This is a genomic window from Bacillus sp. LK2 (assembly GCF_001043575.1).
Lineage (GTDB): Bacteria > Bacillota > Bacilli > Bacillales > Bacillaceae_G > Bacillus_A > Bacillus_A paramycoides.
This window is the reverse complement of record NZ_LDUK01000021.1, coordinates 344,724-399,319: the sequence shown is the minus strand read 5'-3', so window position 1 is coordinate 399,319 and position 54,596 is coordinate 344,724. Positions and strand designations below refer to the sequence as shown.

At 35.8% G+C, this 54,596-nt stretch carries 73 protein-coding genes and 1 pseudogene (2 of these 74 cut by a window edge); 51 read left to right on the top strand and 23 right to left on the bottom strand.

The genetic code is table 11. From position 1 onward, the window contains the following. From metH to VK90_RS17035, 5 genes are all read left to right on the top strand, one after another. Nucleotides 1-3,124, top strand: partial view of a methionine synthase gene (gene metH / locus VK90_RS17055; protein ID WP_048374190.1) — the 3' portion only. It extends 275 nt beyond the left edge of the window; the window shows 3,124 of its 3,399 coding nt (coding positions 276-3,399); its start codon lies beyond the left edge, outside the window; the stop codon is at nt 3,122-3,124. 18 nt (nt 3,125-3,142) lie between these two features. Then, a complete protein-coding gene (locus VK90_RS17050; protein WP_048374189.1) occupies nt 3,143-4,201 on the top strand; it encodes an undecaprenyldiphospho-muramoylpentapeptide beta-N-acetylglucosaminyltransferase in 1,059 nt (352 codons plus the stop codon). A gap of 95 nt (nt 4,202-4,296) precedes the next feature. Continuing rightward, nucleotides 4,297-4,557, top strand: coding sequence for a DUF3966 domain-containing protein (locus VK90_RS17045; RefSeq protein ID WP_025147442.1), 261 nt, complete (start codon nt 4,297-4,299; stop codon nt 4,555-4,557). An 80-nt stretch (nt 4,558-4,637) separates the two neighbouring features. Next, nucleotides 4,638-5,012 carry a nucleoside 2-deoxyribosyltransferase gene (locus VK90_RS17040; RefSeq protein WP_048374188.1) on the top strand — a complete coding sequence of 125 codons (375 nt, stop codon included), beginning with the start codon at nt 4,638-4,640 and terminating at the stop codon, nt 5,010-5,012. Between the two features lie 79 nt (nt 5,013-5,091). After that, entirely contained in the window at nt 5,092-5,580 is a 489-nt protein-coding gene (locus VK90_RS17035; RefSeq protein WP_048374187.1) for a hypothetical protein, read from the top strand. 33 nt (nt 5,581-5,613) lie between these two features. Here the strand turns inward: VK90_RS17035 and VK90_RS17030 are convergent, their stop codons facing one another. Next, nucleotides 5,614-5,925 carry a hypothetical protein gene (locus VK90_RS17030; RefSeq protein WP_048374186.1) on the bottom strand — a complete coding sequence of 104 codons (312 nt, stop codon included), beginning with the start codon at nt 5,923-5,925 and terminating at the stop codon, nt 5,614-5,616. A gap of 252 nt (nt 5,926-6,177) precedes the next feature. Between VK90_RS17030 and VK90_RS17025 the strand changes: the two genes are divergently transcribed. Beyond that, nucleotides 6,178-6,393: a DUF3912 family protein gene (locus tag VK90_RS17025; protein WP_002173455.1), complete on the top strand. Its 216-nt coding sequence runs from the start codon at nt 6,178-6,180 to the stop codon at nt 6,391-6,393. Between the two features lie 306 nt (nt 6,394-6,699). Here the strand turns inward: VK90_RS17025 and VK90_RS17020 are convergent, their stop codons facing one another. From VK90_RS17020 to VK90_RS17010, 3 genes are all read right to left on the bottom strand, one after another. Next, complete coding sequence (locus tag VK90_RS17020) at nt 6,700-8,094, bottom strand: L-cystine transporter (protein WP_048374185.1); 1,395 nt, start codon at nt 8,092-8,094, stop codon at nt 6,700-6,702. 108 nt (nt 8,095-8,202) lie between these two features. Next, a complete protein-coding gene (locus VK90_RS17015) occupies nt 8,203-8,445 on the bottom strand; it encodes a DUF2626 domain-containing protein (protein WP_002173453.1) in 243 nt (80 codons plus the stop codon). Nucleotides 8,446-8,575: 130 nt separating this feature from the next. Beyond that, nucleotides 8,576-9,271, bottom strand: a complete 696-nt coding sequence (locus VK90_RS17010) for a helix-turn-helix transcriptional regulator (protein WP_048374184.1) — start codon at nt 9,269-9,271, stop codon at nt 8,576-8,578. A 205-nt stretch (nt 9,272-9,476) separates the two neighbouring features. Here VK90_RS17010 and comGA point away from each other — a divergent pair, with 205 nt between their 5' ends. The 10 genes from comGA (at nt 9,477) to VK90_RS16960 (ending at nt 15,162) form a co-directional block, all read left to right on the top strand. Then, a complete protein-coding gene (gene comGA, locus VK90_RS17005; protein ID WP_048374183.1) occupies nt 9,477-10,520 on the top strand; it encodes a competence type IV pilus ATPase ComGA in 1,044 nt (347 codons plus the stop codon). Next, a complete protein-coding gene (gene comGB / locus VK90_RS17000) occupies nt 10,507-11,544 on the top strand; it encodes a competence type IV pilus assembly protein ComGB (RefSeq protein WP_048374182.1) in 1,038 nt (345 codons plus the stop codon). The genes comGA and comGB overlap by 14 nt, the downstream gene beginning before the upstream one ends. Nucleotides 11,545-11,554: 10 nt before the next feature. Beyond that, the gene (comGC, locus tag VK90_RS16995) at nt 11,555-11,854 is read left to right on the top strand and encodes a competence type IV pilus major pilin ComGC (protein ID WP_048374181.1); all 300 of its coding nucleotides are present in this window, start codon (nt 11,555-11,557) and stop codon (nt 11,852-11,854) included. Continuing rightward, nucleotides 11,851-12,306: a competence type IV pilus minor pilin ComGD gene (comGD, locus tag VK90_RS16990; protein ID WP_048374180.1), complete on the top strand. Its 456-nt coding sequence runs from the start codon at nt 11,851-11,853 to the stop codon at nt 12,304-12,306. The genes comGC and comGD overlap by 4 nt, the downstream gene beginning before the upstream one ends. Beyond that, a complete protein-coding gene (locus tag VK90_RS16985; protein ID WP_048374179.1) occupies nt 12,299-12,595 on the top strand; it encodes a hypothetical protein in 297 nt (98 codons plus the stop codon). Before comGD ends, VK90_RS16985 begins: the two co-directional genes overlap by 8 nt. Beyond that, the gene (gene comGF, locus VK90_RS16980) at nt 12,579-13,040 is read left to right on the top strand and encodes a competence type IV pilus minor pilin ComGF (RefSeq protein WP_048374178.1); all 462 of its coding nucleotides are present in this window, start codon (nt 12,579-12,581) and stop codon (nt 13,038-13,040) included. The genes VK90_RS16985 and comGF overlap by 17 nt, the downstream gene beginning before the upstream one ends. After that, nucleotides 13,037-13,408, top strand: a complete 372-nt coding sequence (gene comGG / locus VK90_RS16975; protein WP_002173445.1) for a competence type IV pilus minor pilin ComGG — start codon at nt 13,037-13,039, stop codon at nt 13,406-13,408. The genes comGF and comGG overlap by 4 nt, the downstream gene beginning before the upstream one ends. Before the next feature lie 211 nt (nt 13,409-13,619). Beyond that, nucleotides 13,620-14,270: a 2OG-Fe(II) oxygenase gene (locus VK90_RS16970; RefSeq protein ID WP_048374177.1), complete on the top strand. Its 651-nt coding sequence runs from the start codon at nt 13,620-13,622 to the stop codon at nt 14,268-14,270. Between the two features lie 155 nt (nt 14,271-14,425). Beyond that, on the top strand, nt 14,426-14,923 hold the full coding sequence (locus VK90_RS16965; RefSeq protein WP_002173443.1) for a shikimate kinase: 498 nt from the start codon (nt 14,426-14,428) through the stop codon (nt 14,921-14,923). A gap of 38 nt (nt 14,924-14,961) precedes the next feature. Beyond that, nucleotides 14,962-15,162, top strand: coding sequence for a YqzE family protein (locus VK90_RS16960; RefSeq protein WP_002173442.1), 201 nt, complete (start codon nt 14,962-14,964; stop codon nt 15,160-15,162). A gap of 101 nt (nt 15,163-15,263) precedes the next feature. Here the strand turns inward: VK90_RS16960 and VK90_RS16955 are convergent, their stop codons facing one another. Together VK90_RS16955 and VK90_RS28825 are read right to left on the bottom strand one after the other, a co-directional pair. Next, nucleotides 15,264-15,896, bottom strand: coding sequence for a VC0807 family protein (locus VK90_RS16955; protein WP_025147457.1), 633 nt, complete (start codon nt 15,894-15,896; stop codon nt 15,264-15,266). A gap of 141 nt (nt 15,897-16,037) precedes the next feature. Further along, the gene (locus VK90_RS28825; protein ID WP_071718678.1) at nt 16,038-16,154 is read right to left on the bottom strand and encodes a GTP pyrophosphokinase; all 117 of its coding nucleotides are present in this window, start codon (nt 16,152-16,154) and stop codon (nt 16,038-16,040) included. Nucleotides 16,155-16,226: 72 nt separating this feature from the next. Between VK90_RS28825 and VK90_RS16950 the strand changes: the two genes are divergently transcribed. Further along, the gene (locus tag VK90_RS16950; RefSeq protein WP_000032698.1) at nt 16,227-16,454 is read left to right on the top strand and encodes a hypothetical protein; all 228 of its coding nucleotides are present in this window, start codon (nt 16,227-16,229) and stop codon (nt 16,452-16,454) included. Between the two features lie 96 nt (nt 16,455-16,550). Further along, nucleotides 16,551-16,682, top strand: coding sequence for a hypothetical protein (locus tag VK90_RS31105; protein WP_053081430.1), 132 nt, complete (start codon nt 16,551-16,553; stop codon nt 16,680-16,682). 50 nt (nt 16,683-16,732) lie between these two features. Here VK90_RS31105 and VK90_RS16945 read toward each other — a convergent pair whose 3' ends face one another. Both VK90_RS16945 and VK90_RS16940 read right to left on the bottom strand, forming a co-directional pair. Continuing rightward, the gene (locus VK90_RS16945; RefSeq protein WP_048374176.1) at nt 16,733-17,527 is read right to left on the bottom strand and encodes a YqhG family protein; all 795 of its coding nucleotides are present in this window, start codon (nt 17,525-17,527) and stop codon (nt 16,733-16,735) included. Further along, nucleotides 17,514-19,196 carry a DEAD/DEAH box helicase gene (locus VK90_RS16940; RefSeq protein WP_048374175.1) on the bottom strand — a complete coding sequence of 561 codons (1,683 nt, stop codon included), beginning with the start codon at nt 19,194-19,196 and terminating at the stop codon, nt 17,514-17,516. Before VK90_RS16940 ends, VK90_RS16945 begins: the two co-directional genes overlap by 14 nt. A gap of 391 nt (nt 19,197-19,587) precedes the next feature. Here VK90_RS16940 and gcvT point away from each other — a divergent pair, with 391 nt between their 5' ends. The 6 genes from gcvT to VK90_RS16910 all read left to right on the top strand — a co-directional run bounded on the left by gcvT (nt 19,588) and on the right by VK90_RS16910 (nt 24,755). After that, nucleotides 19,588-20,688, top strand: coding sequence for a glycine cleavage system aminomethyltransferase GcvT (gene gcvT, locus VK90_RS16935; protein ID WP_048374174.1), 1,101 nt, complete (start codon nt 19,588-19,590; stop codon nt 20,686-20,688). A 20-nt stretch (nt 20,689-20,708) separates the two neighbouring features. Then, nucleotides 20,709-22,052, top strand: coding sequence for an aminomethyl-transferring glycine dehydrogenase subunit 1 (gcvPA, locus tag VK90_RS16930; RefSeq protein WP_048374173.1), 1,344 nt, complete (start codon nt 20,709-20,711; stop codon nt 22,050-22,052). Further along, on the top strand, nt 22,049-23,524 hold the full coding sequence (gene gcvPB / locus VK90_RS16925) for an aminomethyl-transferring glycine dehydrogenase subunit 2 (RefSeq protein WP_048374172.1): 1,476 nt from the start codon (nt 22,049-22,051) through the stop codon (nt 23,522-23,524). Before gcvPA ends, gcvPB begins: the two co-directional genes overlap by 4 nt. A gap of 284 nt (nt 23,525-23,808) precedes the next feature. Next, nucleotides 23,809-24,012, top strand: coding sequence for a DUF3929 family protein (locus VK90_RS16920; RefSeq protein ID WP_000262495.1), 204 nt, complete (start codon nt 23,809-23,811; stop codon nt 24,010-24,012). Nucleotides 24,013-24,082: 70 nt separating this feature from the next. Further along, a complete protein-coding gene (locus VK90_RS16915; protein WP_000535934.1) occupies nt 24,083-24,274 on the top strand; it encodes a hypothetical protein in 192 nt (63 codons plus the stop codon). Nucleotides 24,275-24,569: 295 nt separating this feature from the next. Then, nucleotides 24,570-24,755 (top strand): hypothetical protein, encoded by a 186-nt coding sequence (locus tag VK90_RS16910; protein ID WP_048374171.1) that lies wholly within the window; start codon nt 24,570-24,572, stop codon nt 24,753-24,755. Between the two features lie 16 nt (nt 24,756-24,771). On the opposite strand, the gene VK90_RS16905 is transcribed toward VK90_RS16910, so the two are convergent. The 5 genes from VK90_RS16905 to VK90_RS16885 form a co-directional block, all read right to left on the bottom strand. After that, nucleotides 24,772-25,029 carry a DUF3975 family protein gene (locus VK90_RS16905; protein WP_048374170.1) on the bottom strand — a complete coding sequence of 86 codons (258 nt, stop codon included), beginning with the start codon at nt 25,027-25,029 and terminating at the stop codon, nt 24,772-24,774. Between the two features lie 15 nt (nt 25,030-25,044). Then, entirely contained in the window at nt 25,045-25,359 is a 315-nt protein-coding gene (locus tag VK90_RS16900; protein ID WP_048374169.1) for a DMT family transporter, read from the bottom strand. A 1-nt stretch (nt 25,360) separates the two neighbouring features. After that, nucleotides 25,361-25,693 (bottom strand): DMT family transporter, encoded by a 333-nt coding sequence (locus VK90_RS16895; protein ID WP_025150049.1) that lies wholly within the window; start codon nt 25,691-25,693, stop codon nt 25,361-25,363. Between the two features lie 71 nt (nt 25,694-25,764). Beyond that, nucleotides 25,765-26,346 carry a TetR/AcrR family transcriptional regulator gene (locus tag VK90_RS16890; protein ID WP_048374168.1) on the bottom strand — a complete coding sequence of 194 codons (582 nt, stop codon included), beginning with the start codon at nt 26,344-26,346 and terminating at the stop codon, nt 25,765-25,767. 99 nt (nt 26,347-26,445) lie between these two features. Continuing rightward, a complete protein-coding gene (locus tag VK90_RS16885; RefSeq protein WP_048374167.1) occupies nt 26,446-27,423 on the bottom strand; it encodes a LacI family DNA-binding transcriptional regulator in 978 nt (325 codons plus the stop codon). 315 nt (nt 27,424-27,738) lie between these two features. Between VK90_RS16885 and VK90_RS16880 the strand changes: the two genes are divergently transcribed. Beyond that, nucleotides 27,739-28,275, top strand: a complete 537-nt coding sequence (locus VK90_RS16880; RefSeq protein WP_048374216.1) for a hypothetical protein — start codon at nt 27,739-27,741, stop codon at nt 28,273-28,275. Between the two features lie 37 nt (nt 28,276-28,312). Here VK90_RS16880 and VK90_RS16875 read toward each other — a convergent pair whose 3' ends face one another. Next, nucleotides 28,313-28,696, bottom strand: a complete 384-nt coding sequence (locus VK90_RS16875; RefSeq protein ID WP_025150053.1) for a rhodanese-like domain-containing protein — start codon at nt 28,694-28,696, stop codon at nt 28,313-28,315. Between the two features lie 170 nt (nt 28,697-28,866). Here VK90_RS16875 and VK90_RS16870 point away from each other — a divergent pair, with 170 nt between their 5' ends. Next, entirely contained in the window at nt 28,867-29,703 is an 837-nt protein-coding gene (locus VK90_RS16870; RefSeq protein ID WP_025150054.1) for a lipoate--protein ligase family protein, read from the top strand. A gap of 28 nt (nt 29,704-29,731) precedes the next feature. Here VK90_RS16870 and VK90_RS16865 read toward each other — a convergent pair whose 3' ends face one another. The 4 genes from VK90_RS16865 to VK90_RS16850 all read right to left on the bottom strand — a co-directional run bounded on the left by VK90_RS16865 (nt 29,732) and on the right by VK90_RS16850 (nt 32,469). Continuing rightward, nucleotides 29,732-30,574: a hypothetical protein gene (locus VK90_RS16865; RefSeq protein WP_048374166.1), complete on the bottom strand. Its 843-nt coding sequence runs from the start codon at nt 30,572-30,574 to the stop codon at nt 29,732-29,734. A 200-nt stretch (nt 30,575-30,774) separates the two neighbouring features. Beyond that, complete coding sequence (locus VK90_RS16860; RefSeq protein WP_048374165.1) at nt 30,775-31,446, bottom strand: DUF1048 domain-containing protein; 672 nt, start codon at nt 31,444-31,446, stop codon at nt 30,775-30,777. Nucleotides 31,447-31,453: 7 nt separating this feature from the next. Beyond that, complete coding sequence (locus VK90_RS16855) at nt 31,454-32,140, bottom strand: hypothetical protein (RefSeq protein WP_048374215.1); 687 nt, start codon at nt 32,138-32,140, stop codon at nt 31,454-31,456. A 5-nt stretch (nt 32,141-32,145) separates the two neighbouring features. After that, nucleotides 32,146-32,469: a PadR family transcriptional regulator gene (locus VK90_RS16850; RefSeq protein ID WP_048374164.1), complete on the bottom strand. Its 324-nt coding sequence runs from the start codon at nt 32,467-32,469 to the stop codon at nt 32,146-32,148. Between the two features lie 188 nt (nt 32,470-32,657). On the opposite strand from VK90_RS16850, the pseudogene VK90_RS16845 reads away from it, so the two are divergent. The 3 genes and pseudogenes from VK90_RS16845 to VK90_RS16835 all read left to right on the top strand — a co-directional run. Further along, nucleotides 32,658-33,105 (top strand): annotated as a pseudogene (locus VK90_RS16845) (spore photoproduct lyase family protein); the annotation flags it as partial. Nucleotides 33,106-33,201: 96 nt separating this feature from the next. Continuing rightward, nucleotides 33,202-33,630 (top strand): transcriptional regulator MntR, encoded by a 429-nt coding sequence (gene mntR / locus VK90_RS16840; RefSeq protein ID WP_002173426.1) that lies wholly within the window; start codon nt 33,202-33,204, stop codon nt 33,628-33,630. 53 nt (nt 33,631-33,683) lie between these two features. Continuing rightward, nucleotides 33,684-34,331, top strand: a complete 648-nt coding sequence (locus tag VK90_RS16835) for an HAD family hydrolase (protein WP_048374163.1) — start codon at nt 33,684-33,686, stop codon at nt 34,329-34,331. 74 nt (nt 34,332-34,405) lie between these two features. Here VK90_RS16835 and VK90_RS16830 read toward each other — a convergent pair whose 3' ends face one another. After that, a complete protein-coding gene (locus VK90_RS16830) occupies nt 34,406-34,807 on the bottom strand; it encodes an SA1362 family protein (RefSeq protein WP_002173424.1) in 402 nt (133 codons plus the stop codon). Between the two features lie 79 nt (nt 34,808-34,886). Further along, nucleotides 34,887-35,807: a DUF1385 domain-containing protein gene (locus tag VK90_RS16825; protein WP_002173423.1), complete on the bottom strand. Its 921-nt coding sequence runs from the start codon at nt 35,805-35,807 to the stop codon at nt 34,887-34,889. A gap of 244 nt (nt 35,808-36,051) precedes the next feature. On the opposite strand from VK90_RS16825, the gene VK90_RS16820 reads away from it, so the two are divergent. From VK90_RS16820 to efp, 4 genes are read left to right on the top strand one after another with little or no spacing between them, the layout of a single operon-like run. Beyond that, nucleotides 36,052-36,537, top strand: a complete 486-nt coding sequence (locus VK90_RS16820; protein ID WP_048374162.1) for a YqhR family membrane protein — start codon at nt 36,052-36,054, stop codon at nt 36,535-36,537. A gap of 55 nt (nt 36,538-36,592) precedes the next feature. Continuing rightward, nucleotides 36,593-37,033, top strand: a complete 441-nt coding sequence (gene aroQ, locus VK90_RS16815) for a type II 3-dehydroquinate dehydratase (RefSeq protein ID WP_002111769.1) — start codon at nt 36,593-36,595, stop codon at nt 37,031-37,033. 4 nt (nt 37,034-37,037) lie between these two features. Next, nucleotides 37,038-38,099, top strand: coding sequence for a Xaa-Pro dipeptidase (gene pepQ / locus VK90_RS16810; RefSeq protein WP_002173421.1), 1,062 nt, complete (start codon nt 37,038-37,040; stop codon nt 38,097-38,099). A 21-nt stretch (nt 38,100-38,120) separates the two neighbouring features. Further along, a complete protein-coding gene (gene efp, locus VK90_RS16805) occupies nt 38,121-38,678 on the top strand; it encodes an elongation factor P (RefSeq protein ID WP_000626518.1) in 558 nt (185 codons plus the stop codon). A 35-nt stretch (nt 38,679-38,713) separates the two neighbouring features. Here the strand turns inward: efp and VK90_RS16800 are convergent, their stop codons facing one another. Together VK90_RS16800 and VK90_RS16795 are read right to left on the bottom strand one after the other, a co-directional pair. Next, the gene (locus VK90_RS16800) at nt 38,714-39,034 is read right to left on the bottom strand and encodes a hypothetical protein (RefSeq protein WP_048374161.1); all 321 of its coding nucleotides are present in this window, start codon (nt 39,032-39,034) and stop codon (nt 38,714-38,716) included. Next, on the bottom strand, nt 39,015-39,593 hold the full coding sequence (locus tag VK90_RS16795) for a GNAT family N-acetyltransferase (RefSeq protein ID WP_048374160.1): 579 nt from the start codon (nt 39,591-39,593) through the stop codon (nt 39,015-39,017). The genes VK90_RS16800 and VK90_RS16795 overlap by 20 nt, the downstream gene beginning before the upstream one ends. A 181-nt stretch (nt 39,594-39,774) precedes the next feature. Here VK90_RS16795 and VK90_RS16790 point away from each other — a divergent pair, with 181 nt between their 5' ends. From VK90_RS16790 to VK90_RS16750, 9 genes are read left to right on the top strand one after another with little or no spacing between them, the layout of a single operon-like run. Beyond that, complete coding sequence (locus tag VK90_RS16790; RefSeq protein ID WP_048374159.1) at nt 39,775-40,056, top strand: YqhV family protein; 282 nt, start codon at nt 39,775-39,777, stop codon at nt 40,054-40,056. A 27-nt stretch (nt 40,057-40,083) separates the two neighbouring features. Further along, a complete protein-coding gene (gene spoIIIAA / locus VK90_RS16785; RefSeq protein ID WP_048374158.1) occupies nt 40,084-41,010 on the top strand; it encodes a stage III sporulation protein AA in 927 nt (308 codons plus the stop codon). Further along, entirely contained in the window at nt 41,004-41,519 is a 516-nt protein-coding gene (spoIIIAB, locus tag VK90_RS16780) for a stage III sporulation protein SpoIIIAB (protein ID WP_048374157.1), read from the top strand. Before spoIIIAA ends, spoIIIAB begins: the two co-directional genes overlap by 7 nt. Before the next feature lie 14 nt (nt 41,520-41,533). Next, nucleotides 41,534-41,737, top strand: coding sequence for a stage III sporulation protein AC (gene spoIIIAC, locus VK90_RS16775; protein ID WP_000020914.1), 204 nt, complete (start codon nt 41,534-41,536; stop codon nt 41,735-41,737). A gap of 23 nt (nt 41,738-41,760) precedes the next feature. Continuing rightward, a complete protein-coding gene (gene spoIIIAD, locus VK90_RS16770; RefSeq protein WP_082147950.1) occupies nt 41,761-42,144 on the top strand; it encodes a stage III sporulation protein AD in 384 nt (127 codons plus the stop codon). Between the two features lie 10 nt (nt 42,145-42,154). Next, on the top strand, nt 42,155-43,327 hold the full coding sequence (spoIIIAE, locus tag VK90_RS16765) for a stage III sporulation protein AE (RefSeq protein WP_025150065.1): 1,173 nt from the start codon (nt 42,155-42,157) through the stop codon (nt 43,325-43,327). A gap of 12 nt (nt 43,328-43,339) precedes the next feature. Further along, the gene (gene spoIIIAF, locus VK90_RS16760) at nt 43,340-43,972 is read left to right on the top strand and encodes a stage III sporulation protein AF (RefSeq protein WP_048374156.1); all 633 of its coding nucleotides are present in this window, start codon (nt 43,340-43,342) and stop codon (nt 43,970-43,972) included. Beyond that, nucleotides 43,962-44,624 carry a stage III sporulation protein AG gene (gene spoIIIAG / locus VK90_RS16755; RefSeq protein WP_048374155.1) on the top strand — a complete coding sequence of 221 codons (663 nt, stop codon included), beginning with the start codon at nt 43,962-43,964 and terminating at the stop codon, nt 44,622-44,624. Before spoIIIAF ends, spoIIIAG begins: the two co-directional genes overlap by 11 nt. A 15-nt stretch (nt 44,625-44,639) precedes the next feature. Then, nucleotides 44,640-45,296, top strand: coding sequence for a SpoIIIAH-like family protein (locus tag VK90_RS16750; RefSeq protein WP_048374154.1), 657 nt, complete (start codon nt 44,640-44,642; stop codon nt 45,294-45,296). A gap of 86 nt (nt 45,297-45,382) precedes the next feature. Here VK90_RS16750 and VK90_RS28815 read toward each other — a convergent pair whose 3' ends face one another. Further along, nucleotides 45,383-45,580, bottom strand: coding sequence for a DNA recombination protein RecO (locus VK90_RS28815; RefSeq protein ID WP_082147949.1), 198 nt, complete (start codon nt 45,578-45,580; stop codon nt 45,383-45,385). A 475-nt stretch (nt 45,581-46,055) separates the two neighbouring features. Between VK90_RS28815 and accB the strand changes: the two genes are divergently transcribed. The 9 genes from accB to dxs form a co-directional block, all read left to right on the top strand. Continuing rightward, nucleotides 46,056-46,544, top strand: a complete 489-nt coding sequence (gene accB, locus VK90_RS16745; RefSeq protein ID WP_048374153.1) for an acetyl-CoA carboxylase biotin carboxyl carrier protein — start codon at nt 46,056-46,058, stop codon at nt 46,542-46,544. 16 nt (nt 46,545-46,560) lie between these two features. Beyond that, nucleotides 46,561-47,913, top strand: coding sequence for an acetyl-CoA carboxylase biotin carboxylase subunit (accC, locus tag VK90_RS16740; protein ID WP_048374152.1), 1,353 nt, complete (start codon nt 46,561-46,563; stop codon nt 47,911-47,913). 22 nt (nt 47,914-47,935) lie between these two features. Next, nucleotides 47,936-48,328: an Asp23/Gls24 family envelope stress response protein gene (locus tag VK90_RS16735; RefSeq protein WP_000807630.1), complete on the top strand. Its 393-nt coding sequence runs from the start codon at nt 47,936-47,938 to the stop codon at nt 48,326-48,328. A 348-nt stretch (nt 48,329-48,676) separates the two neighbouring features. Further along, entirely contained in the window at nt 48,677-49,069 is a 393-nt protein-coding gene (gene nusB, locus VK90_RS16730; RefSeq protein WP_048374151.1) for a N utilization substance protein NusB, read from the top strand. A 23-nt stretch (nt 49,070-49,092) separates the two neighbouring features. Continuing rightward, a complete protein-coding gene (gene folD, locus VK90_RS16725) occupies nt 49,093-49,953 on the top strand; it encodes a bifunctional methylenetetrahydrofolate dehydrogenase/methenyltetrahydrofolate cyclohydrolase FolD (RefSeq protein ID WP_048374150.1) in 861 nt (286 codons plus the stop codon). 26 nt (nt 49,954-49,979) lie between these two features. Beyond that, complete coding sequence (xseA, locus tag VK90_RS16720) at nt 49,980-51,338, top strand: exodeoxyribonuclease VII large subunit (protein ID WP_048374149.1); 1,359 nt, start codon at nt 49,980-49,982, stop codon at nt 51,336-51,338. Further along, nucleotides 51,328-51,558, top strand: a complete 231-nt coding sequence (xseB, locus tag VK90_RS16715) for an exodeoxyribonuclease VII small subunit (protein ID WP_002173406.1) — start codon at nt 51,328-51,330, stop codon at nt 51,556-51,558. The genes xseA and xseB overlap by 11 nt, the downstream gene beginning before the upstream one ends. Continuing rightward, nucleotides 51,558-52,451, top strand: a complete 894-nt coding sequence (ispA, locus tag VK90_RS16710) for a (2E,6E)-farnesyl diphosphate synthase (protein ID WP_025150071.1) — start codon at nt 51,558-51,560, stop codon at nt 52,449-52,451. The genes xseB and ispA overlap by 1 nt, the downstream gene beginning before the upstream one ends. 306 nt (nt 52,452-52,757) lie before the next feature. Beyond that, nucleotides 52,758-54,596 carry the 5' portion of a 1-deoxy-D-xylulose-5-phosphate synthase gene (dxs, locus tag VK90_RS16705; protein WP_002173404.1) on the top strand. It continues 54 nt past the right edge of the window, so 1,839 of the gene's 1,893 nt are visible here — the first part of the coding sequence; it begins with the start codon at nt 52,758-52,760; its stop codon lies beyond the right edge, outside the window.

Below are 54,596 nucleotides of genomic sequence, written 5' to 3'. Positions count from 1 at the left end.
AAACGAAAGGGCAGCGCTTTTGGCGAAGCAAGCGGTTAAAGAAAGCGGAAAAGAAGTATATGTTGCGGGAGCGATGGGACCAACGACGAAAGCGATTAGTGTTACAGGCGGTGTGACTTTTGAAGAGTTAATCGAAGCATATACAAGGCAAGCGAGAGGATTATTAAGAGGAGAAGTTGATGTATTGCTCGTTGAGACGAGTCAAGATATGCGTAATGTAAAGGCTGCATATATTGGAATTCAATCGGCGTTTGAAGAACTAAACAAAATAGTACCTATTATGATTTCGGGAACAATTGAGCCGATGGGAACGACTTTAGCAGGGCAAACAATCGAAGCTTTTTATTTATCAATAGAGCATATGAAGCCGTTATCTGTTGGATTAAACTGTGCGACTGGTCCGGAATTTATGAGGGAACATATTCGTTCGCTATCTGATTTATCGGAGTGTTATATTTCTTGTTATCCAAATGCCGGTCTTCCAGATGAAGATGGGCATTATCATGAATCGCCAGCTTCACTTGCTGAAAAAGTAAAACGTTTTGCTGAGGAAGGCTGGATTAATATTATTGGTGGTTGTTGTGGCACAACACCCGCACATATAAGTGCAATGAAATCGACGCTTGCCTCGATTAATCCTCGTGAGCATCATGAACGAGTTGGACATGGAGTTAGTGGGCTAGAAGCACTGCAATACGATGATTCTATGAGGCCCCTATTTGTTGGAGAAAGGACGAACGTAATTGGATCGCGTAAGTTTAAAAGATTAGTAGCAGAAGGGAAATTTGAAGAGGCTGCTGAAGTGGCAAGAGCGCAAGTGAAGAAAAATGCTCATATTATTGATATTTGTATGGCGGACCCTGATCGTGACGAAATAGAAGATATGGAAAGATTTTTGGCAGAAGTTACGAAAGTGCTAAAAGTCCCGATTATGATTGATTCGACAGATGAAAATGTTATGGCGAAAGCTCTTACTTATATTCAAGGAAAAGGCGTTATTAACTCTATTAATTTAGAAGATGGAGAAGAACGTTTTGAAAAAGTGACACCTCTTCTTCGGAAATACGGTGCTGCTATAGTTGTAGGGACAATTGATGAAGATGGTATGGCGGTTAGTGCAGAAAGAAAGATAGAAATTGCTAAAAGAAGCTATGAGTTACTAACGAAGAAGTACGGTATACGCCCATCTGATATTATTTTTGATGCGCTTGTGTTTCCTGTAGGAACAGGTGATGAAGAATATATAGGTTCAGCGGCAGCGACTATAGAAGGGATTCGTCTTATTAAAGAAGCGTTACCAGAATGTTTGACTATTTTAGGGGTGAGTAACATATCATTTGGTCTACCGCCGGCCGGCCGAGAAGTGTTAAATTCGGTCTTTCTATATCATGCAACGAAAGCAGGATTAGATTATGCGATTGTCAATACGGAAAAATTAGAGCGCTATGCGTCAATTCCGGAGGAAGAAAAACGTCTTGCAGATGCATTATTATTTGAAACGACGAAAGAGACGTTAGAAGAGTTTACAAACTTTTATCGTGTTGCCAAAACGAAAGATGTCGTTGTACAAGAAACGCTAACGCTTGATGAACGATTAGCAAACTATATTGTAGAAGGTACGAAGCAAGGACTACAAGAAGATTTAAGTCTCGCGCTTACAGAAGGACGAAAACCGCTGGATATTATTAATGGTCCACTTATGACAGGAATGGATGAGGTGGGGCGATTATTTAATAATAATGAGCTTATAGTTGCTGAAGTATTGCAAAGTGCTGAAAGTATGAAAGCTGCCGTAAGCTATTTAGAGCCACATATGGAATCTAGCGATAGTGCGAAAAAAGGGAAAGTATTATTAGCGACCGTTAAAGGGGACGTACATGATATTGGGAAAAACCTTGTTGAAATTATTTTATCAAATAATGGATATGAAATTATTAATTTAGGAATTAATGTTCGTTCGGATAGAATTGTTCAAGAAGTACAAGAAAAGAAACCTGATATCATTGGTCTTTCCGGTTTATTAGTAAAATCAGCTCAACAAATGGTAACGACTGCCGAAGATTTAACAGCAGCGAATATTGATATTCCAATTGTTGTCGGCGGTGCAGCGCTAACGAGAAAGTTTACAGATAATCGTATTTCTCCATCATATAAAGGGCTCGTATGTTATGCGAGTGATGCGATGACTGGCCTTGATATTATTAATCGGTTACAAAAAGAAGAAGAGCGTGAGAAGATGAAGCAAGATAAAAAGGAACGCCATCTTCATATTGTGAAACAAGAGGAGAAGAAAGTAGAAATTCCGGCAGTTATTGAACCTTTACCAAAAGCGACGGTTATAGTGCCCGATTCAACAAAACGAATTGTATTACGCGATATTCCGGTTTCACATCTTTCCCCATTTTTAAATAGACAAATGTTACTCGGGCACCACCTTGGATTAAAAGGAAACGTAAAAAAACTCCTGCAAGAAGGAGATAAAAGAGCGCATGAGCTAAATGACTTAATTGATGAATTATTACAAGAAGGACAATCTTGGTTACGTCCGAAAGCGGTATATCAATTTTTCCCGGCGCAAAGTGATGGACAAAATATCGTTATATACGATCCAGAAGATCATACACGTATTATTGAGCGATTCGAATTTCCGAGACAAGGAAAAGCTCCATACCGTACTTTAGGTGATTACTTACGCCCGATTGGAGATGAGATGGATTATGTTGCTTTCTTATCTGTCACTGTTGGAGAAGGTGTCCGCGATGTTGCAGAGGAATGGAAGGCGAAGGGAGATTATCTACGCAGTCATGCGATTCAATCGTTAGCACTCGAATTAGCAGAGGGGCTCGCAGAGAAAACACATATGTTAATTCGAGATCGCTGGGGAATTCCAGATTCACCAGAACTGACGATGGAGGAACGATTCCGTACAAAATATAGAGGTATTCGTGTTTCATTTGGTTATCCAGCATGCCCAGAACTTGCTGACCAAGAAAAATTATTTCGCTTAATTCACCCAGAGGAAATAGGTATTTCATTAACAGAAGGATTTATGATGGAGCCGGAAGCGTCTGTAACGGCCATGGTATTTTCTCACCCTGAGGCAAGGTATTTTAGTGTACTATAGTGTAGAAGGGGGAGACGTATGAAAAAAATAGTCTTTACAGGTGGCGGTTCGGCAGGACATGTAACACCTAATTTAGCAATTATTCCACATTTACAGGAAAAAAACTGGGGCATTTCTTACATCGGTTCTCATCAAGGAATTGAAAAAACGATTATAGAAAAGGAAGGAATTCCGTACTATAGTATTGCAAGTGGGAAGCTACGTCGTTATTTTGATTTGAAAAACATAAAAGATCCTTTCCTTGTGATGAAGGGTGTTATGGATGCGTATATAAGGATTCGCAAACTAAAACCGGATGTTATTTTTTCAAAAGGTGGTTTCGTATCTGTACCAGTCGTAATTGGCGGATGGTTAAATAGGGTGCCGGTTTTGTTACATGAGTCTGATATGACACCTGGACTAGCAAATAAAATTGCGCTCCGTTTTGCCTCAAAAATATTTGTTACATTTGAAGAAGCTGCGAAGCACTTACCGAAAGAGAAAGTAATATATACAGGATCGCCCGTGCGTGAAGAAGTACTAAGAGGAAATCGTGAAAAAGGTTTAGAGTCTCTAGGGTTTTCCCGTAAGAAATCAGTTATTACTGTTATGGGAGGAAGTTTAGGAGCAAAGAAGATTAATGAAACTGTTCGATTGGCACTTCCAGATCTTCTGAAAAATTATCAAATTGTTCATCTTTGCGGAAAAGGAAATCTTGATGAATCATTACAAAATAAAGAAGGATATAGACAATTTGAATATGTACATGGAGAGTTACCAGACATATTAGCAGCAACAGATTTTGTTATTTCACGTGCAGGATCCAATGCGATTTTTGAATTTTTAACATTGCAAAAGCCGATGCTTTTAATTCCGTTATCGAAATCTTCAAGTCGCGGAGATCAAATTTTAAATGCAGAATCCTTTGAAAGACAAGGGTATGCATCGGTATTATATGAAGAGGATGTAACGGTGGACTCGCTTATAAAGCATGTAGAAGAGTTATATCATAATAATGAAACGTATAAAGAAGCGTTAAAAAAATATAATGGAAAAGAAGCGATAAAGACCATTATTAAGCATATCTCGGAGGCATGATTTTTAAATCATGCCTTTTTCAATAGAATGAAAGGTTCGAAGAATTGATATATTTATGTTACAATAACAGATGGTTAATAGGGAAATTCCAATTGATTAAGCGTGAAAATACGAATGGATTAGGAGTGACTGTGTTGGAGCTAAGTCTCTATGAAAATACTGCACTTATTATATGCTTTGTGTTGTACGTTGGTAGTGTTATTGTTTATATTTCACGGAAATTTTCACAAGAACGAGAGCTTGAGAAATCAGAAATAACAGCTGAACTAGAAATGTTAGCTGATGAAAGTTATAAAAAACAAAAAATAAAAGAAGACCATGAGGCACCCCATCATTTAAACACAAATAAGTTCTAAAGATGGGGATTTATTTTGAAAAAAATCCCATTAACGCTAAAGAAGGAGTTTCCCCATACATAATTAAGGAGTGTATATAAATGAATTTTTATATCGCCTCAGGATTTCAAAATAAACATCTTGTACGCTCTATAGCGAATGAACTGAAAAATTCAGGATGGCACCATACATATGATTGGACCCAAAATGAAAGAGCAGTTAATCAAGAACAATTAAGAGAAATTGGTCAGGCAGAGAAGAATGCTATAAAAGAAGCCGATGTCTTTTTACTTATATTAGATGGCGGAAATGGAAGTCATACAGAGTTTGGAATGGCGATTGCGCTAGAGAAAAAGGTATATATTTATCATGAAGGAAACCCGTTGCAAACAACGTTTTACCATTTGCCAGAGGTAAGTGTTTTTGAAGGAGATGCAGAATTGTTTGCATCTCATGTTATAAATAAAGTGAAATAATAGTAACTACCTAAAAGATTATAAAGGTAATCTTTTGGGTACAGTGATGATAAGTAAAGTATATAAAGGAGTTATAAATATGAAATTAGAAAATGGATGGGAAACGAGTTTTTTAGAAGTTGTACAAAAAAGTGAATTCAAGAAAGATGCACTTCTTAGTCAATTGCTTAGTGAGGATAGCGAAGAAGTAGAAGAGCTTGTTGACGATTACGGCTACGAAGAGATTATTGAACGCGAACATGATGATGAGTTAGCGGAAATTTTAGGAGAAGAACTTTTCAGTGAGATGGAACGACACGTATTCTTATCTTCAAAACCAGAAGAAAAACTTATTTCATTCGTCAATGGATTAGGTTTTCATGTGTTAGATTGGATCGTTCTTCTTGAAACTGAATTTGGCATTGATAGTGCAAACTTTACGTCGGATGCTGTGAAAATGTTAGAAAAGCGTTTCAGACAATTTCCATACATAGAGGATAAGACAATTTTTGATATGACGTTTGGAGAAGCAATGGATGTATTACAATCCATTACTGGATTACAGCTAAAGGGAAAAATGAACGTATAATGAAAAAGAACGTGAGGATATCACGTTCTTTTTTTACATAATAATAATTTTATCATCTAGTTTTGTCTGCCCAGTAAGAAGTGCGTTTAAATATTCCACTTTTCTTATACAAGCTTGTATATGTCTTTCAACCTCTTGTAACTCTGCTTGATGATGCGTTTCAATTGGATGAATTTGTACGTTGAATTTTTCAAATTGACTACTATATGTTATTTCTGCATAGCCGCTCATAATATCAGTTTCGTTATGAAATAAAAATTGCTTCGTTTTGTCACAGAATGATACATCCTGAAAGCCATATACTTTTAATGCTTCAATTACTTTTTTTATCATGTTTGTATTCATTTTTTAACCCTCTTTACGAAGTTCTACTTATATATTATAACATAAAAAAATACATAGAAAGCGCTTCCAAGTGTATTTTATTATAAATTTTACGTTTCAATCATAAAAATGAAACAAAGAAAAAATAATTGTAAAGAAGGAAGGACTCTTTTATTGTTTCGTCATATATATAGAGAAATAGTGCAATGAAAGGAAATTTTCCGAAGTTGTGTTCGTATTTCCAATTTGAGCGCAGTAAAAGAGGTGAGAATCTTGAACTTTGATATTGTAGGGCAAAAAGCATATATAAAAGATGGGCCGCATCGGAACCGAATTGGAATTGTAAAGAAAAAGGAAAAACAATTAGAGACATATTTTGTAATTGTAATTGATGATCAAAGTATTGATGTAGAGCTAAAGGATATTGTTTTAGTTGGAGTAGATGTGCGGCAATTTCATGAATGGTGCGAGCAAAATGGTTATTTGTAAAAGGGACGGGCTGTGAGAAAATAAAAGATATTGGTAGAGCTTTATTTATAGTATTTGAGACGATATGTTATGCCTTATGTTTGAAAGATAAAGTGAAACTTTAATCAGTGGGGGTTTTGTTCATCCCCCACTGATTATTAGTTGAACCAATCGGGCGTTTACGGGCAGTAAGGCTCCCACCTAACTTCCTCGCATTCTCCGAATTTTGAGGTGGGAGCCTTACTGCCCGTTAATGCGGGATAAAGAGGAAGATGGGAAGAAATAAAAAAGGAAGCTAACAATTTACCATGTTAGCTTCCTTTTTTATTATGAAGCAATTTCCCCAGTTTTTACATCGTCTTGATTGTACGTATCTTGATCTAATTCACCAAGCCATTTACTAGAAATAAGACCTGCTGTCATAGAGCCACTCACGTTAAGAGCTGTACGCCCCATATCGATTAATGGCTCAACTGAGATAACAAGAGCGACAATACCGATTGGTAAGTTCATTGTAGATAGTACGATTAATGCTGCGAATGTTGCACCGCCACCAACACCGGCAACACCGAATGAGCTAATTGCAACGACAGCGATTAAAGTTAAAATGAATTGTGGTTGTAACGGATCAATTCCGACAGTTGGAGCGACCATCATTGCAAGCATCGCTGGATAAATACCTGCGCAACCATTTTGACCGATAGATACCCCGAAGGATGCAGCGAAGTTTGCGATTCCTTCTGAAATACCAAGTTTTTCTTTTTGTGCTTCAATATTTAATGGCATTGCACCTGCGCTAGAGCGAGAAGTGAATGCGAAAGTTAATACAGGGAATACCTTTTTTACATATTGAATTGGATTTAAACCAGATAGAGCAATTAATAATAAGTGAATGATAAACATTACGATAAGTGCTACATAAGACGCCAAAACGAAATTACCAAGTTTTAAAATAGCATTTATATCGCTACCAGCAACTGTTTTCGCCATAAGTGCTAATACGCCGTATGGAGTAAGTCGTAAAATTAACGTTACCATTCGCATTACGATCGCATATGCAGCATCAAGCATCTTTTTAAATAACTCAGCTTGTTCTGGATACTTTCTCTTTACACCGATAAAGGCAATTCCGATAAAGGCTGCAAAAATTACGACAGAAATTGTTGATGTAGGACGAGCACCTGTTAAATCAAGAAATGGATTTGTAGGTAACAGTTCTAATAATTTGTCTGGAATTGTTGTTTTTTCAATTGAAGTAAATCTTTCTTCAACTAGCTTCAGGCGAGCAGATTCTGCAGCACCTTGTTGTAAACCTGTTGCTGATACATCAAATCCTGCACTTGCAGCTATACCGACAGCTGCAGCAATTCCTGTAGTAAGAATTAAAATTCCGATAATAAGACCACTGATTTTACCAAGGTTTTTAGTTAATTGTAATTTTGTAAATGCTGAAATAATAGATACTAAAATAAGTGGCATAACGATCATTTGTAGTAATTTCACATAGCCGTTACCGATTAAACCGAACCAGTTATTAGATTCAATAATTACTTTAGAAGTAGGCTCATAAATGAATTGTAATATAAGACCAAAGATAATTCCGACTCCTAAAGCAGTAAATACACGTTTATTAAAAGATACATGCTTACGTTGCATATAATACAATACACCAACTAAAATGAGCATGACTGCGATGTTAATACCGACAAGCAGTGTATTCATGTTAATTCCCCCTAATTCCAATGTGTTATATAGAATATAAGTCAATAAAACCTATAAGTCAACTAGGGAATTACGGGAATTAAAAAAAGATGGCAAATTTGCCATCTTTTAATGTCCAACTCCAGGGACAAGTAAAAACGTTGTGTACCATGTAAATCCAATGAAGAACACTGTTAAATACGCCCCGAATACGTATATATACATACGCTCTGTTAATTTTAAATAGCTTAAAAGTACGAAGAAACCTGTTTGTCCTAAAAATAGTAGTGCGGTCGAATGCATATCCCCTAAGTAAAACATAACCGAGAAAATTCCAGTCCAAAAGCCGAGAACGCGAAACATGCGCTCCATGCCATCTCCCTCCTTTTCTAGAAAAAGTAAAACCTCTCTTCATTATAGTTTATTTTTCATACTATTGTAAATATTCGTTCATATAAAAGAAAAGAAGCCAACTATAATTGACTTCTTCTCAGATAGGAAATTAAATTTGAATTTTATAGTTACAAGATTTACATCCTTCAAGTAGACTATCATTTCTTGTTAATTCCGCATTCGGGAATAGGATTTCAAAAATTCCTCTCATCATATCTCCGTGCATATTACAAATTTCAGTCGGATGATGAACAGCGACTTCTTTAAATGGGCAATTGTGTACATCATAGAAAATTTTAGTTCCATCTGTACTTAATTCAAAAGCAGGAGATAAGCCAGCTGTTGAGAATGCTTCTTTTGCGATTTGAATTTTTTGTTCTATTGTTAATGCTTCTTCACTTACATTTAACTGATGCATATGTTGTTCCATTAATTCTTTACCAAATTGTTTTCCTGTTTCATAAAGTGCTTTTTCACCAGCTGCCCCAAGGCTAAGTAGTGAATTAAAAGCTACTTTCGCTAATAATTGATAATCGCGAAATGGGAATTGTAACTGGATGACATCTTGAGACAAGACGTATAGTCTGCTCGGTCGCCCGCCCTTTCCAGTTTTCTTTGTTTCTGACTTTAGCATATTAACATCTTCTAATTTAGATAAATGCAAGCGTGCTACGTTTGGATGAATGTTAAACTCATCTGCAATTTCTTGTACAGTTACGTAATTATGTTTTTGCGAAATGTATTTATAAATGTAATAACGAGTTGGGTCAGATAATACACCTGTAATTTTTAAAGTTTGTTCCATGAGGATCTCCACCTTTATCACTTTATCCAAGATATTAACATTATAATACAGATAAACTTACATATAGGTAATTTCAGACAATAATTCGGAAATTGTTCATAATTTCACAAACATATTTTTCCTTTTTATTCTAGTGAAAAGACAAAAGTACTAATTTTTCTTTTCCAGTTTTTCATGATATATACATGGTGAGGAGGGAAGTTTGATGAATGGTGTCGAGCTTTTTGCGAATATGATTATGAAAGAAGCTTGCGGGGTACAAGCATCGGACCTACATATTGTACCAAGGCAAAAGGATGTGGCGATTCAATTACGTATAGGAAAAGATTTAATTACGAAACAGTATATTGAAAAGGACTTTGGAGAAAAGCTTGTTTCGCATTTTAAATTTTTAGCATCGATGGATATAGGAGAGAGGAGAAAGCCACAAAGTGGTTCATTGTATTTACAAATCGATGGACAGGAAGTATATTTACGCCTTTCAACACTTCCAACAGTATACCAAGAAAGTCTCGTTATTCGCCTACATTTACAGGCATCTGTTCAGCCACTGTCTCATCTTTCATTATTTCCAAGCTCAGCGAAAAAATTACTCTCTTTTTTACATCATTCTCATGGGTTACTCGTGTTTACTGGACCGACGGGCTCTGGAAAGACAACGACAATGTATGCATTATTAGAGGCAGTTAGAAAAAGACAAACACGTCGCATCGTTACACTTGAAGATCCGGTTGAAAAAAGGAAGGACGGCTTATTACAAATTCAAATTAATGAAAAAGCAGGTATCACATATGAGACGGGACTAAGGGCTATTTTACGTCACGATCCGGATATTATTTTAGTCGGTGAAATTCGTGATGAAGAAACAGCAAAAGTAGCTGTAAGAGCAAGTTTGACTGGACATTTAGTAATGACGACGTTGCATACAAATGATGCGAAAGGAGCGATACTACGATTTATGGATTACGGTATTACACGACAAGAAATTGAACAATCATTATTAGCCGTAGCAGCGCAGCGACTCGTTGAACTAAAATGTCCGTTTTGCAAAGGGAAATGTTCAACTTTATGCAAATCAATGAGGCAAGTAAGGCAGGCGAGCATTTATGAGTTGTTATATGGATATGAATTGAAACAAGCGATTAAAGAAGCAAGTGGAGAGCATGTTATGTATAACTATGAAACATTGGAATCGGCAGTGCGAAAAGGATATGCTTTAGGGTTTTTAGAAGAAGATGTTTATGTTTAAGAGAAAATGGAGTTTAAGCGATCAAGTGTTACTGTTGAAAAGGCTAGGCGATTTATTAGAAAAAGGTTATTCACTTTTACAGGCGTTAGAATTTTTGCAGTTTCAATTACCTTCAGGAAAGAAAGATCAGGTACAGCGCATGATAGAGGGGTTGAAAAACGGACAAAGCTTGCATGATTCTTTTCATCAATTAATGTTTCATCCGGATATGCTAAGTTATTTGTTTTATGCTGAGCGACACGGTAATATTTCTTTTGCATTGCAACAAGGGAGTGTGCTTCTTTATAAGAAGGATAAATATAAGAAAGATATGATGAAAGTACTTCAATATCCTATTTTTTTAGCGGTTTTTTTAATGCTTATTCTTTCTGTTTTCAACCTCGTTTTATTGCCACAGTTTGAAACTCTCTATAGTTCTTTACGTTCTACAGCATCACCTCTTACGGAGCAAATTTTATTTATAATCAAATCATTACCTTACTTCATTTTTATCATTGTTCTTACTTTAATAATTGGATTTAGTTTATATATGTTTTACTTTCGAAAACTTTCTCCTATTCAAAAAGTAAAGATTTTAATCCATATTCCTCTCATGAAAACATTTCTTATTTTAAATCATTCGCATTATTTTTCTGCTCAATTAAGTGGATTATTACAAGGTGGATTGTCAGTGCTAGAAGCTTTAATAGTAATGATGGAACAAAAGCATCATCCGTTCTTTCAGTATGAAGCAACCAGGATTGAAAGACAATTAATTGCGGGAGAACAGTTACAAACTATTATTGCTAAAAGTGGTTATTACGAAAAAGAACTTTCTTATATTATTACGCATGGACAAGTAAACGGTAATCTAGCAAATGAGCTTGGTGATTATAGTGAACTGATTATTGAAAAGGTAGAACGGAAAATTAAAAACATTTTAGTTGTAATTCAGCCGATTTTATTTACATGTATCGGGGTTATAGTCATTCTTATGTATTTGGCAATGATTATGCCAATGTTTCAAATGATGAATTCAATTTAGGGGGATTTGTATGGAGAATGAGAAAGGTTTTACTCTTTTAGAAATGCTATTAGTAATGGTTGTTATATCTGTATTATTACTATTGATCATTCCAAATGTAGTTACACAGCGTTCCTCAGTGCAAGGAAAAGGGTGCGACGCATATGTAAAATCTGTAGAAGCACAAATACAAGTATATCAGTTACAGTATAATAAGATTCCATCAATAGATGCGCTTGAAGAAGGAAAGTATATTACTTCTAAAACATGCCCGAAAGGTGAATTAATTTATATTTCCGATGATGGTGTAGTATCTGTCGGGAAATCGTGAAGCAAAAAGGTTTTACGTTTTTAGAAATGTTACTCGTTTTATTTACTATTTCTGTACTGAGTGTTGTTGCGCATTTTAATGTTACTTCATTATATGAAAAACAAAGAGTTGAGCAGTTTTTGAAACAGTTTTCAAATGATGTTTTGTATATGCAGCAGTTAGCGATTAAGCATCAAAAACAGTACACGTTACGATGGTATAAAGAGAAATATATGTATTATATTTGGGAATCGGAGACGGAATCTTTAATTGCTAAGAGAGAATATGATAAAAATATACAAATTGATTTGCATACTTTTCCAAACCCGATGACGTATAATTTGAGGGGAAATATTAATAGGGGTGGTACGATTTTACTTTCGTATCGAAATTACAAATATGAGATTGTATTTCAGCTCGGAAGAGGGAGATTTACGTATCGTGAAGTGTCAAAAAGGGTCAGTAATGGCTGAGATGCTAGTAGCGCTAAGTTTATTAATGATGGCGGTATCGTTATTGCTCCCGCAAACGATATTGATTATGCAAGAAAGAAAAAATATACAAATGCGCTATAAAGCATTTGTATTATTAAAAAAAGAAGCAACCTTATTCGTGTATGAGAATGAGGAAAAGCGAATAAAAGAGCAAGTTATAAAAGGAGTTGTATATTACACATATTGGAGAGGAGATGAAGTTTGTACGATGTGGCATGATGTGAAAGGGAGAACAATGGAGCAATGCCTTTATGCAGAGAAAAAATAAATTAGAAGCGGGGTTCACATTAATAGAAATGATTGCGTGTTTGTTTCTTTTATTAATGTTCTTTTTACTTTTACCACGGCTTCATATTATAGGGATCGAAAATATACAGTCAAAAGGATTAAGTGATTGGGAGTGGGATGTATTTTTAGAGCAAGTGCAAATGGAGTATCGTGAAGTATCAATGGGGAGAAATATAGTAATTGAAAATAATGAAAGTATTTTGCGTTTCCAACACCGTAATGGTGATGAGGTGACGTATGAAAAAGTGAATAGTAATCTTATAAGAAAAGTAAATATGCGTGGAGGAGAATTTATATTACAAAAGGTTGAAGCAGTTTCGTACAAATTAACACCTCATTTGCTATTTATATACGTGAAAGATATAAGAGGTGAAATATATGAAGGTGTTGTTATGCGCTATAGTGAAATTGGAATAGAAACATGAGAAAACAAGATGGATTTGCATTGCCAGGAACAATTATTTTGCTGGTTTTATTAACTTCTTTTTTGATGTATGAAACAAATATGTTACTTTCGGATAAAAAATTTTATATTGAAATAGAACAAAAAATTTTTATGGAGGAACTTGTTGATCGAGCTATTGCAGATATAAAAAAAGACTTACAGCAAAAAGAAAAGAATGATACATTTTTATTTCAGTATGAAAAAGGAAAAGTGAGTGGAAAATATGTCTTTGAAAATGATGTTATTATCATTTCGTTGCAGTGTGTTACGAAACAGAAAGTTTTTTATGTAGTGAGCTTTCGCTATAGGAAAAAGGATAATAAAATATTTGATTGGGTAGAAGGCTGATATGTAAATGTAATTGAGAGAACTGGATGTCAATATTTATATAAAATATATATAGAAAAACCATGTATCTCGATTCAAAAATGAGTCGAGTTTTTTTATGGGAATGGATAAATATAGAAGGTTAAAGTTTAAATTTTCTCAAAAAAGAGAAGGGTGGGAAGAGTATGATATATTCATGCTATCCGATCATTTTTTTAAGGGAGATAGGTACATGGAAAATGAAAATCAAATAGTTGGAAATAAAGAAATGACGATTTTTGATCACAAAGGCAACACGATTGTGACAGAGGATAGAGATGTACACATTATCTCAAGATTCGAAGAGCCTCTTATTGTCGTATTAGCAAATGTATTAAGTGATGAAGAATGCGATGAATTAATCGAATTGTCTAAAAATAAAATGGAGCGTTCTAAAATTGGTTCATCACGTAATGTAAATGATATTCGAACAAGTAGCGGTGCATTTTTAGAAGAGAATGAACTTACTTCGAAGATTGAAAAACGAATTTCATCTATCACGAATGTTCCTGTAGCGCATGGAGAAGGATTGCACATTTTAAATTATGCAGTGGATCAAGAATATAAAGCGCACTATGATTATTTTGCGGAACATAGTAGATCAGCTGCTAATAATCGTATAAGTACTCTTGTGATGTACTTAAATGATGTAGAAGAAGGCGGGGAAACATTCTTTCCGAAATTAAATCTTTCTGTACACCCTAGAAAGGGAATGGCAGTATACTTTGAATATTTTTATCAAGACCAATCACTAAATGAGCTTACGTTACACGGAGGGGCACCTGTTACGAAAGGCGAGAAATGGATTGCAACGCAATGGATGAGAAGAGGTACTTATAAGTAAAAGCAAGCTAGCAAGCTTGTTTGATTGTGAAAAAATAGTGAGTATGTTACGTTTTGTTCTTCATAGCATAAGAAGAACAAAACGTTTTTTTATTAAATAAAGTAACATCTTTCGTTATAATAACAAATAATAACGGATGATTGAGAGGGACGAAAATGAAGTCTATATACATAACTGGTTATATGGGAGCAGGGAAAACAACAATCGGGAAAGCACTAAGTAAAGAACTTCATATGGATGTTGTAGACACAGATCACCAAATTGAAGAGAAGCAAGGAAAGTTAATTCGGCACATTTTTGCCGAAGAAGGAGAAATTGTTTTTCGTGAATATGAAAGTGAAATGTTGCGTTCACTACCAGCCCATAATGTAATTATTACAACTGGTGGAGGGATTATTGAACGCGCAGAAAATCGAAAGTGGATGAAAGAGAACGGCACTGTCGTATATTTATATTGCGATCCATATGTGATTGCAGAAAGGCTTCGTGAAGATACGACACGTCCGCTATTTCAGAAGAAAGATATAGATGCATTTGTAACGAAATTCGAATCGCGCCGAGCTTATTATGAAGAGGCGGATATTCATATTGATACGACAAATAAGTCTGTAGAACAAATTATGAATGAATTAAAGGGGAAGATTAATGTATAAAAAAGTGGACATACTAATCAAGTAGAGGTGATGATAATATGTCTACTAATGATTATGTTCGCTTTGTGACACAGCAATTTGTGTCATATATGGATGCTCCAAAAGAGGATCGAAAACAAAAGAAGGAACAACGCCGTGCAGAGAAAGAGCCATTCTTAAATAAATGGTTTGGTGTTATGCCGCTGAGCGCTGCTTTGTTTTATCGAAATGTAAAAGATAAAAGAAAAAAATCAAGCTAATTATTTTCTACGAGTATTTACGGTGAAAATACATTGGATTCTTTTGTGATAAGTATATGGAATGAAAAATCCCTAGTGCAATAAGGCACTAGGGATTTTTTCTATTGTACAGACTCTTTTTCTTCTGTAACTGCATGTATTTTATTATTTACCCATACAAATCCTATTCCTATACAAATAGAAATTCCCCAACCAACAGCGGTCATAATAGCTCTCATTTCACCATATCCATCTACACCGAAAACAGAGATAAAATAGATTTTCAAGAAGCTTTTTAAAATAAATTGAAGACCAAAAAATAGTGTTAAATATTGTAATGCTGGATATATACGGCTATCACGATAAAGCTCACGGCTTTTATCGCGATCATGACCTTGCAGTGCTGCAATATCCGCAGCAAAATATAACATAAGTGGTTTTTTTATAAAAATTGAACATATGACGATAATACCGAGTACGATATGGTAATATGCATCATTCCATAACATTCGTTCGGCTGATCCTGATATTAAATCTACAGTTGTATTAGCGATGAGTGTGATTAAAATAAAGAACCCTGTCACGTTAAACTGTTTTTCCTTTTTAAACGTATACAGTGTATAAATAATCCCAGGGACAGATGAGATTAACATCGCGTAATAAGGATCGATATAAGGTTTTGCAAATTTCCAAATGAGGAATGGGAATACGAGATAAAAGACAAGATCTAATATAGCTTTTTTATTTTGATTCATATAGAGCCTCCTTAAGTCATACATATATTTTATAATATAATTTCTGAAAATTGTATAAGGTTTAGTGGAAAAAGAAAAAGTATATCAATCTTTGGGGGAGTAGTAGATTGAAAAAAATTGCCCCTAGCGTAGTAAGTTTTTTTAGTATATAATAAAGGAAACGCTTTCATTTTTGATTTGTTCACAAAATGGACGGAAAATCACATATTTACTATTGATATGTTGCTTTATAATGAAACTAATTAAATATACATGCATACAATATTGTGAAATAAATAACATAAATAATCTATATAAATGTAAACGTTATCAAAGAGAGAGGTGGAGACAATGAGTAAATTTTTCTTCAATCATAATCCAGCAACATTAGAGGATGGAAGGCTTGTTAAGTATGCTGAAATTATTTATGGAGAAGGTGGCCGTTCTGTATTAGAAAATTTAATGGTGAAGGCATCTATCAGATTGCGTGATCGTTATCCGAATAAATCTGACGAGCAAATCTCGAACCTCGTAAATCAAGGTATCCATGATATGTTTCAAAAATACGTGAATGAGTAAGAGTAGCTAATTGCTGCTCTTATTTTTTTGTATAAGGATTGAGCCTCTAGCTGAAAATAAAGGTGCATGTTGAAACATGAAAAAGGAGGGGAAAAGATGAGCAATGGAATTGGGCGTTCAAAAGAGAATCTTCCGACTGATGCAAATCATGTAAGTGCGAAGGATCGTGCATATCAGAAACGTATGACGAAGAAAAACCAGCAAGAGCGTAATGACGATAGAGAATAGGCTGGGAAATATCTTAAAAGAAGCTCCTTCTAAAGCTGAAGGAGCTTTCTTTAAGATAGAAAATGATTTGCGGTAATATAGAAGAGACCACCGTTTATAATTTGCATTGTAATGCGTGGTTCGTATTGTTCTTGTAATGCTTGCTTTTCAATTTCATAGCTTTCTGGCAGTTCATCGTTATCTTCGTAAAACCGATTTAAAAGGTCTAAATCGTGATTCCAACGCACTCTTGCTTCTTTTGCCCACGTATGGTCGTCTTCAGCTATTATACTTTTTAAAGCATCCTCTATACGTTGTAAGCCACTTTGTGGCTTAATGATAGGTGAGAGTGTAAAACAAAAATCAGGTATTTTCGGCGTGAGTTTGATCTCTGCTAAAGTGTCATGAAAGTTTGCAATCATTGTGCCAGAAATAAGATGAATACCGATGGAATGAAGTATGTCTTTTTTTCGGTCGCATTGATAAGATACTTTTATATTTACACCAAGCCAAGGATGTAGAGGGGTATGAGTTGCCCCGCTATGTTTCACTTCCTCATATAAACGTATGTATGAACCTAGTTCTTTTGTTGTTTCAAAGATTTGATGCAAGCGTGGTGAACCGTAATGAATAAGTTCACCATCATTTTCTTCATCCTCCGAATTTGTAAGGAGAGTAAGACGCATCGGATTAGGAATGCCTCCTGTTTTTTCGAGATAGTGCCAATAGAAAGGACGATTCATTAATAATTTGTCCATTTCAATTGTTAATTGTACATCTAATAGATGAGGAGAGTGCTTTAAAATTTCACAGTTATTCGCCTCGAAAAAGTTGTATAAGTAATTATGAATTTCATTTTGCTGCATAGTCTTGCACCTCAGCTTCATTGCGCTTCGCAAAATCGATAATAGATGTTAAATTTTCCATCTTGATTCGAATTTCACCTTCGCTTTTTGATTGCGCGAAAATTTCTTGAATATGCGCATCAATATTTTTCATATTGATTCTCGTTAAAATTTCATCGAGTTCACCGATCACACGTTCAAATAAATTAATTTTTTCATATAGTAGTTTTAAAATGTGCTCTTCAACAGTATGTTTTGTTGCTAAGTTATAAATGTGAACATCATTTTTTTGTCCTAGGCGGTGAATACGCCCAATCCTTTGCTCGAGGCGCATTGGATTCCATGGTAAGTCGTAATTAATCATATGGCTACAAAATTGCAAGTTAATTCCTTCACCGCCAGCTTCGGTCGCAATTAACACTTGTGCATGATTTTGGAAAAGCTCCTTCATCCAATCTTTCTTCCCGCGCTTAAATCCACCGCGAAATGGGACAGAGGAAATTCCATGTTGTTGTAAGAACCATTGTAAATACATTTGTGACGCTCTATATTCAGTGAAAATGATGACCTTATCGTCAATTTCTTTTATAAGCTCTAGAGCTTTATTTGCTTTTGAGTTGAACGGAATATGATTAATTTTATCCATCAGCACATCAATATGTGGGTCCTTTATGTAATGCTCATTTTCTTTCTGCCTTTTTTCTACATGTTTTTTTAATGAATAGTAAACAGCTTCACGACTACTACATGCCTCTCGTTTTAAAGTTAAGGATGAGAAAGCGGACGTGAAGGCATCTTGTCCTCGCCAATTTTCAATTTCATTATATAAAGCTTGTTCTTCCTTATTAAATTCAACGAATAATGTTCGTACATGCCTCTTTGGCCAATCAATTCCAGTATTATGACGTCTATTTCGAACCATCACTTTGTTGATGAGAGTTTTTAAATCTTCATCAGATTCAGCTGAACGATTTTTGGAAGCATAATATTCTTCAAAATTAGATTGATTGCCTAAATGACCTGGTTTTAATAAAGAAACAAGGTTGAAGATTTCATCAATTTTATTTTGAACGGGAGTTGCGGTTAGTAATAAACAAAACTTCTTTTTTAATCGTTGTGCAAATTCATAGTTTTTTGTTTTATTATTTTTTAGTTTATGTGCTTCATCGATAATAATCAGATCATACTCTAAGTTTAAAACGATATCACGATGTGGCGAACGTTTCGCAGTATCGATTGATGAAACGATGACATCAGCTTGTTCCCAAGAATAACTTTTCTTTTGAGCGACCGCAGGAATAAAAAATTTTGTGTTTAGTTCATACGCCCACTGAGACACGAGGGAAGCTGGAACGAGAATAAGTACCTTTTTTACGAGTCCACGCACCATATATTCTTTTAAAATAAGACCAGCTTCGATCGTTTTTCCAAGTCCGACTTCGTCTGCTAGAATCGCTTTACCATTCATTTGTTCAATGACATTTTGAGCGACTTCTAATTGATGCGGAAGCGGCGTGAAATGTGATAAATGTTTCGGTGCTTGCAATCCATCAAAAGTAGGGACGAGTAATGATTTCTCTGTTTTATAAGCTAAATGATATAAATCCCAATTTGTCCAAGGACCATCTTCATCAATTCGTTTTAAAAAATTGTTTTGCCACGTTCGATCTACGGAAATATCGACATTCATTAAGACTCTCCCACCTTTTATAAACTAAAATGATTATGAAAAAAATCTTTAATATAAGCCTTGTAATAAGGCGCTATCACACTTGCTAAAGGTTAAAGAATAGGCAATGATAAAGGGCTAAATCCCAGAAGTTGTATTTAATTAGATTAAGAATAAAAAATTCTAAATTATTTTTTATGCTAGAATATTGATGAAATATAGCGAATAATGTTAGGATAATGGTGTGAAATGTGTGGAATCTTTCGTATTTTATCCAAGAAAGTAACTTTTTATTTACGCTTTCATAAAAAAATATAATGAGATTCCGTATATCCTTATCTTTTCAGAATGAAAATGTTTAGATATGGGAAGCAACTTTTATTGATTTGTCAGAGCATAAGGGGGAAAGAGCATGATTACATTACAACGTACACCGTTATTTGATGTATACGCGAAGTATGGTGGGAAAACAATCGACTTCGGTGGTTGGGAATTACCAGTTCAATTTTCAAGCATTAAAGAAGAACACGAAGCTGTACGTACAGCGGCAGGTTTGTTCGATGTATCTCATATGGGAGAAGTAGAGGTAAAGGGTGTAGATAGTTTAGCATTTTTACAACGTGTTGTTACAAATGACGTATCTACCTTAAAGGTAGGAGGCGCACAATATACAGCTATGTGCTATGAAAATGGTGGCACTGTAGATGATTTATTAATCTACAAACGTGGTGAAGAAGACTATTTATTAGTAATCAATGCATCAAATATCGAGAAAGATTACGAATGGTTAGCAAGTCATGTAATTGGCGATGCGAAAGTAGTCAATGTTTCTAGTGAAGTTGCACAGCTTGCAATTCAAGGACCAAAAGCAGAAGGCATTTTACAAAAAGTTGTGTCAGAAGATTTGAAAGAAATTAAGTTCTTTAAATTTAAAAACGATATTCTTGTAGATGGAATTCCTGCACTTGTATCTCGTACAGGTTACACGGGTGAAGATGGATTCGAAATTTACTGTAAGAGTGAAGATGCTGCAAAACTTTGGGAGAAACTTCTTGAAGTTGGAGCAGAAGAGGGCTTAAAAGCATGTGGTTTAGGTGCTCGTGATACACTTCGCTTCGAAGCAACTCTTCCGTTATACGGACAAGAATTATCAAAAGATATTACACCGCTTGAAGCAGGAATTGGCTTTGCGGTAAAAACAAATAAAGAAGCAGACTTCTTTGGAAAAGAAACGTTAAAAGAGCAAAAAGAAAACGGTGCACCTCGTAAGTTAGTCGGCATCGAAGTAATCGAACGTGGTATTCCTCGTACGCATTACCCTGTATTTATAGGAGAAGAAAAAATCGGGGAAGTAACGAGTGGTACACAATCTCCAACGTTAAAGAAAAGCATTGGTTTAGCACTAATTGATGTAAAATACGCAGCAGTTGATACAGAAGTAGAAATTGAAATTCGTAATAAACGCGTCAAAGCAGTAGTTGTTCCAACACCATTTTATAAACGTTCAAAGTAACGGGGAGAGGGGTAGATTTCATGTTGCATCGTTATCTTCCAATGACAGAAGAAGACAAAAAAGAAATGTTACAAACAATCGGCGTTCAAACGATTGATGAGTTATTCTCTGATATTCCAGAGAGTGTTCGTTTTAAAGGGGATTTAAAAATTAAAGAAGCAAAATCAGAGCCAGAGCTTTTAAAAGAGTTATCTCAAATGGCTAGTAAAAATGCGAACTTAAAAGAATACGCTTCTTTCTTAGGAGCAGGCGTATACGATCATTACGCTCCAGTAATTGTTGATCATGTTATTTCTCGTTCAGAATTTTATACAGCTTACACACCATACCAACCAGAAATTTCACAAGGGGAGTTACAAGCAATTTTTGAATTCCAAACAATGATTTGTGAATTAACAGGAATGGATGTAGCAAACTCTTCTATGTATGACGGAGGTACAGCTTTAGCTGAAGCGGCAATGCTAGCAGCTGGTCATACGCGCAAAAAGAAAATTCTTGTGTCTAGTGCAGTTCATCCAGAATCAAGAGCGGTACTTGAAACATATGCAAAAGGTCAACATCTTGAAGTTGTTGAAATTGATCATAAAAACGGTGTAACAGATTTAGAAGTATTACAAAGTGAAGTAGATGATACAGTTGCTTGTGTAATCGTTCAATATCCAAACTTCTTCGGACAAGTTGAAAAGTTAGCTGATATCGAAAAAATCGTTCATCAACAAAAATCATTATTTATCGTTTCTTCAAATCCATTATCATTAGGCGCATTAACACCGCCAGGGAAATTGGGTGCTGATATTGTAATCGGTGATGCACAACCATTTGGTATCCCAACGCAGTTTGGTGGACCTCATTGTGGTTACTTTGCAACAACGAAAGCATTTATGCGTAAAATTCCAGGACGTCTTGTCGGACAAACTGTAGATTCAGATGGTAAACGTGGGTTTGTATTAACATTACAAGCACGTGAACAGCATATTCGCCGTGATAAAGCGACGTCTAACATTTGTTCAAACCAAGCGTTAAATGCATTAGCAGCATCAGTTGCAATGACAGCACTTGGAAAACAAGGTGTGAAAGAAATGGCACGTCAAAATATTTCTAAAGCACAATATGCAAAACGTCAATTCGAAGCGAAAGGTTTCACAGTAACATTCGCTGAACCATTCTTCAATGAATTTGTTGTAGATTGTAAACGTCCAGTTAAAGAAGTAAATGATGTATTAATACAAAAGAATATTATCGGTGGTTACGACCTAGGCCGTGATTATAAAGAGCATGCAAACCATATGCTTGTAGCAGTAACAGAGCTTCGTACAAAAGAGGAAATTGACACACTTGTAAACGAAATGGGGGCTATCCAATGAAGAACCAAGACCAAGCACTTATTTTTGAAATGAGTAAAGAAGGACGCGTAGGATATAGCTTACCCAAATTAGATGTAGAAGAAGTAAAATTAGAAGATGTGTTTGAGAGTGATTATATTCGAGTAGAAGATGCAGAGCTTCCAGAAGTATCTGAACTTGATATTATGCGCCATTACACAGCGCTTTCAAACCGTAACCACGGTGTGGATTCAGGATTCTATCCACTTGGATCTTGTACGATGAAATATAATCCGAAAATTAATGAAAACGTAGCACGCTTCGCAGGCTTTGCAAATATTCATCCACTTCAAGATGAAAAAACAGTGCAAGGTGCAATGGAATTAATGTACGATTTACAAGAACATTTAATTGAAATTACAGGTATGGATACCGTTACATTACAACCAGCAGCTGGTGCACACGGAGAATGGACAGGTTTAATGTTAATTCGTGCATACCATGAAGCAAAAGGTGACTTTAACCGTACGAAAGTAATTGTTCCTGATTCTGCTCACGGAACGAATCCAGCATCTGCAACTGTAGCTGGTTTTGAAACAATTACAGTAAAATCAAATGAAAATGGTCTTGTTGATTTGGAAGACTTAAAACGTGTTGTCAATGAAGAAACGGCAGCACTTATGTTAACAAATCCAAATACATTAGGCCTATTCGAAGAAAATATTTTAGAAATGGCAGAAATCGTCCATAATGCAGGCGGTAAATTATACTATGATGGTGCAAACTTAAATGCCGTATTAAGTCAAGCTCGCCCAGGAGATATGGGATTTGACGTTGTGCATTTAAACCTTCATAAAACATTTACAGGCCCGCACGGCGGCGGTGGCCCAGGTTCTGGTCCAGTAGGTGTGAAAGCTGATTTAATTCCGTTCTTACCAAAACCAATTTTAGAGAAAACGGAAAACGGTTATCACTTTAACTACGACCGTCCAGAAGCAATTGGACGTGTGAAACCATTCTATGGTAACTTCGGAATTAACGTTCGTGCATACACATATATTCGTTCTATGGGTCCAGATGGATTACGTGCAGTAACTGAGTATGCTGTATTAAATGCAAACTATATGATGAGAAGATTAGCACCGTTCTACGATCTTCCATTCGATAGACATTGTAAGCATGAATTTGTATTATCAGGTCGTCGTCAAAAGAAACTTGGTGTACGTACGTTAGATATTGCAAAACGTCTGCTTGATTTCGGCTACCATCCACCAACAATTTACTTCCCATTAAATGTGGAAGAATGTATTATGATTGAGCCAACAGAAACAGAATCAAAAGAAACGTTAGATGGTTTCATTGATAAAATGATTCAAATTGCTAAAGAAGTAGAAGAAAATCCAGAAGTTGTACAAGAAGCGCCACATACAACGGTAATTAAACGTTTGGATGAAACGATGGCTGCTCGTAAACCAGTGTTACGTTATGAAAAACTAGCACCTGTACAAGTTTGATTGGAAAAAAAGAACTCGCTATATGCGGGTTCTTTTTTTTTGCAAAATTGGTGCAGATAGCATGAAAAAAATGTTAAAAATTTATATTTTTTGTTTCATATTGCTGTAATGATGCCGTTTCATAGGTGGTTTTGTTGAAAAAGTCGGTTTGATAAAAGTATTTATTTTTGTTAGAATTTTATTGAAATTAAGAAGATGTGATGGGGCAGAAATTACTCATTTTTATGTATATGTGAAAAAACGAGCAAGACGGGGGTGGAAGTGTGGGATATCGATGTTATAGAATGGTATACCATTTAGAAAACGGAGAAACAATTAAAGATGTAAAAGAATTTTGTTATCGAGACCAAGGGAAAGTGTTAGAAAGAGTAGCGCATCGTGTAATGGATAATAGAGAAGTGACAGCGATTGATAAACAAGGAACAATCATTTCAATAGCGTGTGAGGACATTGTAAAGGTAGAGCTCGATTACATAACAGAAAGTTAACCTTGAGTCATATCGAATTATTCGATACAATATACTGTTGAATGGTGAAGTGAAAAGAGAGGAGTTTATCATGGGTAGTACAAGACACTTTTATATGTTTATTTTAGCGTTTGTTCTTGTTGTGGCGTTAACGATTTATTTAATTGTTGATAGCAGCTGGTACAATACAGTTCATCCGGCATTCCTTCTTTTTATGTATGTAGGAATTGCGGTTGTTAGTTTCGGAATGAGAGACGAAATGTTAGATCGCTTTGAAAAGTGATACATATACGAAAGACCAACAGGAAAATGTTGGTCTTTTTTTCTTGCCAAAAATTTCAAAAGGTACCTTCTTCAATAACGACAATATGAAAGTAAGAGTTTATAAACAGAGAGGCTATTCGGTATAACATCTTTCGGAGTATGTAATATAAAGCTGAAAACGATGATGAGAACGAGAAATAGGAAAAATAAAAATAGGATATGTTTATGTATAGAATTTTGCATATCATCCACTCCTTTTTTAGGTAGTATGTCCAAAGGAAAGAAGGGTATGAGAAAATTTAGGAGGGAGAACGATGGGAAAACGAAAATTGTTATTTGGAATAGGGGTAATATTTTTTTCAATTGGCCTCATAGTATCAAATGTTTACTCAGATATACCATCGCCATTTCCTAAATTGCATAAAGGGATTGGTATGAGTGTTGCCATAGTTGGTCTGCTTTGTCTTATCGCATCAAATTTCTATAGAAAATCTAAATAGACATAAAAAAGGACAGTTACTCTTTTTCAGAGGAACTGTCCTTTTTAAATAACTTGTTCCAAATCTTGGCGATACTCCATATAATCACGATAGTAATGGAGGCAATAATTGACCAAGCGATAGATGCAATTTCAAGTGCCATGTTAGGAAGGAACGTAAGAATGGATAATACTTTATGAAACAGCCATTCTATTATATGAAAACTTATTTGTAGTAGAATGACGATCCCGAGTGTGATCCATGTTAATATTTGTTTTCCTTTTTCTTTCCACATGACATTCACCTCACGTTAGCTTAATAGTTTTAAGCCAACAGCGCCGCATAGAATGCAGCTTAAGAAGGCAAGGCGGCGCCAATCCGCTGATTCGCGGAAAATAAGAATACCTAGAAGTGCACTTCCGGCAGTTCCGATTCCAGTCCAAATTGCATAAGCAGTTCCCATCGGTAATGTATCCATTGCAAGGGATAAGAAGAAGAAGCTTACGCCGAAGTTAGCGATTAAAATAATTTTTGGTGCCCAGCCTTTCTTTTCAGTGGCTACTTTCATAAAGAGTACACCAATAATTTCACAAATACCAGCTAGAATTAAAAATACCCAAGCCATTTTATGCAGCCTCCTTCGCTTCTTTTTCTTCTGTTACTCGTTTTAAGCCGATTACTCCGAAGAAGATTAAACCAATTAATAAAACTTTTACAATAGAGAAAGGTTCTCCGAAAACAAAAATCTCTGTAAGAACGATTCCGCCTGCTCCAATCCCTGTAAAGACCGCGTACACAGTACCAACAGGTAAATCTTTATAAGCTCTAAATAATAAGATGAAACTTACTGTAATTAATAGAGCAACACCCGCCCATTCTAATGGAGCCTCCGCGTGTTTTAGTCCAATCACCCAAAAAATTTCAATAATACCAGCTAATATTACATAAATCCATGCCATATGTCATTTCTCCTTCCTACCAGTCGTTAGGTAAAGGGCTTAAAAACGACGCATTGCAAAGGAGCAATCCGTCAGTTTGAAAGTCCGCGCCAAAATACTTTCCAAGAAGCGTCTAAACGTGTCTCAAAACGATTTAAACCTGCGAATAGTAGTTCGACCATAAGTCCGTCCAGTAAGCATAGAAAAGCTTCTAAAGCGTCTTTCACTTCAATATTATGCAGTTCACCTTGCTCGTTTGCCCGTTTAAATACAGGTAATAAAAGTTTTCCGACGTTTTCGATGTGTATATTCGCTTTATCAATAATTTGTTCACGAAATGCATCCGGCGGAAAATAAGAAGTTCGTAACCAAAACATTGATTCTTCACTTTCGCCAAATCGTTTTGCATAACCTTTTAACAAACTTAAGAGTAAGTCTTCGGTGGACGATTTTGAGAAGTTTTCGATATCGTCTGTGAAGCTCTGCAAATCTTTTTGAAGAGCGGATTCTAAGCATGTGAAATATAACTCTTCTTTTCCTTTAAAGTGTGCGTAAATCGATGGTTTTTTAATCCCAACTTCTTGAGCAATATTTGCTAATGAAGTTCCTTCGTAGCCGTAGCGTGCGAAATGAGAAAGTGCTATAGCTTTAATGCGGTTTGCTGTCATTTTCATCCCCTACCTACCGTTCGTTAGGTTAATTATATGAGATGAAAATTATAAAGTCAATGGGGAAACGTTGAAAAAAAGAGCACTATAGTTAGCACTCTTTTTTTAGACCGTTTTTCGCTCAATTAAATGGAATGAAAGTTCTTCTGAGCTTCCGATAATTTGTTCGTCTTGCATCTGTTTATGGAATAAAGAAAAAGCACGTGATCCCATCGTGAGGCCGGGATGCTCAATAGTTGTAATTTCTAATGCTTTTGAAATTTCATGATTATCGAATCCAAGGATAGCGAGGTCCTCAGGGACGCGAATGCCATGTTTTTTTGCTTCTGTTAATAAACCAGCAGCTACTTGATCATTCGCTGTGAAAATAGCAGTTGGACGATTTGTCATATTTAAAATGCGTTGAAGTATTTTTGCCCCGTCCTGCATCGTATAGCATTGATGAAAAATCCAATCAGGGTGCACTATTTTTCCTTCGTGACGAAGAGTATCGGCGAAAGCTTTTTCACGCTCGATTGAATTAACACTTGTTTTTCTTGCTAAACAAATGCCGATTTTTTCATGACCTTTACTTAGTAAATAGGAAGTACCGAGACGGAACCCTTCATAATGATCTACATAGACAGATGAAATGAGGGGATGTTTCATTTTTTCACATGAAATAATGGGAGCGAATTTTGCAAACGGTTCAATTTGTTCCCATGAACTCGTTCGAGAGCAAATAATTATCCCGTCGAATTGTTTCATTTTCATCATTTCAAGAACGCGAATTTCTTCAATACTATCGTAATTCGTTTGGCACAAATTAATATGATATCCAGCTAATAATGCTTCGTTTCCGATTCCTTCAATAATGGTGCTAAAATACGGGAGATTAATGAAAGGTAGCATAACGCCAATTGTATATGTTTTACCTCTTATTAAATGGACTGCATTAATATTTTTTGCATAGTTCAATTCTTCAACTGCATCTAGAACACGCTTACGTTTTTCTTCTTTTACGTAAGGATGATTATTAAGGACACGGGAAACCGTTGATATGGATACACCAGCAGTTTTTGCAATTTGTTTTATATTGGCCATATGTATCACCTCTTTATTTATTATAAGGGAAAATAATAAGAATGAAAAAATCTTGACCTGAAAAGCTTTTCACAATCTATGTTATAAATATGACTTCCGTTATTCGCGTAACCTTTTTATTTGGGCGTAAGAGTGGCGAGGTCATTTTTGTATGTCCACAAAGAATTTTTGTCAAAATGTGTGAGAATAACTTGGAAAGTTTTCAAAGGAGGAGTTTGATTGTAAAGCGAATATGAAGAGAATATAAACGCTTCGTTCGTTAAGAGAGCGATATGAAAGGGCGGAAACAAATTGAAAAAAGGAATCATTTGTTTCGTGTTTTCTAGTGTATTACTTAGCTCATGTTCATTTCAGCAAACGATGCAAGAAGAAAAAAAATTTGTGGGAACAACAGGAGGGGCTATGGATCGTGTTACTGATCCTATGCCGCTAAAGGAGCTTCCGAAATATTTTCCGGCGAAGTTTAAGGTTCCAACGTTTTTACCTTATGACATTACGAGTGATGTGATGGGGGAGGTAAGAACGATGGGAAAGAAGAATGCTGTCGTAACGATTAAATATAAGCAACAAGAGAAAGGAAGGCACGACTATATAGAATTAACAGTGGCAAACTTTTCTTACAGTTTTCCATACCTCGTAGAAGAGAATCGATTTCAAGAACAAATGAGGTTGAATAATGGAGCACCTGCTTATTTTAAAAATAAGGATGATTACGAACGAGGAGACGAATTTGCTACGCTTATATGGAAAGAGAAGGGGATTGAATATCAGCTATTATATCGTAATATAGATGAGAAAGATGAAGATGTGATCAAACAGAATCTACTGTACATTGCGAACAATATGGAATAAAAAAACTAGCTGAATGATACAGCTAGTTTTTTGTATGTTATTTCTTTTTAATTTTGCCTGTCCAAGATTTAAATCCACCTTGTAATTGGTAGAAATCTTTGTAGCCTTGTTTTTTTAAGTATTGTGCTGCACGACCTGTACGGAATCCGCTTTGGCAATATAAATAAACAGGTTGATCTTGGCGAAGTTCTTTGTAGCGAAGGCGAATTTGTGATAATGGAATGTTACGCGCGCCTAAAATATGTCCCGCGTTAAATTCATCCGCTTCGCGAATATCGATAAGCTGTGCTTTACGGTAGCCAGCGCGAAATTCTTCTTCTGAAAGTGTTTTAATTAATTTTTTCTGATAGAAATACATCCATACAGTGTAGCCGATGAATGCTACAATTGCGACCAGTATAATAATCAAGTTTGTTGACACGATTCTATCGCTCCCTTTTTTCTTATCCTACTTTCAATATTATAATGACCATATGTATTTATGCAACAGATTCATTTGTATATAAGAAGAAATTTCGTATTCTTTCACAAATTTTGTCGAATTTGGTAGACTAGAGAATGTGAAAAATAATTGGTTATATGAGGTGCAGGATGGGAAAAGAAAAATGGTGTTATATTAACTCTGGTCAATGTTCACCGGCATTTAATATGGCGTTAGATGAATGTTTATTAAATTGGCAAAGTGAAAAGAAAATGCCACCAACAATTCGTTTTTATGAATGGGAAGTACCAACATTAACAGTTGGGTATTTCCAGCGTGTTGAAAAAGATATAAATATGGATGTAGTTAACGAAAAGAAATATGGATTCGTTCGTCGTCAAACAGGCGGCAGGGGTGTACTACATGACAAAGAATTAACGTACAGTGTTATTGTGTCTGAAGATCATCCGAATATGCCAAAAACAGTTACAGAAGCATATCGCGTTATTTCGCAAGGCTTATTAGACGGGTTTAAGGCATTAGGATTAGAAGCGTATTATGCAGTTCCGAAAACAGAAGCGGATCGTGAAAATTTGAAAAATCCGCGTTCAGGAGTATGTTTTGATGCACCGTCTTGGTATGAAATTGTAGTTGAAGGAAGAAAAATCGCAGGTAGTGCTCAAACACGTCAAAAAGGTGTTATCTTACAACACGGTTCTATTCCGTTAGAAATTGATTTAGATGAGTTATACGACCTATTTTTATTCCCAAATGAGCGAGTGAAAGAGCGCATGAAGAACATGTTTTCTTCTAAAGCGGTAGCGATTAACGAATTAACAGATCGTACATTTACGATTGAACAGTTAATTAAAGCGTTTGAAGCTGGATTTGAAAAAGGATTAGATGTAGAGCTTGTACCGTATGAACTAACAGAAGAACAACTTCATGAAGTTCAAACTTTAGCAAAAGAGAAGTACGAAAGTAATGATTGGAATTATAAAAAATAAGGAGATGGCGACCGCCATCTCCTTATTTTTATAGTAAATTAAGTACTTTTTCTACTTTGATTCCTTTATCTTGTAAAGAACGAAGGCGGTTTACAACGTCCATAATTTCTTTGTCGAATGTAACGCTAATACCTTGGTTTTGTAGTTCTTTTTTTAATCCTTCAATAGAATCATCTATGTCGATGCCAAGCTCGTAATCTTGACAAACTTCAATTGTCTTTTTCACGAGTTTCACATAATTTTCTTGTAGTTTTGAATTTGTTTCAGTCAAAGCAGGTTGCTTCGGTTTTGCAGGAGTAACCGGCGCTGTCTCTTGCTTTGTAACTGGAGTAGATACTACTTTTTTCACAGGTGCTGGAGTAGATAGTTCTACAGCCGCTTCTACACTTACTGGCTTCGGTGTTGGTACCGGAGTAGGTTTAGGTTCTGCAGCAGGTGTTTCTACACGCATAACAGGCTTTGGAGCAGGTGTAACTGCTTTTGGAGCTTCTACAACCACTTCTTTTTTCGGAGTAGCTTCTACAACTGTTTCTTCTTGCTCAGCAGCTTCTTTATTTTCTTTGCTCCACATAACGCGTTCAATTTCTAGAGAAACATTGTTTTTGTTCATCGCTGTTAATGTAACTTTACCAACTTCAGCGTTCCCAGTGAAATCAACAATTTTATAAATGACACTCTTGTTCCAATCCACGTTTCCGCTCAAAAATAATTCTTCGTTACATTTCGGCGTTAAGCCCTCGATTTTAATTTCTGCGTTTACACCGTTTTCACTATATACCATAATTAGCGAAGCATTTACATCTTCGTCTGCTAACATTAGTTCACGTACCATTTTGCCGGTGCGTACTTGCGTTTTCTTCTTAACTGACATCAAATTTCTCCTCTCAAAAATTCAGTAATAATAAAAAAATCGTATAACGAAAAATAATTGCTCACGAAGATTTATGATACCGATAATAAAAGCATCACGTCAACAATTAACTTTAATTATTTTGCATTTTTCTTATTTTCTTTATGAAATTTTTCAATTTGTAAAATTAGACAGAAGAAAAACAGCCTGTTGAAGGGCTGTTAAAAATTTGATTTTTTGTATAGTAGTTTATATAAAATATAAAATAGAATAGCAATTAAAGTATTTTGCCAAAAGGTAAGATGATAAATGAGATAAGGTTGCTTTTTAAAATAAATATTTAAGAATACAGACGAACAAAATGGAGTGGCAAATGCGAATCCAAATAGAATTCTTCTTTTCCAATTCATCTTTTGATTAAAGGAGTAACGCTTTAATAAATATAAAATAAATAGTATGCCTAGTACAATTATTGAAACAGACAAAGTAGTTCCAGGGATGCTAAAAGCTGGGCTTAATTGTTCGGTATTCTTTCCGAAGATTAAAATGAAAAGCGAAACAATTGCATCGATTCCAAACTGTATAGCAAGAAGTAAGCTAATAGAAAATCCAATTAAAGAACTTTTTTCTAATGTTGTTTGGGTTGGTAAAGCTGATATAAGCTCATCGCAATAAGATTGTAAATCATCACCAAAGATATCGTAAGCATTTTTGTTTTCTGTTTGTGCTTCAATAAGATGATCTAATATTTCTAGTAAAAGTTCCTCCATTTGTTGTTGGGGTACGTTGGATATTCGGAGGTATACTAACATATCACCGTAAGCAGCTTCGTTTTCAGGTGTTAATAACTTTCTTTTTTCATTGTTTAACTGAACCATTTCTTTTTCGGTCATAATCTCGTTACTCCTTTTTAAAGTCTAAGTATTCTTTTTTGAAGAAAAATTTATATAGTGCATAGCAAGAGATGGCAAGTAAAGTGCCAATCCAGGGTGAGATTTGTAATGTAGTATAAGGCTGTTTAATAAATAAAAAGGAAATACCGCTGATTAGTATCCAAGGGCTATGTCGTATAAAAAAATGTCCTATATGTTTCAAAGTGTTTGTTGATTTATTAAATAAATCGGTATTGATGAAGTTGAATATAAAACGTATGACAAGATGTATGGATATAGTAAATACGAATAGAAAGATGAAATCGATGTGTACAAATTTAAAACGTGATTCATCTGAAAATAAAGGTAATACAAATGCGATTATGGACGAAATAGTAAAGTATATTGCTAACAGGTAACTAGTTATAAATAAAGGAATTGATAATTGTTCCCATAAGATTTGCTTTGGTAAGGCAGAAATTAGCTCATCACAGTAAACTTGTAAGTCGTCGCCAAAAATATCATAAGCGCTTTTTTCTTCTTGTTGAGCTTCAATAAGGTGATCTAGAATTTCAATTAGTAATTCTTCTGCTTGGTATTCTGGTACTTTGGCTAAACGAATGTATATTAACATGTCGCTATAGGCAGTTTCATTTTCTGTAGTTAATAATTTGCGTTTTTGATTATTGAGTTCAATTAAATCTTTCGCCTTCATCCCTATCACTCTTCCTCTCCCTGTAATAAGTTGTTTACCGTCGTTGAAACCATTCCCCAGCTTTTTTTGAATTCTTCTAGTTGTTCTAATCCTTTATCGGTTACGTGATAATATTTTCGCTTTGGTCCAAGTGTAGAAGCTTTTAATGTTCCTTCAATTAGCTTTTCTTTCTGCATGCGTAACAATAAAGGATATATGCTTCCTTCACTTACGAATGTAAAGCCATGTTTATTTAATTTCGTGCTTAGTTCATATCCGTACACTTCTTCTTGTGAAATGATATATAGAATGCAACCTTCGAGCACACCTTTTAACATTTGACTGTGCATGATTTCACCACCTTTTGTTCAGGTAACTTGTTGTGCAAGGTAGCTGTTAATTGAATTATAGCACCCCAGTAACTTGCGTAGCAAGTTACTGGGGTGGGAAAACTTTAAAAAGTGTTATTCTTCTTTTACTGCTCATACTAAAGTGAGGGGGAGATTACACGAAACCATTTATGCCAAAGCTCGTTTATTTTGAACCAGGAACATCACCATTTGAAGAACGCATTGAGGCTGCTCGTAAAGTAGCAGGGGCTGGTTATCCAATTAGCTTTATTGTTGCACCAATTTATATGCATGAAGGGTGGAAAGAAGGATACCGTGAATTGTTTGAACGATTATACAATGCGTTGAAAGATATGAAGATACCAAATTTAACGTTCGAATTAATTCAACATCGCTATACAAAACCGGCAAAAAAAGTCATTCAAGAGCGTTTTCCAAATACGAAGCTTGAAATGGATGAAGAGAAGCGGAAATATAAATGCGGACGATACGGTATTGGGAAATATGTATATAAAAAAGATGATGCAGAAGTATTGGAAGGAACAATAAGAGGTTATATATGAGTATTTTCCTGATGCAGAAATTCAATATTTTACATATGGGGAATCTGTATTCTTTTTTGTTTTACGTATTTAGGCTCGTTTCCACCTTGTCACGTTATTCTTTCTGGTGTATCATTTTATTGATTGCTTCGTACGGAATAAGCAAAATGAAATTGGATGGAGGAAACCGATGCCTACCCCTAGTATGGAAGATTATATTGAACAAATTTATTTGTTGATTGATGAAAAGGGTTATGCCCGCGTATCTGATATTGCTGAAGCGCTTAGTGTACATCCATCCTCTGTAACAAAAATGGTACAAAAATTAGACAAAGACGAATATCTAATTTATGAAAAATATAGAGGGCTTGTATTAACATCAAAAGGTAAAAAAATCGGAGAACGTCTCGTATATCGTCATGAATTGTTAGAGCAGTTTATGCGTATTATCGGTGTGGATGAAAGTAAAATTTATAATGATGTAGAAGGAATTGAACATCATTTAAGTTGGGAAGCAATCGATCGCATCGGTGATTTAGTGCAATACTTCGAACAAGAAGAAGTTCGAGTTGAGACACTTCGTGGTGTTCAAAAAGCAAATGAAGAGAAAAGTAATTAAGGGGAACGTGTGGCGTTTCCTTTTTTATTTAAATCGAAAAGGGCGGGAAAATAATGAAAGCAATTATTTTTGATTTTGATGGATTAATTGTGGACACTGAAACAATATGGTTTCACTCTTTCAGAGATGCTGTTCGTGAATACGGTGGAGAGTTACCCTTAGAAGAATTTGCAAAATGTATTGGAACGACAGATGAAGTGCTTTATGCATATTTAAAAGAGCAATTGAAAGAAAAATTTAACGAGCAGGCATTAAAGGAAAAAGTAACAACTTTACATAAAGAGAAAATGAAAATACCAAAAGCACGTGACGGGGTAAAAGAATATTTAGAAGAAGCGAGAGAACTTGGGTTGAAAATCGCATTAGCCTCTAGTTCCTCTAAAGAGTGGGTTGTTCGTTTTTTAGAAGAGCTACAGATTAGAGAGTATTTTGAAGTGATTAAAACGAGAGAAGATGTCGAGAAGGTAAAGCCAGATCCAGCTCTTTATAGGATTGCGATAGAAGAATTAGGAATTGAACTGTCAGAAGCTGTTGTATTTGAAGATTCATTAAATGGATTGAAAGCAGCGATTGCAGCCGGATTAAAATGTGTCATCGTGCCTAATGATGTGACAAGAAATTTACAATTTGAAAACCATCACCTTCGTATCGAAAGTATGAAAGAAAAAAGTTTGAAAGAAGTGCTGCAACATATAAAGTGAAACTTTAATCAGTGGGAGGTTCTCATCCCCACTGATTATAAGCCACACTAATCGTGAAAAAAAGACCGTATTTCCTAAAAGGAAGCACGGTCTTTCTTTTTGTTTTTTTTACCTTCAATGACAGTTAAATGAGATTGTTTTCTTTTTCGTTTCAACGATGAAGAATTACCCTTTTTCCCCTTGTCATCAGAAGCATTCCGTTTCAAGAAAGAATTGCTTAGGGGTGCTACATTTTGTTTCCCGTGTTTGCGGTTCGATTGTTTTGCAGCACGCTTATATGAGCTTTGCGAATTTGCAGAACCACTAGAATTTGTAAACATTTTGTAGAGTAAGTAAAAGATACCGACGACAGCCAACATGATACCAATGTTTTTTAACACTCCCATTGGATCTGTAATAACAGATGAAACAAGGCCGAATATTGCTAATCCGATAATAAGTACAAATATAGCGAATGTAAACGAACGACCGTTCATAAGGGACACCTCCTAAAAACATATATTAAAATTAGTATATTAACGATGAGGAAAGGAGTTGAACACCATTTTTAAATAATTATTGTTTGTTTTCTAAACGTAATAATTCTTCAAACGATGCGATTGCAACTTCCGCTTGATCATCTGTTGGTTCTTTCGTTGTTAATAGTTGCAGCCATAATCCGGGATATCCAAGTACTCGTAAAACAGGAATATCTCGTAATCGATTGGTAAATTGTAATACTTCAAAAGAAATGCCGAGAACAACTGGAATTAATAAAATTCGGTTTACTACCCTGGCCCAAAGCGGATCTGTAGGGACGAGGAAATAGACAAACATTCCAATAATGACCGTAAATATAATAAAGCTACTGCCACAGCGATAATGGAGGCGAGTTTGCTTTTGAACATTTTCTACAGTCAGTGGAAGGTTATTCTCATAAGCATTGATTACTTTATGTTCTGCACCGTGGTACTGAAATACCCGCTTAATAAGTGGGGTTAAAGAAATAAAGTATATATAGCTCAATAATAGCATGAGCTTAATGACACTTTCGACAATGATTTGCCCCGTATGAGATGGGAAAATCGGTCTCGTTAATTCAGCTAAAAGTGCAGGAACTGCTGTGAAAATTACTTTACCGAATATGAACGATAAAACGCCAACTGCTGCAACTCCTAATACCATCGTTAATTTTGATTGTTCTTCTTTTTTATTTGCAAATTGTTCATCATCTTCTGGGTGGACATCAAATCGTTCTGAAGCAAAGTTTAAATGTTTCGCTCCATTCGCACTTGCATCCACAATAGCGGCAATACCTCGTAAAAATGGAATTTTCTTTAGTATAGATAATGCTTTATTACGAACGCGTGGTAAACGATAAAATTCAATCGATTTATCTTTACGACGAACCGCTGTAACAGTATATTCTCTACCGCCAAACATAACTCCTTCTATGACTGCCTGTCCGCCATATATTTGTTTTGACTCTTCTGCCATGTTAACACCAACCTGTATTTGTTTCTCTCTTATGTAGAAAAAGAGGCAATTGTCGTACTTGGTTCTGTCAGTTTGAAATAAGACAATCACCGAGTTTCCTTTATTTTATCGACAAATACAAGCGGATGACAAGGGGAAATGTTACGAGAGTCGGACATTTCTTATTCTTTTTATAGACAAATTTTGCAGGATTTAAACATGCTTCAAAATAGTTTCGGGCATACTATTGAGCGGAGGTGTCAATGTGAATCAAGAACAATCAACAATAAGGAATTTTGTACAGATTGGTTTATTTGGTGGCTTATTTTGGGGAGGTATATGGTATTTCCTTCATATATTTTCATTTACAGAAGCTGGCCCTAACTATTTACTTTTACCGTTTGCATTTGGGGATTGGAAAGAAGGGGTTTGGGGGAACGTGCTAGGTATCGTTTGTATGGGACTCCTTTCAATTTTAGTGGCATTTCTCTATAAAGCTCTTTTTAAAAAGTTTGAAGGAGTATTACCTGGCATACTATACGGTTTATTTTGGTGGGCGTTATTATTTTTGGGGATGGGGCTAATGGCACCCGTTATTAAAAGTGCACTTCATTTACCGAAAGGAACAATTGTAACGACAGTATGTATCTTTATATTATATGGTGTTTTTATTTCGTATTCTGTATCATTCGAATCGAATAATACAAATAGAGGAGAAGGGCTCGAGAAGACAAACTATTCAAATAAGTGATTCCTATGTTAAAATGTCGTATAGACATTCTTTAATATTAAGGAGTTTTAAGAAAATGAAAAAGTTACTCCTCGTAAACGGTCCTAACCTAAATCGTCTTGGTGTCAGGGAAGTAAATGTATACGGAAAAGGAACGTTAGCGACGCTTGAAACAGATATGAAACAAGAAGCAGAAAAAATGGGAGTGGAGTTAGAATGTTTTCAATCGAATCATGAAGGAGCTATTATTGATATTATTCATGAGGCGGATGACATATATGAAGGAATCATTCTAAATCCGGGTGCATTTACGCATTATAGCTACGCGATTCGGGATGCTATCGCAAGCGTTTCGATTCCAGTTATTGAAGTACATATTTCTAACATTCATCAACGTGAGTCGTTTCGTCATGAATCTGTGACAGCGGCTGTTTGTGCGGGACAAATTGTTGGATTTGGTTTTTATGGCTATAAGCTAGCGCTATTTGCATTAATGGAGAAATTGAGGGAGGCATAAAGTAATGGAAAAGATCGAGAGATTAAGAAGTGCGTTTGATGAGGCTGGTATTGACGGTATCGTATTAACGAATGAACATAGCCGTAGATATATGGCGAATTTCACAGGAACAGCTGGAGTTGTACTAATTTCAAAAGAGCGTGCTCTATTTATTACTGATTTCCGTTATGTAGAGCAAGCTAGTAAGCAAGCGGTTGGATATGAAATCGTGCAGCACACAGGCCTAATTCTTGATGAAGTTGCGAAACAAGTAAAAGAACTTGGAATTCAAAAGCTAGGCTTTGAGCAAGATACCCTTACATATAGCTCTTACGTAACGCATAATGAAGCGATTGAAGCTGAATTCATCCCAACTTCTGGGCTTGTAGAAAAGTTACGCTTGATAAAGACTGATTCAGAGATTAAGATATTAAAGGAAGCTGCACAGATTGCAGATGCTGCCTTTGAGCATATTCTATCATTCATTCGCCCGGGAGTATCTGAAATTGAAGTGTCAAATGAACTTGAATTTTTCATGAGAAAACAAGGAGCAACATCTTCTTCGTTTGATATTATCGTTGCTTCAGGTCTTCGTTCGGCATTACCGCACGGCGTGGCATCTGAAAAAGTGATAGAAAAAGGAGATTTCGTTACATTAGACTTCGGCGCTTATTACAAAGGATATTGCTCTGATATTACTCGTACGATTGCAGTCGGTGAACCATCTGATAAATTAAAAGAAATTTATAATATTGTTTTAGAAGCACAACTACGTGGTGTGAACGGTATTAAAGCTGGTTTAACAGGCCGTGAGGCTGATGCATTAACACGTGATTACATAACGGAAAAAGGATATGGTGAATACTTCGGACACTCTACTGGTCATGGAATCGGTCTTGAAATCCATGAAGCACCAGGTTTAGCGTTCCGTTCTGATACAGTACTTGAACCAGGTATGGCTGTAACGGTAGAACCAGGTATTTATATTCCAGGTGTTGGCGGGGTACGTATTGAGGATGATATCATTGTAACGAGTGAAGGTAATGAAGTAATAACGAAATCACCAAAAGAACTTATTATTTTGTAATACACAGGAGGATTTTTTTACATGATTTCAGTAAACGATTTTCGTACAGGTTTAACAATTTCAGTGGACAATGCCCTTTGGCAAGTACTTGATTTCCAACACGTAAAGCCAGGTAAAGGTGCTGCGTTCGTTCGCTCTAAACTACGTAACCTTCGCACAGGATCTGTTCAAGAGAAAACATTCCGTGCAGGTGAAAAAGTAGAAAAAGCACACATCGAAAACCGTCGTATGCAATACTTATACGCGAGCGGTGAGGCTCACGTATTCATGGATAACGGAACTTATGAGCAAATCGAACTTGGTGAAAACCAAATCGAGCGCGAATTAAAATTCCTAAAAGAAAACATGGAAGTATCTATTATGACATACCAAGGTGAAGTACTTGGTGTTGAACTTCCGAACACAGTGGAATTAAAAGTGTCAGAAACAGAGCCTGGTATTAAAGGTGACACAGCTTCTAATGTAACAAAACCAGCTACATTAGAAACTGGTCTTGTTGTACAAGTACCAATCTTCATTAACGAAGGCGAGATGCTTATCATCAACACTGGTGAAGGTAAATACGTTTCTCGTGCATAGTAAAAAAGCACTCGTGATAATCACGAGTGCTTTTTTTATAGGAAGTAAGGTAAATAGTAAATGGCAGTTATAACAAAACTAACTAAGACAAGTGAAAGAGTACCCGCTATGTATGGTGTGAAAACGATTTGAAATGGTTTTATTTCACCAGTCTCAACACCAGTTAATGTCTTACTTACTGCGTGATCTGTAATGTTATTTCTATGGTTACTCATAATAATTAACCATGCAATTGCAAATATTGCTAAGCTACCAAGGAAAAAGGTCTCCATAAATGACCAACCGACCATTTTTGAAAAAAGATAAATAAGAGCTAAGTCTACTACAATTGTTAAACTAATTTTCAATGCTTTCATATTTTCCCCCCTCATTTTGAACTTCCAACCAATTTAAAAATTTCTCGCGTGATATAACATGCAGTACGCAAGGTGATTTTACTTCCTTTTCTAAAGCAGTATGTTCATCAGGGAAGTTATCTTCCACATGCAATGAAATATAAGGTAGTTTCTCTTGTGCTTTTAAAGAGCGAATGTTAGTCGTTTTAGCACCAGCGAATACGTATGTAAGTTGTAAGTCTAAAAATGCGATTTTAAAGATTTCTTTTTTAGCAGCCTCATTATATCCTTTTCCCCAATATGGATAACCGAGCCAACTTCCGATGTGTGATTGTTTTTGATCATAATTAATATGTTTAAGTGTGGTGAGGCCGATTATTTCGTTTTCTTCGTTTACAATCACTTTTGATAAGGAATGTTCTTTTCGTTCCTCTTCCATTGCAAATAGAATGAATGCTTTTGTATCTTCAACTGTTTCTACTTTTATTCCTAAAGCATTTTTTACATGTGGATCGCTAGATAGTTCAAAAATCGCATTTGCATATCGTAAATCAAGTGGTAATAAAGTAACTCTCTTCATCGTTTATGCCCCTTTTCTATTAAATATACCATAAAATAATATGAATATTCAGATTTAAATGAAAGCAGTAGAGAAAAATTATGTTTTTACTTCTGAAATAGACAACCTCTGCATATGGTTGTACAAATATATTCTTTTTTAGAATTAGGAACTAGCAAACGTTATGGGAGAAGGTGGGAGAATGAAACAGTGGCTAGCGGCAATGGAAACATCCGTACTTGTGATGGGGTTACTTCGTTTGTTTTCAGGTAGCGCGGAAATATTCGCCGCTTTGCTTATGCTTTACGTGAATGATGTGAAAAAAGCATTGTTTATAAATGGTATGTTGGCGTTTGTTGGACCGACCGTATTAATTTTAACAATGACAATTGGTATAGCGAGTGTAGCAAGTGAGATTTCATTCCTGAAACTGTTTTTTCTAGCGCTTGGAATTGGCTGCATTTTTATCGCGTTGTTGAAATAGTAAGTCGAGTATAGTGGGGAGAAGCTTATGAAAGAGGTATTAGAAGTTTTACCGAAAACGATGAAACAGTTAGTTGAAGGTTGTAAGCAATACGATGTCCTAGAGGAAATTCGAGTTCGAATTGGAAGACCACTAGAATGTATCGCACATGGGGAAGTGTTTTTTTATGACTATGTTGCTACAGCGGAAGATGCAATCTACTTATTGAATAAATTAAGTCAATTTTCAATTTACACAATGGAAGAAGAGTTGAAACGTGGATATGTGACACTACGAGGGGGACATAGAATTGGCTTAGCGGGAAAAGTCATTACAGAAAAAAGTGAAGTAAAAATGATTCGAGATGTCTCTTCATTTAATATTCGTATTGCTCGTCAAAAAATAGGGATTGCTGAGCCGCTTTTGCCATATCTTTATGAATCACGATGGTTAAACACGATGGTAATTGGCCCACCACAAACGGGGAAAACAACACTTTTAAGAGATGTAGCACGCTGCATGAGTCAAGGAGTAAGCGCTTCGAAAATTTCTTCTTGTAAAGTAGGAATCGTTGATGAACGATCAGAGATTGCTGGATGTGTGAAGGGGATTCCGCAATATGATTTTGGTACGCGAGTAGATGTATTAGATGCTTGCCCAAAAGCTGAAGGAATGATGATGATGATTCGTTCTATGAGCCCAGATATATTGATCGTAGATGAAATTGGACGTAAAGAAGATAGTGAAGCGATTATGGAGGCGGTGCATGCAGGCGTTCAGCTTTTTATAAGTGCACACGGATTTTCTTATGATGATGTTGTGAAACGTCCATCGTTGCAGGAGGTGCTGGAACTGGGCGTATTTGATAGGTTTGTGGAATTGTCAAAAGCGAGAGGGCCAGGAACGGTTATGCAAGTGAAAGATAGATATGGAAAACCGGTATTACCGCATAGAAAGGCTCAAGGCGTATGGTGAAAATATTTGGTGCGGTATTAATAGTTGCTGTTAGCACTTTTTTCGGATTTTCATACGCTAAGCGATACAGCGAGCGACCGCGGCAGCTTAGGTTATTGAAGGCGGCACTGCAATCATTGGAAGCGGAAATTATGTATGGACACACACCTTTATCTGAAGCGGCTGAGCGATTAGTTAAACAAATGCCAAAGCCGCTAAATTGGATATTTCAAAGCTTTTCGAGGCGTCTAGAGAGCGGGGAACAAACAGTTAGAGAAGCTTGGAATGATAGCTTAAAGGAGAACTGGGCATTAACGGCGTTTAAACAAACCGAGCATGAGATTTTACAACAATTTGGTGAAACACTTGGACAACATGATCGTGAATCACAACAAAAACATATTCGCTTATGTATTACGCATTTGGAAAGAGAAGAAGGAGAAGCGAAAGCTTTACAACTCCAATATGAAAAAATGATAAAGAGTTTAGGAGTGCTAGCAGGGCTACTTATCGTAATTTTACTGCTATAGGGGGGAGAAAGGCGATGTCCATTGATGTTGGATTAATATTTCAAATCGCCGGAATCGGCATTGTTTTAGCTTTCATTCATACCGTACTAAAAGAATTAAAGCGAGAGGATATTGCAAATTGGGTTATCCTTGTCGGTTTTGTCGTCATTTTGTTTCATGTTGCATTTTTAATTAATACTCTGTTCGACAAGATTAAAAGTGTCTTTCTCTTCCAGTAAAGGAGGCGGTTCGAATCGAAATTATACAAATTGTCGGATTAGGCCTCGTTGCTACATTTTTAGCTGCTGTTTTAAATCAGCAAAAATCTAGTATTACATCGTTATTTATTGTGTTCGTTGGTAGCGTAATGTTTCTTCTCTTAATCGATCAAATTCATTCTATCTTGCAAATGATTGAGAGAGTGGCGAGTGAAGCGAAGGTTAGCAACGTATATGTAGAGACATTATTGAAAATTATAGGGATTGCTTATATCGCTGAGTTTGGTGCGCAAATTACAAAAGATGCTGGTCAAGGTGCAATCGCTTCGAAAATTGAATTAGCTGGGAAAATTTTAATTCTCGTTATGGCAATTCCTATTTTGACGGTTGTAATTGAAACAATTCTCGGGTTTTTACCTACGGGATAAGGGGGAGTGAATGTTGAGGAAGTTTGGAGCTAAGCTGCTATTTGCTTGCTTCCTTTTCTTTTCTTTACCGATTGTTGTACAAGCTTCTCCTGTAGAAACAAACGTCGTTGATCAACAATTGGATAAGCTCGGAATTGAAGATGTGAAGCAATTTTGGGACGGGCTTGTTACAAAATATGGAGGCTATTTACCAGAGAGTCAAAAAGGAAGCTTTATGGAGTTTGTAAAGGGAGAAAAAGAATTCTCCATAAAAGAGTGGATGATAGGTCTATTAAAATATTTATTTCACGAGCTTGTTGCAAATGGAAAGTTACTTGGAACGCTCATTATGCTCACAATTTTTAGTGCATTGTTGCAATCACTACAATCTTCTTTTTCAAAGAGTAGCGTAAGTAAAATTGCGGATGCAGTCGTATATATGGTACTTATTATTTTCGCTTTAAATAGCTTTTATGTTGTCATGACATATGCAAGAGAAACGATACAAACAATGGTAGATTTCATACTAGCCCTATTGCCAATTTTACTTGCACTGATAGCAACCGGGGGCGGTGTTGTTTCTGTATCATTTTTTCATCCAATCATCATTTTCTTAATGAATACGAGCGGGCTTCTGATGAATTATATCGTTCTACCACTTTTATTACTTGCAACTATATTAAGTATTGTAAGCACGATGAGTGATCAATATAAAGTTACGAAATTGTCCAAGCTTTTGCAGAACGTTAGTGTCGGGATTATCGGAATCTTTTTGACGATTTTTTTAGGGGTATTATCTGTACAGGGAACAGCGTCAGCCGTTGCTGACGGCATAGCTGTGAAAACTGCTAAATTTGTAACAGGAAACTTCATTCCTGTAGTAGGAAGGATGTTTACTGAGGCGGCGGATACTGTTATTAGTGCATCTGGATTATTAAAAAACACAGTCGGAATTATCGGGCTCGTTATTTTATGCTTAATTGTCGCTTTTCCAGCGATTCAAATATTTTGTATTGCGTTTATTTATAAATTCGCAGCAGCAGTATTGCAACCGGTTGGCGGAGGAGCAATTATTCAATGTTTAGATATTATCGGGCGAAGTATCATTTATGTATTTGCTTGTTTAGCTATCGTATCGTTTATGTTCTTTTTAAGTATCACAATTATTATTGCTGCGGGGAACATTACGCTCATGATGCGATAGGAGGTGAAGAGTATGCAATTTGTTACAGAGTGGATTAGAAATATTATCGTTTTTTTACTCTTGGCGACAATGCTTCATCTTATTCTTCCAAATTCAAACTTACAAAAGTACGTTAAATTCGTTGTAAGTCTATTATTAATTGTGTTAATTTTAACGCCCCTTTTTAAATTATTACAAACAGATGTGAACGAGGTAATCGCAAATTTTAACGAAGAAAAATATGTAACAGATGGATCAGTAAAAAATTCAATAGATTCGAAGAAAAAAGAAATACAAGCTCTAACACGTGCATATAGTTTAGAAGAGATGGCTACCAAAATGAAAAAAGAAGTAGGAAAAGAGTTTGAGAAAAAGTATGGTATGACAGTCTCTGAAATACAAATAGTTGCAGCGGAACATACAGAAGAAGTAAAGTCAGCGAAAGATATTCAATCTGTTGTTGTGACGTTGAAAGAAAAAGAACGTAGTAAAAATGATGCAATCGCAACAGTAAAGCAAGTTGAAATTAATACGAAAGAACCTCCAAAAAAATTAGAAGAAACGAATGTAGAAATGAAAGATTTCTTTTCAAGCAGGTGGCAACTAGAGGATAAACAAATCCAAGTTCAAATGGAAGGGAGGACAGGTAGAGTAAATGGACAATAAAGATAAAAATTCGAAGTTCTCATTTTTTCGAAACTTATTAAATGGAGATGAAAAAGAAAGTAATGAGAAGGGAAAAAAGATAACACCTAAGTTTTTACTTGTCCTACTTATACTTGGGATTTTGCTTATGTTTTCTAGTAATTACTTTTCACCCAAAAAAGAAGAAGTACCTGTGTTTAAAGAACAAAAAACTCAAAACCAAGAAAAGGACGTACCAACTTTCGGACAAAAAAATAACGATAATATGTCAAATGTAGAAAAATATGAAAAAGCGTATGAGCAAGAATTGAAAGCCTCTTTAGAAGAGATAGCGGGAGTAAAAGATGTAACGATTAAAGTAAATTTAGATTCATCTGAAGAAAAAATACTTGAGAAAAATACGGTGAAACGCTCACAAACGACAGGTGAAACTGATAAAACAGGCGGGAAAAGGGAAGTAGACGACGAGTCTCTTGATGTAAAGACAGTCATTATACGTGAAGGTGATAAAGAAACTCCAATTGTTTTGCGAACAGAGAAACCGAAAGTACGAGGTGTTCTTGTCGTAGCAAAGGGAGTGGATAATATACAAATAAAAGCAATGGTAAAAGAAGCTGTGACGCGATTGTTAGATGTGCCAGCTCATCGCGTTTCAGTATCACCGAAAAATTGATAGGGAGGAAATGAAGTGTTAAAAAAACAAACAGTTTGGCTATTAACGATGTTAAGTTTAGTGGTTGTACTATCTGTTTATTACGTGACAACTCCTGAGAAAATGAACAATGCGGCACCAACAACGAGTGAAAAGATGGGACAAGAAAAGCAAGGTGCTGATAAAGCGGTCACAAAAGAAACAACGAAAGAAACTACGAATAAAGAGACAACAAAAGAAAGTACAAGTAAGGAAACTACAAATAAAGAAACAGACAAAAAAGAGAATGCTAAAAAAGAAACAAGTAAAAAAGATGCTAACGTAACAGTTCAATCAAGTGATGAGAGTTTCACAGCTTTACGTATGCAAATGGAAGATCAGCGTAGTGCTGAAAAAGAAAAGTTACAAGGTGTAATGAATTCATCAAAATCTTCAGCAGAAGAAAAGAGTAAAGCGAAAGATAATCTAGATGCAATCACTACAATGGAAACGAAGCAAGAATTACTTGAAACAGTGATTAAGTCTCAAGGTGGATATAAAGATGCTCTTGTAAGAGCTGATGGAACTGATATTAAAGTCACAGTTAAAGCGGCAAAGCATTCACAAAAAGAAGCGAATAAAATTATTCAGCTTGTAAGAAGTGAAGGCGGCTCAAAAGATGTAGGGGTAAAATTTGATCCATCAGTAAAATAAAGTGAACTTTAAATATCCTGTTAATACGGTTTAATTGTAAGGGGCATTTGTACTTTAAATTAGATAAAAAGAATAATAGAAAAAAGCTATCGCTTTCGATAGCTTTTTTCTATTTCATCTTTGTAGTTACATTTAGTATTTTCAATTGGAAACGGGGAAATACGCTGTGAGTAAAAGATTAATGGTTCATGATACTGGTGATTACTTTTTCCGGATTTGACGTGGATGAAGAGGACCAATGTCCAAATCATTACGGCAGGCAAGAACAGAATGAGCCATATCATATGTCCACACCTCACTACAATAAATTTTCTACACTTTGAACATACTATTCTTTTATGAAGGAAGAATGAACGGCGCGTAAACAAAAAAATAATATTTGGTAAAAATATGTTTTTTTACCGTAGATAAAATGAAGAATACTGAGGGGATTACGTATTTACACTGTACAGTTTTGAAAATGTAAAGAATGTTTTTTAGGAAGTGGTCTTGCCAATTTTGTGTGAAACTTGGTATTATTACTAGGTAATAAATTTTTAGTGGAATAATATTTTTACAGGAGTTTCAATTTATAATAAAGAAATATAAATTGGAATGTTTAAAAAATTTATCGTAAGATGGGAATAGTAAATATTTCTATTAGTAAATGTCATAGGAATGAAATGTCTAATAGAATGCATCGTATTTTTACAGTTAATCAATTTTATTGATGCCAATCTGTAAAAACGGGACAAACAAGAGTATGGGAGTGGATTTTACATGTTTAAAATTCAAGAAGTTCGTGAATTAATTAAATTAATTGATAGCTCTAATATTGATGAATTTGAATACAAAAAAGATGGTACAACAATCAAAATGAAAAAACGTGGTAATGAAGTTGTTACTATGCAAACACCGGTAACGAAACAAGTAGTACAACCAGTAGCACCTGTTGAAGTAGAAACAGCAGTAGCGGCAGCGCAAGTAGAAGTGCCAAAACAGGAAGAGAAGAAAGCTGTTCAAAATGAAAATCTACATAAAATCACATCACCGATGGTAGGGACATTTTATTCTTCTTCTTCGCCTGATACACCTCCATATGTAAGTGTTGGGGATAAAGTATCGAAAGATTCTATCGTATGTATTGTTGAGGCTATGAAGTTATTTAATGAAATTGACGCAGATGTGGAAGGCGAAATTGTTGAAATTCTTGTTAATAACGGACAGCTTGTTGAGTATGGACAACCGCTATTTCTTGTAAAAGCGTAATAAGGGAGTCTTTGTGATGATAAAAAAAGTATTAATAGCCAATCGTGGGGAAATTGCTGTACGAATTATTCGTGCTTGTAAAGAAATGGATATTGAAACGGTTGCAATTTATTCAGAAGCAGACAAAGAGTCACTTCATGTCCAAATTGCAGATGAAGCGTATTGTGTTGGACCAACGATTTCGAAAGAAAGCTATTTAAATTTGACAAACATTATAAGCGTTGCGAAATTGACAGGTTGTGATGCAATTCATCCGGGATACGGATTTTTAGCAGAGAATGCAGATTTTGCAGAATTATGCCGTGAGTGTAACTTGATTTTTATCGGTCCAAGTCCGGAAGCTATTTCAAAGATGGGCACAAAAGACGTTGCACGTGATACAATGAAAGAAGCAGGGGTTCCGATTGTACCAGGTTCACAAGGGATTATTAAAAATACCGAACAAGCGATCGAGCTTGCTAATCAAATTGGATATCCAGTTATTATTAAAGCGACTGCAGGTGGCGGTGGAAAAGGTATTCGTGTTGCACGCCATGAAGAAGAGCTTGTGAAAGGAATTCAAATTACACAGCAAGAAGCTAGTACCGCTTTTGGGAACCCTGGTGTATACTTGGAGAAGTACGTTGAAGATTTCCGCCATGTTGAGATTCAAATAATGGCAGATACACACGGAAATGCCATTCATTTAGGAGAGCGTGATTGTACAATTCAGCGCCGTCTGCAAAAACTATTAGAAGAAAGTCCATCACCTGCACTTGATGAAAACATTCGCAAGCAAATGGGTGAAGCGGCAGTTAAAGCGGCGGTAGCGGTTGATTATACAGGTGCTGGTACGGTTGAGTTTATTTATGAATATAAAACGAAAAGCTTTTATTTCATGGAGATGAATACGAGAATCCAAGTTGAACATCCAGTTACTGAAATGGTAACAGGGATGGATTTAATTAAAGAACAAATTCTTGTTGCTTCTGGAGAAAAGTTATCGTTACAGCAAGAGGAAGTACAATTTAATGGTTGGGCAATTGAATGTCGAATTAATGCGGAAAACCCTGCCAAAAAATTCATGCCATCTCCAGGTAAAGTAGAAATGTACTTACCACCAGGCGGATTTGGTATTCGCGTCGATTCAGCTGTATATCCGGGATATTCAATTCCACCTTTCTATGATTCGATGGTTGCTAAATTAATTGTTCACGGAAAAACACGTGAAGAGGCAATTGCAAAAATGAAGCGAGCGCTCAGTGAATTTGTCATTGAAGGCGTACATACAACAATCCCGTTCCATTTGCAATTGCTAGATCATCCTGATTTTGTAAAAGGTGAGTTTAACACGAAATTTTTGGAAGAGCATGAACTTGTGACGCAGTGATACATTAAAGGAGGTTTTTTTCATGGCTGAACATATGTTAGATATGGGTCAAGATACAACTCTTGGAAAAGTAGAAATTGCACCAGAAGTAATCGAAGTAATTGCAGGTATTGCAGCTGCTGAAGTAGAAGGTGTAGCGGCAATGCGTGGTAATTTTGCTACAGATGTTGTTGAGAAGTTAGGTAAGAAAAATCATGGTAAAGGTGTAAAGGTTGAATTAGCAAACGAAGATATTATTGTTGACCTTTATGTTGTTATGTATTTTGGTGTAGCAATTCCAGTTGTTGCACAAAAAATTCAAGACAATATTCGCCAAGCGCTCTTTACAATGACAGGACTTGAGCCAAAAGAAGTGAATGTTCACATCGTTGGCGTAACATTCGAAACACAAAAAACAGAAATCGAACCAGTGTAAGAGTGAAAAAAGGTGCCTAGTAAAATAGGCATCTTTTTTATCGTTTCATTTCTTCACAAATTAAAACCCTCTAATTATTATACTATTTCAAAAAATAAGAAATAAAAAAGGAAATGTTTCGTTTTTCCAAAAAACGTACATTGTGATAAGATATGGAACTTGAAGTTAATCTTTTTATTATTTTTCAGCCTTGTACCCCGTGTGTGAAACGATAAATTGTGTTATTATCATTGTATTATAAGGTTGGAAAATCAATGAAAACTGCAAGAGTAAGTGAATTGACGGCTTATAAATTATAATAATATAACAAAGCATAAGGAAAGACTTGAAGTATAAAGGAGAGTTACAATGAAACGTAGGACGGCTAGAGAAAGAGCAATGCAAGCATTATATCAAATGGATATTACAGGAGAATTAGAACCGAAAGTAGCGGTGGAAAATACGCTAGATGAAGGTGAAGAAACAAATGAGTTTCTAGAATCACTTGTTGTTGGTTTTGTCGAGAATAAAGAAGTAATTGATGAAGCGATTCGTCAAAACTTAAAAAAGTGGAAGTTTGAACGTATTAGTATTGTTGATCGCAGTATTTTACGTGTAGCTGTGTATGAAATGAAATACATGGAAGAAATTCCACACAATGTAACAATTAACGAAGCAATTGAAATTGCTAAAGCATTTGGGGATGAGGAATCTCGTCGTTTTATTAACGGCGTTTTATCTAATATAAAAGATACACTGTAATTTCTTTAAGGGGGAATCTTAAAATGGTAGCAGTAATCATCAAAGGAAATGAAGTTGCGGAGAAAAAACGAGCACAATTAAAAGAAGAAGTTGTGAAGTTAAAAGAGCAAGGGATTGTACCAGGATTAGCAGTTATTTTAGTTGGAGAAGATCCAGCATCTCGTTCTTATGTAAAAGGAAAAGAAAAAGGCTGTGAGCAAGTAGGAATCTATTCAGAGCTAATTGAACTTCCTGAAACGATTACTGAGGAGCGTTTGCTTGCTGAAATCGATCGTTTAAATGGAGACGACCGTATTAATGGCATATTAGTACAATTACCTTTACCAAAACATATTGAAGAAAAAGCTATCATTGAAAGAATTTCACCTGAAAAGGATGTAGATGGATTTCACCCAATTAGCGTGGGGCGTATGATGACAGGACAAGATACATTCCTACCATGCACACCGCACGGTATTGTGGAATTAGTAAAAGAAACAAATCTTGATATTTCTGGAAAGCATGTCGTTGTCATTGGAAGAAGTAATATTGTCGGTAAACCAGTGGGACAACTGTTTTTAAATGAAAATGCAACTGTCACATATTGTCATTCTAAGACGCAAAATATTAAAGAATTATCGAAGTTAGCTGATATTTTAATCGTAGCCGTTGGAAGACCGAAAATGGTAACAGCTGATTATATTAAAGAAGGTGCGGTTGTAATTGATGTCGGTGTAAATCGTTTGGAAACAGGAAAGCTTTGTGGTGATGTTGATTTTGATAATGTATTGGACGTTGCGGGTTACATTACGCCTGTACCAAAAGGAGTTGGCCCAATGACTATTACAATGCTACTTCACAACACTGTTGAATCTGCAAAGCGTGCAGGTGTTGTTTGTAAATAATTTGAATCGGCTATGAGGAGAGAGCAATGGAGAAACAATATTTAACCGTTACAGCATTAACACGCTATATAAAAACAAAAATAGAGTACGACCCGCATTTGCAGTCTGTTTGGTTAAAAGGAGAAATTTCCAACTTTAAATATCATAGCCGTGGTCATATGTATTTTACATTGAAAGATGAAAATGCAAGAATTGCAGCGGTTATGTTTGCGGGTCATAATCGTAACATTAAATTCAGACCTGAAAATGGAATGAAAGTACTTGTAAAAGGAAAAATTTCCGTTTATGAGGCGAGTGGTTCTTATCAAATTTATATTCAAGACATGCAACCTGATGGAGTTGGAAATCTTCATTTAGCTTATGAACAATTAAAAGTCCGTTTAGAAGAAGAAGGGCTGTTTTCTCAAGTTTATAAGCGTCCAATCCCTGCGTATGCAAAAACAATTGGTGTTATAACGTCGCCAACAGGAGCAGCAATTCGCGATATTATAACAACGATTAAACGTCGTTATCCAATTGGAAACGTTATTGTGTTTCCTGTACTTGTACAAGGGGAGTCAGCGGCTCCCTCAATTGTACAAGCAATTCGCACAGCGAATGAAATGGGAGATATTGATGTTTTAATTGTTGGGCGTGGTGGGGGCTCTATTGAAGAATTATGGGCCTTTAATGAGGAAGTAGTTGCAAGAGCTATTTTTACAAGTGAAATTCCAATTATTTCAGCTGTAGGACATGAAACGGATTTTACAATTGCTGATTTTGTTGCTGATTTGCGTGCACCTACGCCGACTGCAGCAGCAGAACTTGCGGCACCTAATATTCTTGAATTGCAAGAGAAAGTGCTACAAAGAACTCTCCGCTTGCAAAGAGCGATGAGAGAGATGGTACATAAAAAAGAAGAAAAACTACAAGTGTTACAAAAATCTTATGCGTTCCGTTATCCAAGGCAAGTGTACGAACAAAAAGAAGAGCAGTTAGATAGGGCTCTTGAACAACTTGTTTTAGCGAAAGAGCGTTATATAGATAAAAAAGTAAATCAATTAAAGCAACTTTCATTTTATTTAGAGAAGCACCACCCATCTCAAAAAATTATACAAACGAAAACTGCAATTGCAACGTTGCAAAAGCAATTGCAACGTGAAATGCAAACATTACTTCAAACGAAGGAGTTCGCATTTGTGAGAGCGGCTCAAAAGCTTGAAGCATTAAGCCCGCTTAAAGTAATGATGAGAGGGTATGGGCTTGTATACGATGAAGAGAAACAAGTATTAAAAAGTGTGAAAGATGTTAACCTTGGAGATGCTGTTTCGGTTCAATTACAAGATGGAATACTAGATTGTAGCGTATCGAGCATAGAGGAGCGTGAATTGAATAATGGAAAATAAGTTAAGCTTTGAAGAAGCAATTTCGCAGCTTGAGCATCTCGTTTCTAAGCTTGAACAAGGTGATGTACCTTTAGAAGAAGCAATTTCTTATTTTAAAGAAGGCATGGAGTTATCTAAGCTTTGTGATGAGAAATTGAAAGATGTACAAGAACAAATGGCAGTTATCCTTGGGGAAGATGGAGAGCTTGAACCGTTTACTGCTTTAGGAGATGAAGCATAGTGACACATATAGCTTTTGATGCTTTTTTGAAAGAGAGTAAAACTTTCGTAGAAGAAAAGCTTGTAAGCTATGCAAATGAATTACAATGTCCAAATGTGCTTCGTGAAGCGATGGCATATTCTTTGGAAGCGGGTGGAAAACGTCTCCGCCCGTTACTTTTATTTGCAACGTTACAAGCGTTTGGGAAAGAAAGAAATCTTGGCGTGGGTGCAGCTTGTGCCCTTGAAATGATTCATACATATTCGTTAATTCATGATGATTTACCTTGTATGGATGATGACGATCTAAGACGAGGGAAGCCCACAAATCATAAAGTATTTGGTGAAGCAATGGCGGTTTTAGCAGGAGATGGTTTGTTGACATATGCTTTTCAAGTTATTATGGCATATGAGCCAAAAGAAATCTCTGCTGAAAAAAAAGTAAGACTTGTACTGGAGCTTGCGAAAGCAGCAGGACCTGAAGGAATGGTTGCTGGACAAGTGGCAGATATGGAAGCCGAAGGAAAACGACTTACAATTAATGAATTAGAGTACATCCATAAGCATAAGACAGGAAAACTGCTTGAATTTGCTGTACTTGCAGGAGCGATACTTTCTGATGCTACAGAAGAGCAGGAAGAGAAGTTACTTACATTTGCGAAATATATCGGTCTAGCTTTCCAAATTAGAGATGATATTTTAGATGTAGAAGGTACAGAAGAAGAGATTGGCAAACCGATTGGTAGTGATGCTTCCAATGAAAAGAGCACATATACGACGTTATTTACTGTAGATAGAGCAAAATCTATTTTAGAGGAAACGATTGCAAAAGCAAAAGATGCTATTAACTCTTTACAATTACAAGATGAATATTTACTATCTATTTGTGATTTGATCGCAAAACGTAATAACTAAGATAACAGCGTTTTCATTTGTTGAGTCATTCATCATTTTATGATATAAATGTAGGAAAAGGTTTTTCTTTTCTTGTTATTGGCAAAAATATATGTAGATTACATTGCCGTTATCACTCCGTGTTAGCGGCTATTTTTTCATCGCGTAAAGAAATATGATGTATAATAGGGTAAGTGAAAAAATGGAAGTATTTTCTGAAACAGGACAAGATAAAAAGAATAGAAAAGAGAACTTCTTGTGTTGCGTAAATGTTTCTTATACTATTTGACATGTTGACAGATTATGAAATGAAAGTGAGTGATCCATGTGGATCTAACGCAAATTCAAAACCCTAGTTTTTTGAAAGATATGTCTATCAGTGAACTAGAGGGATTGAGTGAGGATATTCGTAAGTTTTTAATTGAAGAGCTCTCTCAAACAGGTGGACATATTGCACCTAATTTAGGTGTAGTAGAACTCACAATTGCTCTGCATAAATTATTTGATAGTCCGAAAGATAAATTTTTATGGGACGTAGGACATCAATCCTATGTACATAAAATTTTAACCGGGCGTGCGAAAGAATTTGGCACATTGAGACAATACCAAGGTTTATGTGGTTTCCCAAAACGCTGTGAGAGTGAGCATGATGTATGGGAAACTGGTCATAGCTCGACGTCACTATCTGCTGCGATGGGTATGGCTCTTGCGCGTGATATAAAGAAAACGAAAGAATATGTTATACCAATCATTGGAGATGGTGCTTTAACGGGCGGAATGGCTTTAGAAGCATTGAACCATATTGGGCATGAAAAAACAGACATGATTGTTATTTTGAATGACAATGAAATGTCAATCGCACCGAACGTCGGTGCACTTCATAATGTACTTGGTCGTTTACGTACTGCAGGGAAATACCATTGGGTGAAAGATGAGCTGGAGTATATATTGAAGAAAATCCCAGCAGTCGGTGGGAAAGTGGCTGCGACAGCAGAAAAAATAAAGGATAGTCTAAAATATTTACTAGTATCAGGTGTCTTTTTTGAAGAATTAGGCTTTACATATTTAGGTCCGGTCGATGGGCATGATTATGAAAAGTTATTCGAAACGTTGCAATATGCAAAGAAAACAAAAGGCCCAGTACTTGTTCATGTTATTACGAAAAAAGGAAAAGGTTATAAACCAGCTGAGAGTGACGTTATTGGAACTTGGCATGGAACAGGACCTTATAAAATTGAATCAGGTGACTTTGTTAAGCCGAAGGAAGTTGCACCGGCATGGAGTGCTGTTGTTAGTGAAACAGTGCTTAAGCTAGCGAGAACGGATGAACGTATCGTTGCAATTACGCCTGCGATGCCTGTTGGATCGAAACTTGAGAAATTCCAAAAAGAATTCCCAGATCGCATGATTGATGTAGGTATTGCAGAACAGCATGCTACAACAATGGCAGCAGGTATGGCAACGCAAGGAATGAAGCCGTTTTTAGCAATTTATTCAACATTTTTACAAAGAGCATATGACCAAGTTGTTCATGATATATGTCGTCAAAATTTAAATGTTTTCATTGGAATAGATCGCTCTGGATTAGTAGGAGCAGATGGTGAAACACATCAAGGTGTATTTGACATCTCATTTTTACGTCACTTACCGAATATCGTGTTGATGATGCCAAAAGATGAAAATGAAGGGCAACATTTAGTATATACGGCAATGCAATACGAAGACGGACCAATCGCTTTACGTTATGCACGTGGTAATGGACTTGGCGTTCATATGGATGAAGAATTAAAGGCGATTCCAATTGGTACGTGGGAAACGTTAAAAGAAGGTACACAAGCAGCGATTTTAACATTTGGTACGACGATTCCAATGGCAATGGAAGCAGCTGAGCGTCTTGAAAAGGCTGGAGTTTCAGTGAAAGTAGTGAACGCTCGCTTTATTAAACCAATGGATGAAGCGTATTTACATGATCTCTTAGGAAAGAATATACCGATTTTAACGATTGAAGAAGCTTGTTTAATCGGTGGTTTTGGAACGGGAGTAGCTGAATTTGCGTCTGAGAATGGATACCATAGTGCATTAATTGAACGAATGGGTATTCCAGACCGTTTCATAGAGCACGGAAGTGTAACAAAATTATTAGAAGAAATTGGTTTAACGACAGAT

Coding starts and splice junctions, on each gene's coding strand:
- VK90_RS17050 (WP_048374189.1), top strand. CDS start 3,143: ATGAAAAAAATAGTCTTTACAGGTGGCGGTTCGGCAGGACATGTAACA.
- VK90_RS17040 (WP_048374188.1), top strand. CDS start 4,638: ATGAATTTTTATATCGCCTCAGGATTTCAAAATAAACATCTTGTACGC.
- VK90_RS17035 (WP_048374187.1), top strand. CDS start 5,092: ATGAAATTAGAAAATGGATGGGAAACGAGTTTTTTAGAAGTTGTACAA.
- VK90_RS17030 (WP_048374186.1), bottom strand. CDS start 5,925: ATGAATACAAACATGATAAAAAAAGTAATTGAAGCATTAAAAGTATAT.
- VK90_RS17020 (WP_048374185.1), bottom strand. CDS start 8,094: ATGAATACACTGCTTGTCGGTATTAACATCGCAGTCATGCTCATTTTA.
- VK90_RS17015 (WP_002173453.1), bottom strand. CDS start 8,445: ATGGAGCGCATGTTTCGCGTTCTCGGCTTTTGGACTGGAATTTTCTCG.
- VK90_RS17010 (WP_048374184.1), bottom strand. CDS start 9,271: ATGGAACAAACTTTAAAAATTACAGGTGTATTATCTGACCCAACTCGT.
- comGA (WP_048374183.1), top strand. CDS start 9,477: ATGAATGGTGTCGAGCTTTTTGCGAATATGATTATGAAAGAAGCTTGC.
- comGB (WP_048374182.1), top strand. CDS start 10,507: ATGTTTATGTTTAAGAGAAAATGGAGTTTAAGCGATCAAGTGTTACTG.
- comGC (WP_048374181.1), top strand. CDS start 11,555: ATGGAGAATGAGAAAGGTTTTACTCTTTTAGAAATGCTATTAGTAATG.
- VK90_RS16985 (WP_048374179.1), top strand. CDS start 12,299: ATGGCTGAGATGCTAGTAGCGCTAAGTTTATTAATGATGGCGGTATCG.
- comGF (WP_048374178.1), top strand. CDS start 12,579: ATGCAGAGAAAAAATAAATTAGAAGCGGGGTTCACATTAATAGAAATG.
- comGG (WP_002173445.1), top strand. CDS start 13,037: ATGAGAAAACAAGATGGATTTGCATTGCCAGGAACAATTATTTTGCTG.
- VK90_RS16970 (WP_048374177.1), top strand. CDS start 13,620: ATGGAAAATGAAAATCAAATAGTTGGAAATAAAGAAATGACGATTTTT.
- VK90_RS16965 (WP_002173443.1), top strand. CDS start 14,426: ATGAAGTCTATATACATAACTGGTTATATGGGAGCAGGGAAAACAACA.
- VK90_RS16960 (WP_002173442.1), top strand. CDS start 14,962: ATGTCTACTAATGATTATGTTCGCTTTGTGACACAGCAATTTGTGTCA.
- VK90_RS16955 (WP_025147457.1), bottom strand. CDS start 15,896: ATGAATCAAAATAAAAAAGCTATATTAGATCTTGTCTTTTATCTCGTA.
- VK90_RS28825 (WP_071718678.1), bottom strand. CDS start 16,154: ATGCATGTATATTTAATTAGTTTCATTATAAAGCAACATATCAATAGT.
- VK90_RS16950 (WP_000032698.1), top strand. CDS start 16,227: ATGAGTAAATTTTTCTTCAATCATAATCCAGCAACATTAGAGGATGGA.
- VK90_RS31105 (WP_053081430.1), top strand. CDS start 16,551: ATGAGCAATGGAATTGGGCGTTCAAAAGAGAATCTTCCGACTGATGCA.
- VK90_RS16945 (WP_048374176.1), bottom strand. CDS start 17,527: ATGCAGCAAAATGAAATTCATAATTACTTATACAACTTTTTCGAGGCG.
- VK90_RS16940 (WP_048374175.1), bottom strand. CDS start 19,196: ATGAATGTCGATATTTCCGTAGATCGAACGTGGCAAAACAATTTTTTA.
- gcvT (WP_048374174.1), top strand. CDS start 19,588: ATGATTACATTACAACGTACACCGTTATTTGATGTATACGCGAAGTAT.
- gcvPA (WP_048374173.1), top strand. CDS start 20,709: ATGTTGCATCGTTATCTTCCAATGACAGAAGAAGACAAAAAAGAAATG.
- gcvPB (WP_048374172.1), top strand. CDS start 22,049: ATGAAGAACCAAGACCAAGCACTTATTTTTGAAATGAGTAAAGAAGGA.
- VK90_RS16920 (WP_000262495.1), top strand. CDS start 23,809: ATGGTATACCATTTAGAAAACGGAGAAACAATTAAAGATGTAAAAGAA.
- VK90_RS16915 (WP_000535934.1), top strand. CDS start 24,083: ATGGGTAGTACAAGACACTTTTATATGTTTATTTTAGCGTTTGTTCTT.
- VK90_RS16910 (WP_048374171.1), top strand. CDS start 24,570: ATGGGAAAACGAAAATTGTTATTTGGAATAGGGGTAATATTTTTTTCA.
- VK90_RS16905 (WP_048374170.1), bottom strand. CDS start 25,029: ATGTGGAAAGAAAAAGGAAAACAAATATTAACATGGATCACACTCGGG.
- VK90_RS16900 (WP_048374169.1), bottom strand. CDS start 25,359: ATGGCTTGGGTATTTTTAATTCTAGCTGGTATTTGTGAAATTATTGGT.
- VK90_RS16895 (WP_025150049.1), bottom strand. CDS start 25,693: ATGGCATGGATTTATGTAATATTAGCTGGTATTATTGAAATTTTTTGG.
- VK90_RS16890 (WP_048374168.1), bottom strand. CDS start 26,346: ATGAAAATGACAGCAAACCGCATTAAAGCTATAGCACTTTCTCATTTC.
- VK90_RS16885 (WP_048374167.1), bottom strand. CDS start 27,423: ATGGCCAATATAAAACAAATTGCAAAAACTGCTGGTGTATCCATATCA.
- VK90_RS16870 (WP_025150054.1), top strand. CDS start 28,867: ATGGGAAAAGAAAAATGGTGTTATATTAACTCTGGTCAATGTTCACCG.
- VK90_RS16865 (WP_048374166.1), bottom strand. CDS start 30,574: ATGTCAGTTAAGAAGAAAACGCAAGTACGCACCGGCAAAATGGTACGT.
- VK90_RS16860 (WP_048374165.1), bottom strand. CDS start 31,446: ATGACCGAAAAAGAAATGGTTCAGTTAAACAATGAAAAAAGAAAGTTA.
- VK90_RS16855 (WP_048374215.1), bottom strand. CDS start 32,140: ATGAAGGCGAAAGATTTAATTGAACTCAATAATCAAAAACGCAAATTA.
- VK90_RS16850 (WP_048374164.1), bottom strand. CDS start 32,469: ATGCACAGTCAAATGTTAAAAGGTGTGCTCGAAGGTTGCATTCTATAT.
- mntR (WP_002173426.1), top strand. CDS start 33,202: ATGCCTACCCCTAGTATGGAAGATTATATTGAACAAATTTATTTGTTG.
- VK90_RS16835 (WP_048374163.1), top strand. CDS start 33,684: ATGAAAGCAATTATTTTTGATTTTGATGGATTAATTGTGGACACTGAA.
- VK90_RS16830 (WP_002173424.1), bottom strand. CDS start 34,807: ATGAACGGTCGTTCGTTTACATTCGCTATATTTGTACTTATTATCGGA.
- VK90_RS16825 (WP_002173423.1), bottom strand. CDS start 35,807: ATGGCAGAAGAGTCAAAACAAATATATGGCGGACAGGCAGTCATAGAA.
- aroQ (WP_002111769.1), top strand. CDS start 36,593: ATGAAAAAGTTACTCCTCGTAAACGGTCCTAACCTAAATCGTCTTGGT.
- pepQ (WP_002173421.1), top strand. CDS start 37,038: ATGGAAAAGATCGAGAGATTAAGAAGTGCGTTTGATGAGGCTGGTATT.
- efp (WP_000626518.1), top strand. CDS start 38,121: ATGATTTCAGTAAACGATTTTCGTACAGGTTTAACAATTTCAGTGGAC.
- VK90_RS16800 (WP_048374161.1), bottom strand. CDS start 39,034: ATGAAAGCATTGAAAATTAGTTTAACAATTGTAGTAGACTTAGCTCTT.
- VK90_RS16795 (WP_048374160.1), bottom strand. CDS start 39,593: ATGAAGAGAGTTACTTTATTACCACTTGATTTACGATATGCAAATGCG.
- VK90_RS16790 (WP_048374159.1), top strand. CDS start 39,775: ATGAAACAGTGGCTAGCGGCAATGGAAACATCCGTACTTGTGATGGGG.
- spoIIIAA (WP_048374158.1), top strand. CDS start 40,084: ATGAAAGAGGTATTAGAAGTTTTACCGAAAACGATGAAACAGTTAGTT.
- spoIIIAB (WP_048374157.1), top strand. CDS start 41,004: ATGGTGAAAATATTTGGTGCGGTATTAATAGTTGCTGTTAGCACTTTT.
- spoIIIAC (WP_000020914.1), top strand. CDS start 41,534: ATGTCCATTGATGTTGGATTAATATTTCAAATCGCCGGAATCGGCATT.
- spoIIIAE (WP_025150065.1), top strand. CDS start 42,155: ATGTTGAGGAAGTTTGGAGCTAAGCTGCTATTTGCTTGCTTCCTTTTC.
- spoIIIAF (WP_048374156.1), top strand. CDS start 43,340: ATGCAATTTGTTACAGAGTGGATTAGAAATATTATCGTTTTTTTACTC.
- spoIIIAG (WP_048374155.1), top strand. CDS start 43,962: ATGGACAATAAAGATAAAAATTCGAAGTTCTCATTTTTTCGAAACTTA.
- VK90_RS28815 (WP_082147949.1), bottom strand. CDS start 45,580: ATGATATGGCTCATTCTGTTCTTGCCTGCCGTAATGATTTGGACATTG.
- accB (WP_048374153.1), top strand. CDS start 46,056: ATGTTTAAAATTCAAGAAGTTCGTGAATTAATTAAATTAATTGATAGC.
- accC (WP_048374152.1), top strand. CDS start 46,561: ATGATAAAAAAAGTATTAATAGCCAATCGTGGGGAAATTGCTGTACGA.
- VK90_RS16735 (WP_000807630.1), top strand. CDS start 47,936: ATGGCTGAACATATGTTAGATATGGGTCAAGATACAACTCTTGGAAAA.
- nusB (WP_048374151.1), top strand. CDS start 48,677: ATGAAACGTAGGACGGCTAGAGAAAGAGCAATGCAAGCATTATATCAA.
- folD (WP_048374150.1), top strand. CDS start 49,093: ATGGTAGCAGTAATCATCAAAGGAAATGAAGTTGCGGAGAAAAAACGA.
- xseA (WP_048374149.1), top strand. CDS start 49,980: ATGGAGAAACAATATTTAACCGTTACAGCATTAACACGCTATATAAAA.
- xseB (WP_002173406.1), top strand. CDS start 51,328: ATGGAAAATAAGTTAAGCTTTGAAGAAGCAATTTCGCAGCTTGAGCAT.